Annotated in this window: 47 protein-coding genes and 1 pseudogene; 18 read left to right on the top strand and 30 right to left on the bottom strand. The window is 68.8% G+C overall.

The features are described from left to right. Positions 1 to 270: 270 nt before the first annotated feature. From ABEA93_RS39010 to ABEA93_RS38970, 9 genes and pseudogenes are all read right to left on the bottom strand, one after another. A pseudogene (locus ABEA93_RS39010) lies at positions 271 to 1,317 on the bottom strand (PP2C family protein-serine/threonine phosphatase); the annotation flags it as partial. A 685-nt stretch (positions 1,318 to 2,002) separates the two neighbouring features. Further along, the gene (locus ABEA93_RS39005; RefSeq protein WP_345680731.1) at positions 2,003 to 2,611 is read right to left on the bottom strand and encodes a TetR/AcrR family transcriptional regulator; all 609 of its coding nucleotides are present in this window, start codon (positions 2,609 to 2,611) and stop codon (positions 2,003 to 2,005) included. A gap of 143 nt (positions 2,612 to 2,754) precedes the next feature. Further along, positions 2,755 to 4,050 carry an amidohydrolase family protein gene (locus ABEA93_RS39000; RefSeq protein ID WP_345680730.1) on the bottom strand — a complete coding sequence of 432 codons (1,296 nt, stop codon included), beginning with the start codon at positions 4,048 to 4,050 and terminating at the stop codon, positions 2,755 to 2,757. A 32-nt stretch (positions 4,051 to 4,082) separates the two neighbouring features. After that, entirely contained in the window at positions 4,083 to 4,397 is a 315-nt protein-coding gene (locus tag ABEA93_RS38995; RefSeq protein WP_345680729.1) for a hypothetical protein, read from the bottom strand. Continuing rightward, a complete protein-coding gene (locus ABEA93_RS38990; protein WP_345680728.1) occupies positions 4,363 to 4,773 on the bottom strand; it encodes a hypothetical protein in 411 nt (136 codons plus the stop codon). The genes ABEA93_RS38995 and ABEA93_RS38990 overlap by 35 nt, the downstream gene beginning before the upstream one ends. Then, positions 4,770 to 5,540 carry an ABC transporter ATP-binding protein gene (locus tag ABEA93_RS38985; RefSeq protein ID WP_345680727.1) on the bottom strand — a complete coding sequence of 257 codons (771 nt, stop codon included), beginning with the start codon at positions 5,538 to 5,540 and terminating at the stop codon, positions 4,770 to 4,772. Before ABEA93_RS38985 ends, ABEA93_RS38990 begins: the two co-directional genes overlap by 4 nt. Continuing rightward, positions 5,537 to 6,247, bottom strand: a complete 711-nt coding sequence (locus tag ABEA93_RS38980; RefSeq protein ID WP_345680726.1) for an ABC transporter ATP-binding protein — start codon at positions 6,245 to 6,247, stop codon at positions 5,537 to 5,539. Before ABEA93_RS38980 ends, ABEA93_RS38985 begins: the two co-directional genes overlap by 4 nt. Then, positions 6,228 to 8,339 carry a branched-chain amino acid ABC transporter permease gene (locus ABEA93_RS38975; protein ID WP_345680724.1) on the bottom strand — a complete coding sequence of 704 codons (2,112 nt, stop codon included), beginning with the start codon at positions 8,337 to 8,339 and terminating at the stop codon, positions 6,228 to 6,230. The genes ABEA93_RS38980 and ABEA93_RS38975 overlap by 20 nt, the downstream gene beginning before the upstream one ends. Then, the gene (locus tag ABEA93_RS38970; protein ID WP_345680723.1) at positions 8,339 to 9,721 is read right to left on the bottom strand and encodes an ABC transporter substrate-binding protein; all 1,383 of its coding nucleotides are present in this window, start codon (positions 9,719 to 9,721) and stop codon (positions 8,339 to 8,341) included. Before ABEA93_RS38970 ends, ABEA93_RS38975 begins: the two co-directional genes overlap by 1 nt. A gap of 338 nt (positions 9,722 to 10,059) precedes the next feature. Here ABEA93_RS38970 and ABEA93_RS38965 point away from each other — a divergent pair, with 338 nt between their 5' ends. The 7 genes from ABEA93_RS38965 to ABEA93_RS38935 are packed head-to-tail and all read left to right on the top strand — an operon-like array spanning position 10,060 to position 15,764. Then, positions 10,060 to 10,593, top strand: a complete 534-nt coding sequence (locus tag ABEA93_RS38965; RefSeq protein WP_345680722.1) for a carboxymuconolactone decarboxylase family protein — start codon at positions 10,060 to 10,062, stop codon at positions 10,591 to 10,593. 4 nt (positions 10,594 to 10,597) lie between these two features. Beyond that, the gene (locus ABEA93_RS38960; protein ID WP_345680721.1) at positions 10,598 to 11,863 is read left to right on the top strand and encodes an aromatic ring-hydroxylating oxygenase subunit alpha; all 1,266 of its coding nucleotides are present in this window, start codon (positions 10,598 to 10,600) and stop codon (positions 11,861 to 11,863) included. Beyond that, a complete protein-coding gene (locus ABEA93_RS38955; RefSeq protein WP_345680720.1) occupies positions 11,847 to 12,170 on the top strand; it encodes a hypothetical protein in 324 nt (107 codons plus the stop codon). The genes ABEA93_RS38960 and ABEA93_RS38955 overlap by 17 nt, the downstream gene beginning before the upstream one ends. A 1-nt stretch (position 12,171) precedes the next feature. Continuing rightward, the gene (locus ABEA93_RS38950) at positions 12,172 to 13,380 is read left to right on the top strand and encodes a metal-dependent hydrolase family protein (protein ID WP_345680719.1); all 1,209 of its coding nucleotides are present in this window, start codon (positions 12,172 to 12,174) and stop codon (positions 13,378 to 13,380) included. Next, positions 13,370 to 13,783 carry a nuclear transport factor 2 family protein gene (locus tag ABEA93_RS38945; protein WP_345680718.1) on the top strand — a complete coding sequence of 138 codons (414 nt, stop codon included), beginning with the start codon at positions 13,370 to 13,372 and terminating at the stop codon, positions 13,781 to 13,783. The genes ABEA93_RS38950 and ABEA93_RS38945 overlap by 11 nt, the downstream gene beginning before the upstream one ends. Further along, positions 13,780 to 14,886, top strand: a complete 1,107-nt coding sequence (locus ABEA93_RS38940; protein WP_345680717.1) for an acyl-CoA dehydrogenase family protein — start codon at positions 13,780 to 13,782, stop codon at positions 14,884 to 14,886. The genes ABEA93_RS38945 and ABEA93_RS38940 overlap by 4 nt, the downstream gene beginning before the upstream one ends. 2 nt (positions 14,887 to 14,888) lie before the next feature. Further along, positions 14,889 to 15,764 (top strand): acyl-CoA dehydrogenase family protein, encoded by an 876-nt coding sequence (locus ABEA93_RS38935; protein WP_345680716.1) that lies wholly within the window; start codon positions 14,889 to 14,891, stop codon positions 15,762 to 15,764. Positions 15,765 to 15,857: 93 nt separating this feature from the next. Here ABEA93_RS38935 and ABEA93_RS38930 read toward each other — a convergent pair whose 3' ends face one another. From ABEA93_RS38930 to ABEA93_RS38895, 8 genes are all read right to left on the bottom strand, one after another. Beyond that, the gene (locus ABEA93_RS38930; RefSeq protein WP_345680715.1) at positions 15,858 to 17,141 is read right to left on the bottom strand and encodes a glycoside hydrolase family 1 protein; all 1,284 of its coding nucleotides are present in this window, start codon (positions 17,139 to 17,141) and stop codon (positions 15,858 to 15,860) included. Between the two features lie 141 nt (positions 17,142 to 17,282). After that, positions 17,283 to 18,761: a glycoside hydrolase family 43 protein gene (locus ABEA93_RS38925; protein WP_345680714.1), complete on the bottom strand. Its 1,479-nt coding sequence runs from the start codon at positions 18,759 to 18,761 to the stop codon at positions 17,283 to 17,285. 88 nt (positions 18,762 to 18,849) lie between these two features. Then, positions 18,850 to 21,246: a glycoside hydrolase family 3 N-terminal domain-containing protein gene (locus ABEA93_RS38920; RefSeq protein ID WP_345680713.1), complete on the bottom strand. Its 2,397-nt coding sequence runs from the start codon at positions 21,244 to 21,246 to the stop codon at positions 18,850 to 18,852. Positions 21,247 to 21,419: 173 nt separating this feature from the next. Further along, positions 21,420 to 22,268, bottom strand: coding sequence for an SMP-30/gluconolactonase/LRE family protein (locus ABEA93_RS38915; RefSeq protein WP_345680712.1), 849 nt, complete (start codon positions 22,266 to 22,268; stop codon positions 21,420 to 21,422). Next, positions 22,265 to 23,035, bottom strand: a complete 771-nt coding sequence (locus ABEA93_RS38910) for an IclR family transcriptional regulator (RefSeq protein ID WP_345680711.1) — start codon at positions 23,033 to 23,035, stop codon at positions 22,265 to 22,267. The genes ABEA93_RS38915 and ABEA93_RS38910 overlap by 4 nt, the downstream gene beginning before the upstream one ends. After that, positions 23,035 to 24,030 carry a hypothetical protein gene (locus tag ABEA93_RS38905; protein WP_345680710.1) on the bottom strand — a complete coding sequence of 332 codons (996 nt, stop codon included), beginning with the start codon at positions 24,028 to 24,030 and terminating at the stop codon, positions 23,035 to 23,037. The genes ABEA93_RS38910 and ABEA93_RS38905 overlap by 1 nt, the downstream gene beginning before the upstream one ends. A gap of 77 nt (positions 24,031 to 24,107) precedes the next feature. Then, a complete protein-coding gene (locus tag ABEA93_RS38900) occupies positions 24,108 to 25,130 on the bottom strand; it encodes a zinc-dependent alcohol dehydrogenase (protein WP_425585258.1) in 1,023 nt (340 codons plus the stop codon). Beyond that, positions 25,127 to 26,284, bottom strand: a complete 1,158-nt coding sequence (locus tag ABEA93_RS38895; RefSeq protein ID WP_345680709.1) for a mandelate racemase/muconate lactonizing enzyme family protein — start codon at positions 26,282 to 26,284, stop codon at positions 25,127 to 25,129. The genes ABEA93_RS38900 and ABEA93_RS38895 overlap by 4 nt, the downstream gene beginning before the upstream one ends. A gap of 126 nt (positions 26,285 to 26,410) precedes the next feature. On the opposite strand from ABEA93_RS38895, the gene ABEA93_RS38890 reads away from it, so the two are divergent. Then, entirely contained in the window at positions 26,411 to 27,916 is a 1,506-nt protein-coding gene (locus ABEA93_RS38890) for an aldehyde dehydrogenase (NADP(+)) (protein ID WP_345680732.1), read from the top strand. Between the two features lie 97 nt (positions 27,917 to 28,013). Continuing rightward, positions 28,014 to 29,024 carry a Gfo/Idh/MocA family protein gene (locus ABEA93_RS38885; protein WP_345680708.1) on the top strand — a complete coding sequence of 337 codons (1,011 nt, stop codon included), beginning with the start codon at positions 28,014 to 28,016 and terminating at the stop codon, positions 29,022 to 29,024. 506 nt (positions 29,025 to 29,530) lie between these two features. On the opposite strand, the gene ABEA93_RS38875 is transcribed toward ABEA93_RS38885, so the two are convergent. The 7 genes from ABEA93_RS38875 to ABEA93_RS38845 all read right to left on the bottom strand — a co-directional run bounded on the left by ABEA93_RS38875 (position 29,531) and on the right by ABEA93_RS38845 (position 36,415). Beyond that, on the bottom strand, positions 29,531 to 30,457 hold the full coding sequence (locus ABEA93_RS38875) for a GNAT family N-acetyltransferase (protein WP_345680707.1): 927 nt from the start codon (positions 30,455 to 30,457) through the stop codon (positions 29,531 to 29,533). Further along, positions 30,454 to 31,296 (bottom strand): class I SAM-dependent methyltransferase, encoded by an 843-nt coding sequence (locus ABEA93_RS38870; protein ID WP_345680706.1) that lies wholly within the window; start codon positions 31,294 to 31,296, stop codon positions 30,454 to 30,456. Before ABEA93_RS38870 ends, ABEA93_RS38875 begins: the two co-directional genes overlap by 4 nt. After that, positions 31,293 to 32,075, bottom strand: a complete 783-nt coding sequence (locus ABEA93_RS38865; protein WP_345680705.1) for a methyltransferase — start codon at positions 32,073 to 32,075, stop codon at positions 31,293 to 31,295. The genes ABEA93_RS38870 and ABEA93_RS38865 overlap by 4 nt, the downstream gene beginning before the upstream one ends. Continuing rightward, positions 32,072 to 32,806 (bottom strand): hypothetical protein, encoded by a 735-nt coding sequence (locus tag ABEA93_RS38860; protein ID WP_345680704.1) that lies wholly within the window; start codon positions 32,804 to 32,806, stop codon positions 32,072 to 32,074. The genes ABEA93_RS38865 and ABEA93_RS38860 overlap by 4 nt, the downstream gene beginning before the upstream one ends. Further along, positions 32,803 to 34,341 carry an NAD(P)-dependent oxidoreductase gene (locus tag ABEA93_RS38855; RefSeq protein WP_345680703.1) on the bottom strand — a complete coding sequence of 513 codons (1,539 nt, stop codon included), beginning with the start codon at positions 34,339 to 34,341 and terminating at the stop codon, positions 32,803 to 32,805. Before ABEA93_RS38855 ends, ABEA93_RS38860 begins: the two co-directional genes overlap by 4 nt. A gap of 131 nt (positions 34,342 to 34,472) precedes the next feature. Continuing rightward, positions 34,473 to 35,309: an endonuclease/exonuclease/phosphatase family protein gene (locus ABEA93_RS38850; protein ID WP_345680702.1), complete on the bottom strand. Its 837-nt coding sequence runs from the start codon at positions 35,307 to 35,309 to the stop codon at positions 34,473 to 34,475. Continuing rightward, the gene (locus ABEA93_RS38845; protein ID WP_345680701.1) at positions 35,306 to 36,415 is read right to left on the bottom strand and encodes an aldo/keto reductase; all 1,110 of its coding nucleotides are present in this window, start codon (positions 36,413 to 36,415) and stop codon (positions 35,306 to 35,308) included. The genes ABEA93_RS38850 and ABEA93_RS38845 overlap by 4 nt, the downstream gene beginning before the upstream one ends. 75 nt (positions 36,416 to 36,490) lie before the next feature. Between ABEA93_RS38845 and ABEA93_RS38840 the strand changes: the two genes are divergently transcribed. Beyond that, positions 36,491 to 37,129: a hypothetical protein gene (locus tag ABEA93_RS38840; protein ID WP_345680700.1), complete on the top strand. Its 639-nt coding sequence runs from the start codon at positions 36,491 to 36,493 to the stop codon at positions 37,127 to 37,129. 89 nt (positions 37,130 to 37,218) lie between these two features. Here the strand turns inward: ABEA93_RS38840 and ABEA93_RS38835 are convergent, their stop codons facing one another. From ABEA93_RS38835 to ABEA93_RS38815, 5 genes are all read right to left on the bottom strand, one after another. Further along, positions 37,219 to 39,444: a radical SAM protein gene (locus ABEA93_RS38835; RefSeq protein WP_345680699.1), complete on the bottom strand. Its 2,226-nt coding sequence runs from the start codon at positions 39,442 to 39,444 to the stop codon at positions 37,219 to 37,221. 362 nt (positions 39,445 to 39,806) lie between these two features. Continuing rightward, positions 39,807 to 39,983 carry a hypothetical protein gene (locus ABEA93_RS38830; RefSeq protein ID WP_345680698.1) on the bottom strand — a complete coding sequence of 59 codons (177 nt, stop codon included), beginning with the start codon at positions 39,981 to 39,983 and terminating at the stop codon, positions 39,807 to 39,809. Positions 39,984 to 40,300: 317 nt separating this feature from the next. Next, the gene (locus tag ABEA93_RS38825) at positions 40,301 to 40,663 is read right to left on the bottom strand and encodes a hypothetical protein (RefSeq protein ID WP_345680697.1); all 363 of its coding nucleotides are present in this window, start codon (positions 40,661 to 40,663) and stop codon (positions 40,301 to 40,303) included. Then, positions 40,660 to 41,034, bottom strand: coding sequence for a hypothetical protein (locus tag ABEA93_RS38820; RefSeq protein WP_345680696.1), 375 nt, complete (start codon positions 41,032 to 41,034; stop codon positions 40,660 to 40,662). Before ABEA93_RS38820 ends, ABEA93_RS38825 begins: the two co-directional genes overlap by 4 nt. Positions 41,035 to 41,136: 102 nt before the next feature. Next, on the bottom strand, positions 41,137 to 41,568 hold the full coding sequence (locus ABEA93_RS38815) for an ATP-binding protein (protein ID WP_345680695.1): 432 nt from the start codon (positions 41,566 to 41,568) through the stop codon (positions 41,137 to 41,139). Positions 41,569 to 41,845: 277 nt separating this feature from the next. Between ABEA93_RS38815 and ABEA93_RS38810 the strand changes: the two genes are divergently transcribed. The 3 genes from ABEA93_RS38810 (at position 41,846) to ABEA93_RS38800 (ending at position 45,359) form a co-directional block, all read left to right on the top strand. Continuing rightward, entirely contained in the window at positions 41,846 to 43,363 is a 1,518-nt protein-coding gene (locus ABEA93_RS38810; RefSeq protein WP_345680694.1) for a helix-turn-helix domain-containing protein, read from the top strand. Positions 43,364 to 43,395: 32 nt separating this feature from the next. Then, the gene (locus tag ABEA93_RS38805; protein ID WP_345680693.1) at positions 43,396 to 44,295 is read left to right on the top strand and encodes a phosphotransferase family protein; all 900 of its coding nucleotides are present in this window, start codon (positions 43,396 to 43,398) and stop codon (positions 44,293 to 44,295) included. A gap of 251 nt (positions 44,296 to 44,546) precedes the next feature. After that, entirely contained in the window at positions 44,547 to 45,359 is an 813-nt protein-coding gene (locus tag ABEA93_RS38800) for a TIGR02391 family protein (RefSeq protein WP_345680692.1), read from the top strand. Positions 45,360 to 45,410: 51 nt separating this feature from the next. Here ABEA93_RS38800 and ABEA93_RS38795 read toward each other — a convergent pair whose 3' ends face one another. Next, positions 45,411 to 45,668: a hypothetical protein gene (locus ABEA93_RS38795; RefSeq protein WP_345680691.1), complete on the bottom strand. Its 258-nt coding sequence runs from the start codon at positions 45,666 to 45,668 to the stop codon at positions 45,411 to 45,413. Between the two features lie 141 nt (positions 45,669 to 45,809). Between ABEA93_RS38795 and ABEA93_RS38790 the strand changes: the two genes are divergently transcribed. The 5 genes from ABEA93_RS38790 to ABEA93_RS38770 all read left to right on the top strand — a co-directional run bounded on the left by ABEA93_RS38790 (position 45,810) and on the right by ABEA93_RS38770 (position 50,048). After that, positions 45,810 to 46,136: a hypothetical protein gene (locus tag ABEA93_RS38790; protein WP_345680690.1), complete on the top strand. Its 327-nt coding sequence runs from the start codon at positions 45,810 to 45,812 to the stop codon at positions 46,134 to 46,136. Between the two features lie 1,039 nt (positions 46,137 to 47,175). Next, complete coding sequence (locus ABEA93_RS38785) at positions 47,176 to 47,607, top strand: Secondary metabolite protein (RefSeq protein ID WP_345680689.1); 432 nt, start codon at positions 47,176 to 47,178, stop codon at positions 47,605 to 47,607. A 106-nt stretch (positions 47,608 to 47,713) separates the two neighbouring features. After that, positions 47,714 to 48,235 carry a hypothetical protein gene (locus ABEA93_RS38780; protein WP_345680688.1) on the top strand — a complete coding sequence of 174 codons (522 nt, stop codon included), beginning with the start codon at positions 47,714 to 47,716 and terminating at the stop codon, positions 48,233 to 48,235. Next, entirely contained in the window at positions 48,232 to 49,428 is a 1,197-nt protein-coding gene (locus ABEA93_RS38775) for an MAB_1171c family putative transporter (RefSeq protein ID WP_345680687.1), read from the top strand. Before ABEA93_RS38780 ends, ABEA93_RS38775 begins: the two co-directional genes overlap by 4 nt. After that, positions 49,425 to 50,048 (top strand): phosphatase PAP2 family protein, encoded by a 624-nt coding sequence (locus ABEA93_RS38770; RefSeq protein ID WP_345680686.1) that lies wholly within the window; start codon positions 49,425 to 49,427, stop codon positions 50,046 to 50,048. Before ABEA93_RS38775 ends, ABEA93_RS38770 begins: the two co-directional genes overlap by 4 nt. Positions 50,049 to 50,268: the final 220 nt, after the last annotated feature.

Genomic DNA, 50,268 nt, shown 5'->3' with positions numbered 1-50,268 from the left:
CGGCATAGCCTTCCGAACCGACAAAACCCCCGACAGCTACCTCGCCGGACTCCACCTACGCGGCGCCATGATCTGGCTCCGCAGCCTCCCCACACGACCGTGATCCGAACCCAGAACAGGCCCTAGTTCCGTGGTGAAGGCGAGTTCGTCGAGCCCCCAAGCGGCGAGCCGCCGACCGGCCATTTCGCGTGCCTTTGCCACCACGGAAGGGTCGGCGGGCAGCTCCCACTCGGCGACATGGTCCTGCGGGACTTCCCGCGTGCGCACCAAGAGCAAGGCCGCGTCGTCGCGCTTCGACGGCTCGAGTCTCTCCAGAACCGCTTGGCCGATGGCCTCGATGTGCAGTTCGCGGTGCTCGTCCAACGCGCCGGCGAGCGCATTCATCCCCGCCACGATTCCCGCGGCGCCGCCTTGCTTGACCAATCCGTCGGTGTAGAAAGCCAGAATGCTGCCCGGCGGCACCGCAATCTCGGTCTCTTCGAAGGGAAGCCCACCGATCCCCATCGGAGGCCCCGGGTCCACGGCGGCGAACTCCGCTGCATGCCCAGGCCGCAGGACCAGCGGCGGCGGGTGCCCCGCGCTCGCGATCGCGCACGTCCTGCGGATTGGATCGAACACGGCATACATCGCCGTGGTGCAGAGTGCGCTCACCGCCACATCCGCATCGGCATGGTCGTCGGAACGGTCACCGTCGCCCTCGATCGCCCGCGCCGCGACCATGTCGTCAAGGCGGGTGAGCAGTTCCCGGGGGCTCGGGTCGGCCTCGGCCATGGTCTGCACAGCCGTGCGCAACCGTCCCATGGTCACCGTCGAGCCCAGACCGTGACCGACGACGTCGCCGATGACGAACGCGGTCCGCAGCGACGCGAGCGGCAGCACGTCGTACCAGTCCCCGCCTACGCCCGCTTCACCCCCGGCCGGCACATAGGTTCCCGCGGTCTCCGCGGCGTCCGCACCGGTTGTCCGAGGTGGGAGCAGACTGCGTTGCAGTGCGACCGCGACACGGTGCTCGCGCGCGTAACGCCGGGCGTTGTCCAAGGCCAACGCGCCGCGGGACGCGATCTCGACGAACAGTTCCACTTCGGCATCGCCGAAGTCGTCCGGGTCGGTGGTCCGCCATGCGGTCAGCACGCCCAGGGTGCGGTCGCCGCCCAGCATCGGCGCGGACAGCAGCGCGTGTGCGCCGACCGGGATCACGGCAGGCGAATCCGCCTCACCGAGCCCCAGCCTCCGGCGGAAGTCGTCCACGTCCGCGACGACCAGCACCGGACCGTCGCGCAGCGGGCCCACATCCGGACGAGCGGGCAGCGGTGGCATGGGCGCGCCTGCCGGAAGGAATCCGGGAGGCGTCCCCCCGGCGGCGGTCGCGACCGCTACGCGGAACAGCCGACGGGATGCCAGGTCCTCAGCCGGCGCGTCGTCCGTCCGCAGCACCGCTTCAGGGACCTCGACGGTGGCCACGTCTGCGAAATCCGGAACGAGCGCGTGGGCAAGGCGCTCGGCGACCTCGCGGAAGTCCAGCGTCCCGGCGATGCCCACCGCCGCATTGCGCGCCACCGATTCGAGCCGCTCTTCCCTTCGCCGAGCAGTGTCCCGGCCCTTCTCGCCACTTCGGCGCAGGAGCACGAGCCGGGATCCGGCGCTGGTGTCCGATGCGAGCGGCGCCAGCGTGTACTGGTAGTCGCAAGGCCCGTGCGGCGGGTGCAGGACGACAGTGCCGGAGGAGGGAGCCCCACGGCGCCGGAACAAGTCGAGGAAGGCCCCGAGAAGCCACGCGGCATCGGGTGTGGCCGAGAGCACCCGGCCCGCTCTGTCGATCACCACAGCCTCGGTCGACTCTGCTGTGGGCGGCCCTGACTCCCCCGACGCTGCGGGCCCCGCCCGCGCGCGGGCCGCGTCGGGAGAGTTCATTGCTCGACCTTCCATCTCCCCGAGAGGCCGCGATCTCGATTATTACCCCGCCCGGCGCCGGGTGCGACCATGCGGCGTCAAGCGGGCGGCCTCAGCTCCCGGCCGGCGGGACCGCGAGCCGCTGGATGAGCGTCGCGGTGTACTCGAGGAACACGTCCGGAAGCGAGATCGCCGGATCGAGCAGCCACATCGCCTCGACCCCGTGGAGGAACGCCATGACCTCGACGGCCTTGGCTGTCGGATCGATGTCCGTGCGGTAGCGTCCTTCGCTCTGGCCGCGCCGGATCTCGCCGGCGACTTGGTCGACGTTGCTGTGCTGCTTCACGCGAAGGCGCTCGTGCAGCGGGGCTTGGGCGTCGAGGTTCTCCATGAGCAGGACGGCGTAGGTGCCGATCTGTTCGGGAACCTCACGGAACCGGGCTTCGAGGAGACTCATCTGCTCGACGATGTCGCCGCCCGCCTGGAAATGCGTCTCGTCGTAGGCGTCCCGGGCGTCGAGCGCCGCGTGCAGGAGCTGTTCCTTGGAGGCGAAGTGGTGCAGGAGTCCGGCCGGACTGACCCCTGCCTCGCGGGCGATCTGCGCGAGAGTGATCCCCCGCCACCCATGCCGGACGACCAGGCGCTGTGTGGCGTCCAGAATGCGTTGTTTGCGATCCTCGCCTTTGGCGAGGAGTGTGGCGTACGGACGCTGTTTCGACACGGGACCCCCTCAAAACCAACTTACTGAACGTAAAGTAGGTCTGTTCGCAACGCCACGCAAGTGGTGCCCGTGCTGCCCGGTGGCCGACCACGCTTCCGTTCGGTCGGCCACCGGGCTGTCAGGTCGTGTGCGGACCCGGCGGTCTAGCGAGCGGCCGCGGCGGCGGCGCGCGCCCGCGAGCGGAACGCCTCCAGCTTGTCCGCGGGGTCGACGACGCGGTGGCTGCGCGACCGGATCGAGACGTCGTGACCGGCCGCCGCGGCGCGCAGCGCGCCGACGGTGGCCTGCTCCCGCGGAATGTGCGCGAACGGGTCGAACGAGTACCAGCGCATGGCGTTGAGGTGCGTCATCTTGTCGGTGTCCGCGTCCGGCACATCGTGCTGGGTCAGGACCTCGGACAGTTCTTCGGGCGCGTTCGGCCACATCGAGTCGGAGTGCGGGTAGTCGCACTCCCAGGCGATGTTGTCGATGCCGATCTCGTGGCGCAGCTTCACCCCGAGCGAGTCGCTGATGAAGCAGGTCAGGAAGTGCTCGCGGAAGACCTCGGACGGGAGCTTCCCGCCGAAGTCCTGGAGCGTCCAGGTCGCGTGCATCTCGAAGGTGCGGTCGAGCCGCTCCAGGAAGTACGGGATCCAGCCCGTGCCGCCCTCGGACAACGCGATCCGGATGTCCGGGAACTGCTTGATCACCGGCGACCACAGCAGGTCGGCCGCGGCCGACACGATGTTCATCGGCTGGAGCGTGATCATCACGTCCGGCGGGGAGTCGACGGCGGGGATCGTGAGGCGTCCCGACGAGCCGATGTGCACGGACAGCACCGTGTCCGTGTCGACGAGCGCCTTCCACAGCGGGTTCCAGTAGGGGTCGTGGAAGCTGGGGTAGCCGAGGACGGCCGGGTTCTCGGTGAAGGTGAGCGAGTGCACGCCCTTCGCGGCGACACGCCGCACCTCCGCGGCGCAGAGTTCGGCGTCCCAGATCACCGGCAAGGCCATCGGAATGAAGCGGCCCGGGTAGGCGCCGCACCACTCGTCGATGTGCCAGTCGTTGTACGCCCGTACCAGCGCCAGGGAGAAGTCGGCGTCGTCGGTGGCGAAGAGCCGGGCCGAGAAGCCGGGGAAGGACGGGAAGTTCATCTGGGCGAGGATCCCGCCCGCGTTCATGTCCTTGATCCGCTCGTGCACGTCGTAACATCCCGGGCGGATCTCGTCGAGGCCTTGGGGCTCGAGGCCGTACTCCCCCTTGGGACGTCCCGCGACCGCGTTCAGCGCGGCATTGGGAATCACGGTGTCGCGGAACTGCCAGACGTCCGTGCCGTCGTCGCGGTGCACCAGCTGCGGGGCTTCGGCCCGGTAGCGCTCCGGCAGGTGGTTCACAAACATGTCCGGCGGCTCGATGATGTGGTCGTCCACACTGATCAAGACCATGTCATCGCGATGCATCACAACGCTCCTTCGGTTCTTCGGTCCGGGTGTCAGTCCGAGGCGGGCAGCGGCTTGGCCGCTTTGACGGCCATGGCCTCGCCGCCGTAATCGAGTTCGCCCGCGCCGGCGAAGGTGCACAGCAGTTCCACGGTGTCGGCGGCGTCGACGTACCTTTTGCCGAGCACCGTGCCGGCACCGTCAGGGGCGCCCGGAGTGGACCGGTTCGCCGCTGGTTGCAGCGCGCTGCCGCAGCACGTGACGACCTGGTCGCCGTCGCTGCCCGGACGCAGCACGACCACACGCGTGGTGCAGGTCGTGCAGGCGAGTTGGTCACCGGCTCGCAGGGCCGGCGGTGCTGAGGTCATCGAGGGTGTTCCTTTCGAGCAGACGATCGGCGAGCACAGTGAGGTCGAAGGACTGGCGTGCCATCCAGAACCTCAGAAAGGCGGTCAGCGAGTAGCGCAGGAAGAGCGCGGAGCCGACGACCGCCGCGGCGATCCCGCCCAGGCCCAGCGCGAGGCCGTCCCGCTGGACCAGCGGGTCGGTCGTGTTGTGCGCGACGAAGTACGACGAGGCGCCCAGCACGAGGCCGACTGCCATCAGCACGGCACCCAGCCGCAGCCACAGCCGGGCGCGGCCGGCGGCCGGGTCGGGGATCTTCAGCTCCGCCAGCTCGCGGATGAACGTGTCCGCGCGCGTCTCGGCGGACGCCCTGGGGAGGATCTCGGGTTTGGCGGTCATACGGTGCTCCCCATGTAGAGGGCGGACAATTCGTCGCGCAGCCCGCCTTCGGGGCTGCCTTGCCAGGCGATACGGCCGCGGACGAGGACGGCCGCGTGGTCGGCGATGCCCAGGACGGCGGACGCGAACTGCTCCACGACGAGCACCGCGACGCCTTGGGCGGCGATCTCGGCGACCAGTTCGTAGAGGCGGGCGACGACGAGCGGGGCCAGCCCCATGGACAGTTCGTCCAGCAGAAGAACCGCCGGATCGGTGGTCAGGGCCCGGGCCAGCGCCAGCATCTGCTGCTCACCGCCGGACAGGGTCCCGGCGGCCTGGGAGCGGCGCTGCCCGAGGATGGGAAACCGAGCGTAGGCGATCTCTTCGATCTCCTCACGGCGGCGCCCGGTGAAGGTCATCATCAGGAGGTTGTCGCGGACCGAGAGGTTCGGGAACACGCCGCGGCCCTCGGGAATGAGGCACACACCGGCGCGCGCGAGATCGCGCGGGTCGGCACCAGTGGCGTCCCGGCCCCCGAGCACCAAGCGGCCGGCGTGTACCGGGTGGGCGCCTGCGGCGACCCGCAGCGTGGTGGTCTTGCCCGCGCCATTGGGGCCGAGGAGCGCAACGACGCGGCCGGGCCGCACGGCGACGTCGACGCCGTGCAGCACGGTGATCCGTCCGTAGGCCGCGTGCACCCCGCGGAGTTCGAGGATGTCGGCGGGTTCGCCGCGCTCGCTCGTCTGCGGCACGGCAGTCGGCGTGCGCGTGTCCGTGGCGTCGGTCATGCGTCCCCCAGATAGGCGGCCAGTACCGCTTCGTCGCGCCTCACCACGTCGGGCGGGCCGACCGCGATGACCTTGCCGAGATCGAGGACGTGGATGTCGTCGCACACGTGCATGACCAAGGCCATGTCGTGTTCGACGAGGACGACGGCGGTGCCGTCGGCCGCGAGGGCCCGCAGCAGGACGGCGAACCGGTCGGTCTCCTCCGCGTCGAGGCCGGCCGCGGGTTCGTCGAGCAACAGCAGCGCGGGGCTGACGGCCAGGGCGCGGCCGACCTCCACGAGGCGGGCCACGCCTGTGGGAAGGGCGTCCGCCGGCTGGTCGGCCACCTCCCCCAGTCCGAGGCGGTCGACGATCTCCGTTGCGGTGCGTGCGGCGTGCCGACGCTCCGCGCCGAGTTCGGCCGCCACCAGCAGGTTGTCGCGCACGCTCAAGCGCCCGAACAGCTCCAAGCGCTGAAAGGTGCGGGCGAGCCCGTACCGGGCCCGCCGGGCCGGACCGAAGCGGGTGACGTCACGGCCGCGCAGGACGACCCGCCCGGTGTTCGGGCGGCGGAGTCCGGAGACGACGTCGAACAACGTGCTCTTGCCGGCTCCGTTGGGGCCGATGAGCCCGGTCACCCGCCCGGCGTCGGCGGTCAGCGCGACCCCGTCGAGGGCGCGGTGCCCGCCGAACCGCACGGTGACCCCGCTAACTTCCAGCAGTGCCACGGGCCAGCACCTCCTTGTCGGTACTCCGCCATGGGCGGCGGATGCCCCACCACTCGACCGGGATGTCGACGGCGCGCCGCGCGTCGGCCTTGGCCGAGGCCCAGATGCGCAGCGCGAACCCGGCGACCAGGCAGACGACCAGGAACGTCCAGCCGCCGATCAGGCCGGCGGCGCACAGACCCCAGCCGATGGCGGTGGCAGCCAGGAAGGCGGACACCGCAAGCCGGTTGCCGAGAAACGCATCCCATTGGCGGCGCAGCCGGGGCACGACGCCGTCGGGATTCCCGCCCAGACCGACCCCGGCGAGGCCCGGAAGGAGCGCGACCAGGTTCTGCGTCCACGGGGCCAACGCCACGAGCGCGTTGAGGGGGCCGATGTAGGCGGTCCCGGTGAACAGGCCTCCACCCACGACACCCAGGCCGCCGACGACGGCGACCAGGAAGATCGGGAGTCCGGCCACGAGATTGAACTGCTCGGCGGTCACCGACCGCTGCTGCATCCCGTACAGGGCACCGCCGAGCCCCGCGATCGACGCGGAGAAGGCGAACACCGCCACGCGCGCGGCCAGAAGGCTTCCGCCGAGTGTGGCGTAGGCGGCTTCGCTGTCCCGGAGGGCAATGAGCCGCCGTCCGTAGCGGCTGCGGCGGACGGCGGCCACGCCGAGCACGGCCAGGGCCAGGCACACACCGGCAAAGACCAGGAGCTCTGCTCCGTCGTCGAGCTTCCAGCCGAACAGGTCGGGGCCGGGCATCTCGACCGAGCCCTGCTCGAACAGGGCGATGTGCACGCCGAGCAGGTCGAACGACGGCAGTGTGAAGATCCACCGGTCGAGGATCACGGCGAACGCGGCGGTCCCCAACGCCATGTACACGCCGGACAGCCGCAGCGCGGGCACCGCGATCAACGCCCCGACGAGTCCGGCGATCGCCATCGCCGCGGGTAGCGCCCACAGTTGACCGTGCGCACCCAGATGGGACCACACGACTGCGCCGATGCCGGCCAGGCTGAGCTGGCACAGGGACACTTGGCCTGCGTAGCCCGCGAGCGGGACGTAGGACAACGCGACCACACCAAGGGAGAAGATCGGACCGTACGTCACGAGGTCTGCTTCGCCGAGCACGGTTGCGAGCATCAACGCGAACACCACAGTCGCTCCGGCGAAGATCGCGGTTCCCCGTACGGTGGGCAACGGGACCGCGGCCAAGCGCGCCGTTTTCCCCCGCAGGCGGCCGTGCGGGAAGACGAGCAGCGCAAGGAAGAGCAGCAGTGCCGGGGCCGCAAGGCGCAGCCCGGGCAGATACGGGTTCTGCGGGAGGTAGCCGGCCAGGTAGCTCTCCAGGCAGCCGACCACGATCGCACCGAGGAACGTCAGCGGGAGGCTCCGCAGCCGCCCGAAGACCGCCGCGGTGTAGGCGCTCACGATCAGGAGGGCAAGCTGTGCGGCGTCCAGCGTGACAGTCGGTGCGATGAGGATTCCGCCGAGCGCCGCCAGCTGCGTTCCGAGCACCCACGCGATCCGATTGGCACGCACGGGATTGGCACCGGTGAGTCCGACGAGCGCGCGGTCGTCCACGGTGGCCCGCATTTCGGCGCCGGTGCGCGTCGAGTACAGCAGGATGCGCAGTCCGACGGCGACGGCGACGGCCACCGCGACGGTGATGGCCTGGTGCCACGTGACGGCCGCGGATCCGATCCGGAACGGCTCCTTGTCCGCGAAGAACGGCGTAAGGGGGCGCGGCAGATTCGGGTCCCAGATCCACCGTGCGACGGCGATGAGTCCGCTCAGCAGCGCCACGGTCACCACGAGCCGTTCGGCCTCGCCGAGGCGCTGCACGGGTCGCACCATCAGTTCGACGAGGACGCCGAACGCGGGTGCGAGCACGAGCAGCACGACGGCGAGCGCCACCGGCACCGGCCATCCCCAACCGACGGTCAACTGCCAGTACGTGAACGCCGCCAGCATGCCCGCGGCGCCGTGTGCGAAGTTGAAGACGCCGGTGGTGGTGTAGGTGAGCACCAGGCCGGAGCCGACGATCGCGTAGATGGCGGCGGTCGTGAGACCGACGATTCCGAAGGCGAGGAACTGGTCCATTACTTCAGGTCGGCCAGGCTCTTGTCGGCGTCGGCGAGCGTCAACGGCTTCTGGTAATTGCCGGTGAGCTTGAACGCCGGGGCGTCACAGCGGTAGGCACCCTGGGTCGGCTTGAAGTCGGCGGGCTTCCAGCCGTCGGGGGTGGCCTTCTCGATGTTGAAGCACTTCACGGCGGCATCCGTAGTGGAGACGTCGACGGGCGCCTGGAGACCGCCCGCCGTCCATGCGGTCTCCCGCTTGGCGGCCTCGTAGACGCACTTGCGGGTGAGGTTGTCGCCGCAGCTCTTGGCCGCCTTGGCGAACAACGTCCATGCGGCAAAAGCCCGCAGCGACGGCAACGACACCTGGGTGCCGGGGGCGTACTTCGCGAACAGGTCGACGACCTGCTTGGTCGCGGGGTTGGACGCGGCGTTCTCCAGCGGGTACACGCCGCTGAGGTCGACGAGGTTGTTCTGTGCGGACAGCGCTTGGCTGCCGGCGAGTTGCAGGAACTGAGGGCCGTACGCGTTGTTGTTGGCGTCGATCCAGTCGAGCTTGTAGTCCAGGTTGGTCAACGCCTGTTCGAGCTTGGCGAGCTGCGGGAACGAGCCGTAGAAGACCAGGCCCTTGACGTTCTTGCTCTTGATCGACTGCGCGTACGGAGTCCAGTCGGCCACGCCTTGAGCGGGGTACAGGTCGTCGTAGACGATCGATCCGCCGACCCCCTTGAGGGTTTCCGAGGTCTTGGCCCCCAGGACCTTGGTGACCGGGGAGTCGCCGTTGATGATGCCCAGGGCACCGGCGGAGGCGGGGTAGGCCTCCTTCAGGAGCCAGGTGTAGTAGCCGGCGTAACTGCCGTACGAAACGGCGCGCGCCTGGGCGTTGATCTGGAGGTCCGCGCCGTCGTTCTCGGGCTGCGACACCTGTGAGGGGAAGTCGGGCAGCAGGCAGGACAGCCGGTCCTTCACGCCCATGCCGTCCAGGGCCGCGCCGCCGCCGACGAGCGCGAAGTCGTCCCGGCAGGCCTCCAGCATGCGCTGGCGGACCTCCATCATCTTCGTGTCGTGCGTGGTCGTGACGAGCTTGCGGCCGTTGATGCCGCCGGCGTCGTTGCACCACTGGGTGAACACCTTGGCCGCGTCCGGGAACTCGGAGACCTTGGTGAAGCCGACGTCGGAGAAGACGCCGATCTTGATCTCGCCGGCGGTCACGCCCTGAGCCGGCGACGATGTGGGGCTGCCGGGACCGCACAGTCCCTTGAGGTCGCCGAAATCGGCGGACGCGGCGGCCCCGGCTTGCGGTGTGCTGCCTGACGGCTTGTCTTCCGAGCCGCCACGGTCGGAACAACCGACGGCGAGCAGAGCGACCACCGCGAGGGTGGTGAGGGTTCTCTGCGGTCTCACGGGCTGCCTCCTCGGCAGATCTCGCATGCACGACGGGAATGCGGGGCGCGCTACCGGGGACCCTGCCGCGGCCGGTCCGGGGATCGGTCTGTGGTCGCCGACCGGCGCTTGCGACCGCCGTGACATGACCTTCTCGATGTGGGGAAAGTATCTTCTCCGTTAACGAGAATCAATATCTCGCCCAGGTCGCCCGGAAGACCGCCGCCGCCTCGCCCTGGGCGCGCGCGCCGCGCGTCCTCGGCCTGGACACCGGCGTTGACGAGGCACCCCTCGGTATGGAAATCTGCAACTCAGATTTGAGAATGTCATTCTCCGAATGGGAAAGGGACACGTGCGCCATGACGCGACTACCGCCGCTCCCCGCGGAAGAGTGGGACGACCGCACCCGGGCGGCACTGGCGCCGCTGATGCCGGAGGACCGCCGTAACCGGAAGTCCGCCGGGAACGCGCTCTCCACGCTGGTCCGGCACCCGGATCTGGCCGAGGCCTACCTGCCGCTGGGAAACCACCTGTTGTGGGGATCGTCCCTGCCCCGCCGGGTGCGCGAGCTGATCATCCTGCGGGTCGCCGGCCGTACCGGCTGCGTCTACGAGTGGACGCACCACGTCCACAGCGCGACCAAGTACGGATTCGGCGAAGCGGAGATCGCCGCGGCGGGCCGCGGCGAAGCGGACGACCCGGTCGACCGGCTCGTCCTGGGCGCCGTCGACGAACTCGCGGACAGCTATGTGCTGTCCGACGACACGTGGAAGCAGCTCGGCGAGCACTTCGACGACCGGCAACGGATGGACCTGGTCTTCACCGTCGGCAGCTACCTCATGTTGTCGATGGCCTTCAACACCTTCGGCGTCGAGCCGGAAAGCGAAAGGTAGAACCGTGCCCCATTTCGCCAAGCCTGCCCCGGGCAGCTGGACCGAGAAGTACCCGGAACTCGGCACCGGCCCGGTCGACTACACCGACTCCGTCGATCCGGAGTTCTACGCGGCCGAGAAGGCGGCGATCTTCAAGCGGACCTGGCTGAACGTCGGCCGCGTCGAACGCGTGCCCCGGGTCGGCAGCTACTTCACCAAGGAGCTGTCCGCCGCGGACACGTCGCTGATCATCGTGCGCGGCAAGGACCAGAAGATCCGCGCCTTCCACAACATCTGCCGGCACCGCGGCAACAAGCTGGTGTGGAACGACTTCCCGCAGGAAGAGGTCTCCGGCACCTGCCGGCAGTTCACCTGCAAGTACCACGCCTGGCGGTACAGCCTCGAAGGCGAACTCACCTTCATCCAGCAGGAAGGCGAGTTCTTCGACGTCGACAAGGCGGACTACGGCCTCAAGGAGGTCGCCTGCGACGTCTGGGAAGGGTTCGTCTTCGTCAACCTCGACCCGCAGCAGACCCTCGCCGAATACCTCGGCCCGATGGCCGAGGGCATCGAGGGCTACCCGTTCCACGAGATGACCGAGGTCTACACCTACAAGGCCGAGATCGGCAGCAACTGGAAGCTGTTCATCGACGCCTTCGCCGAGTTCTACCACGCGCCCGTGCTGCACCAGAAGCAGGCCGTCAAGGACGAGGCCGACAAGCTGCTGTCCTACGGTTTCGAGGCCCTGCACTACGACCTGCACAGCCCCCACTCGATGATCTCGTCGTGGGGCGGCATGGCGCCGCCGAAGGACCCGTCGATGGTCAAACCCATCGAGCGCGTCCTGCGCAGCGGCCTGTTCGGCCCCTGGGACAAGCCCGACATCGAGGGCCTCGACCAGCTGCCGCCGGGCATCAACCCGGCCCGCCACAAGGCCTGGGGCACCGACTCGTTCGAGATCTTCCCGAACTTCACCCTGCTGTTCTGGGCGCCGGGCTGGTACCTGACGTACCACTACTGGCCGCTGGCGGTCGACAAGCACCTCTTCGAAGCGAACCTCTACTTCGTCCCGCCGAAGAACGCGCGCGAACGCCTCGCGCAGGAGCTGGCCGCGGTCACGTTCAAGGAGTACGCGCTCCAGGACGCCAACACCCTCGAAGCCACCCAGACCATGCTCAACAGCCGCACTGTGTCCGACTTCCCCCTGTGCGACCAGGAGCTGCTGCTCCGCCACCTGCACAAGGTCGTCGGCGACCACGTCAAGGAGTACCGCGATGCCGCTGCCCACTGAATTCGCCGACCTCGCGCCCTTCGAGGCGTGGGCCCTCGCCACCGAGCCCGAGCGCTACGCCAAGCGGCTCGCCTCGTCGATGGAGGACATGCAGGAGTTCTACGACGCGGCGTTCCCGCGGCTCGACGACGCCATCGCGTACTGCGACAAGCACCCCTGGGGCGACCTCCCCGACGACTCCCGGGCGCTTTTCCACCTCATGCAGTCGCTCGTGATGGTCTCGTTCCCCATCGAGGTCTGGAAGCAGGCGCGGGTGCCCGACAGCGGCGCCGCCTACCTGGACATCGTCGTGGAGCCCGTGGTCTGACATGGTGACCCTCAAAGCGGCCGGGCTCCTCGACATCGACACCGGGCAGATCGTCCGGCCGGGAATCGTGCACGTCGACGGCGACCGCATCGTCGGCATCGGCGGTGCGCCGCGCGGCGAGGTCGTGGACCTGGGCAACCTGATCCTGCTGCCGGGGCTCATGGACATGGAAGTGAACCTGCTGATGGGCGGGCGCGGCGAGACAGTCGCGTTCTCCCCCGTCCAGGACGACCCGCCGCTGCGAATGCTGCGTGCGGTGGGCAACGCCCGCCGCACGCTGCGGGCCGGCTTCACGACCGTCCGCAACCTCGGCCTGTTCGTGAAGACCGGCGGCTACCTTCTGGACGTCGCCCTCGGCAAGGCCATCGACGCCGGCTGGATCGACGGACCACGCATCATTCCCGCGGGGCACGCGATCACGCCGACCGGCGGCCACCTCGACCCGACCATGTTCGCGGCGTTCGCCCCCGGCGTCCTGCAACTGTCCGTCGAGGAAGGCATCGCCAACGGCGTCGACGAAGTGCGGCGGGCGGTCCGCTACCAGATCAAGCACGGAGCGCAGCTCATCAAGGTGTGCGCCTCCGGCGGCGTCATGTCGCACACCGGCACACCCGGCGCGCAGCACTACTCCGACGAAGAACTGCGTGCGATCGTCGACGAAGCCCACCGGCGGGGACTGCGCGTCGCCGCGCACACCCACGGCGCGGACGCGGTCCGGCACGCCGTGGAGGCCGGCATCGACTGCATCGAGCACGGGTTCCTGATCGACGACGAGACGATCAAGCTCATGGTCGAACGCGGCACCTGGCTGGTGCCGACCACGTTCCTCGCCGACGGCATGGACGTCTCCCACGCCGCGCCCGAACTGAAGGCCAAGGCCGCCGAGATGTTCCCGCGCGCACGGGAGTCCGTGAAGGCCGCCATCGACGCGGGGGTGAAGATCGCCGTCGGCACCGACGCCCCGGCCATCCCGCACGGGAAGAACGCGAGCGAACTGGTGGCACTCGTCAGCCGCGGCATGACGCCGCTAGCCGTCCTGCGCGCGGCAACGGTGAACGCTGCCGAACTGCTGGGCGTCACCGACCGGGGACGGCTCGCCGAAGGCCTGTTCGCCGACATCATCGGTGTGCCCGGCGACCCGACCGAGGACATCACCCTCACCCAGCAGGTCCGCTTCGTCATGAAGGGCGGGAAGGTCTATGTCGACTGACGACCTCGTAGCCATCCAGCAGCTCCTGGCCCGCTACGCCGTCACGATCACCCAGGGCGACATCGACGGCCTGCTCCAGGTCTTCACCCCGGACGGCACCTACAGCGCGTTCGGGGACACGTACCCCCTGGACGAGTTCCCCGCCCTCGTCGCCGCGGCACCGAAGGGCCTGTTCCTCACCGGCACCGCCGCGGTCGAGGTGTCCGGCGACACGGCCACCGGCACCCAGCCCTTGTGCTTCGTCGACCACGAAACCCATCACATGCGCATCGGCTACTACACCGACACCTACACACGGACCGAAGCCGGGTGGCGGCTCAAGACCCGTGCGATGACCTTCATCCGCCGCAGCGGCGCCCACGACTCGGGCATCCCGCACGCCTACAAGCCGACCGAGGCATGACCGCCGTTCCGACGGTCGAAGAGTTCCGGACCGGGGTCCAGGCGTGGCTCGCCGACCACGACCTGGCCCCCGGTCCGGGCCACTCCCTCGACTTCGACGCGGAAGTCGCGCAGCTTGCCCGCGTCCGGCGCGCGCTGTACGACGCCGGATGGATGCGGTACGGGTGGCCATCGCAGGTCGGCGGACTCGGCGGGCCCGCCATGCTGCGCGCGGTACTCGGCGAGGAAGTCGCCGTCCGCGACCTGACCGATCCCGGCCTGTACTCGATGATCGAAGTCCTCGCGCCGACGATGATCTCGTACGCGCGACCGGAACTCGCGGCCGAAATGGTCCCGCTGCTGCTGAGCGGACGCGAGCAGTGGTGCCAGGGCTTCTCCGAACCCGGCTCCGGCAGCGACCTCGCGTCCCTCACCACCCGTGCCGCCCCGCGCGGCGACGACTGGGTGGTCACCGGTCAGAAGGTGTGGACCAGCCTCGCGCAATACGCCGACCGCTGCGTCCTACTGACCCGCACCGGGCCGGGGCATTCCGGCATCACCGCGTTCTTCGTCGACATGGACTCCCCCGGCATCACCGTCCGCCCCCTGCGCACGATGCACGGCAAGGACGAGTTCGCCGAGGTGTTCTTCGACGATGTCGCCGTGCCCGCGGAACGCATGCTCGGGCGTCCGGGGGACGGCTGGCAACTGGCCATGGATCTGCTGCCGTTCGAACGCTCCACCTGCTTCTGGCACCGCATCGCCTACCTGTTCACCCGCCTGGACCGGTTGATCGACCGCACCGCGCTGGTGGACGACACCGCGCTGGGGTCCGCCTACCTCGCCCTCCACGTTGCGCGTAGCCGCTCGCACGGCACGCAACAGCGCCTGGCGGCCGGCGAACGCCTCGGCCCGGAGACCTCCGTGGACAAAGTGCTGCTGGCCACCGCCGAGCAGCAGCTCTACGACACGATGCGCGACCTGCTGCCCGGGACCGTCGAATTCACCGATGCCGAGCTGCGTTCGGAGTTCTTGTACTCACGCGCCGCGACCATCTACGGCGGAACGGCGGAGATCCAACGCAACATCATCGCCCGCCGCCTGCTCGACCTGGGGAAGGACTGACCGTGGACGCCGCGGAACGGGACCTGCTCGCCGACGCCCTCCGCAAGACCATGACCGCGGCCACCGGCCCGGAGCTGGATGCGGCCCTGGAGGGTCTGGGCTGGCACGACATGCTGGCCGAAATTCCCGAGCAGGCCGTCCCCTTGGTCTTCCGACTGCTCGGCGAGACCGGCGCGCACGCCCCGCTGATCAACGACGTCCTGCGACACGCGGCAGGGTTCCCCACGGGAGGGACGCTGCTCCTGCCCTGCGCGGGCGGAGCGTGGTTGGTGTGGGAACGCGACGGGCGCCCGGGCACCGGGATCGATCCCGAACTACCGCTGCACACCGCGGCGGATGATGATCCGACTGCCTTGAACGTCCAGCTCCCCCCGGCGGCCTTGGCCGCGGGCCGTCGGGCGCTGGGTTGGTGGCTCCTCGGCAGCGGGCGGGCCATGCTGGCCTTGGCACGCCAACATGTGCTGGACCGAGCCCAATTCGGGCGCTCCCTGGCGTCCTTCCAAGCGGTCCGGCACCGGTTGGCCGAGACCCTGGTCGCCCTCGACGGTGCCGAGGCCGCGCTGCTCACAGCAGGCGAGAGCGCGGACGCAGCCACAGGCCCCCTCGAAGCTTCCGATCGCCGTCCGGACGACTATTCCGACGACGAACTGGCTGCGTTGCTCGGCAAGGCCGCGGCCGGCCAAGCCGCACTGACCGCCGCACGGCACTGCCAACAGCTTCTGGGCGGGATCGGGTTCACTACCGAGCACGACTTCCACCGGCACGTCCGACGGGTCCTGGCACTGGACACACTGCTGGGCAGCACCCGCGAACTGACCCGCGAAGCGGGCGCCCACGCCCGCCGGGAGGGACGGGGCCGGCGGCTCGTCGAACTGTGAGGCGGCGCCGGTGTCCGCTGCCCCGCCGACGTTCGAGAACGCCGGGGGGCAGCGGACACCGACTGGCTGACGACGCCAGAACGCATGCGCGTGTCAGGCGTCGGCCACGGCGTTGCGTCGGGCGATGTCGCCGAGCAGACGGGCACTCGGCTTGACGGTGCGCTTCTGGGTCTTGCGGTCCACGGCGATCATCCCGAAGGTCGGGCCGTAGCCGAGCAGCCACTCGAAATTGTCCAGCGTCGACCAGTAGCAGTAGCCGCGGACGTCGATCCCGTCGGCGAGGCAGCGCTCGACACCTTCGAGCGCGCTGCGGACGAACGCGGCACGGCGTTCGTCGTCGTCGGTGGCGATGCCGTTCTCGGTGATGTACACCGGGAGCCCGGCCGTGGCGGCGCGGCGGACGACGTTCTCCAGCGCCTGCGGGTAGAACTCGTAGCCCATCTGGGTCAGTTCGGCGCCTTCGGGATGGGCGCACGCGAGGCCGTCCGCGCCGATCACCACGCGGCTGTAGTTCTGGACGCCGAGGAAGTCGTCGCCTTCCATCGCGGGCAGGAAGAACTCGAAGGCTTCGGCCCACCGTTCGTCGGCGGCTTTCTCGCCGCCCGGCGCGGCCTGCCAGTCCTGGAGGGCGAGTGTGATGCCCACCTTGGTGGAGGGGCTCGCCTCGCGGATGGCGCGCCGCGCCTCGGTGTGCGCGCGCGTGATCAGCTCCAGGCCCGTTTCCGTCCAGGTGAACAGGAACAGGTTCAGGTTGTCCGGGGTGGTGCGGAGTGCTTCCGCGCCGACCTCGCGCCAGTCGCGGCCGCCGCCGGCTTCGTCCCGGGCCACGCCCACCGGTGCCTGCTCGGCACCGCCCGCCGTGCCGGTCATGTCGGCGATCATGCGCCGCGTCAGCATCGCGATGTTGGCTTCGTTGATCGTGCAGGCGTACGGGATCAGCGGGCCGAGTTCCGTCATGACGGTTCGGCAGTAGGCGGCGAACCGCTCAGGCGTGCCTGCGTACTCCCATCCGCCCAGCCGCGTGAGCCAGGCCGGGCTGGTGAAGTGGTGCAGTGTCACCATCGGAACGATCCCGTGGTCATGACAGGCCTGGAGCACATCGCGGTAGTGCTCGATCGCCGCGCGGGAGATGAACCCGTCCTCGGGCTCGACGCGGGCCCACTCGATCGAGAACCGGTAGCTGGTGAAACCGAGTTCGGCCAGCAGCGCGATGTCCTCGCGAAAGAGCCGGTAGTGATCGCACGCGTCGCCGCTCGGCTCCGCGAACCGCGACCCGGGGACATGTTCGAGCACCCAGAAGTCGCTGGCGATGTTGTTGCCCTCGACTTGGTGGGCGGCGGTCGCGGAACCCCAGAGGAAGCCGTCGGGGAACGTCATGCGGGTACTCCTTGGCGGTCGGCGGCCGGGAGGCCGCCGGGATGAATGAAAGCAATGCGCACTAGTAATACGCATTAGTATTATGTCGGCCCTGTTGCCTGGCAAGGTGGCCGCGCGGGGATGGCAGCGGGACCGGGCGGGCTACGACAAAGCTGCTGCCTGGTACGCGAACCTGGTGAGCACGGCGTCGGCCCCGAGCGCTTCCACACCGACTACCCTGCCGGTGAATCCGCCCGCCACCTCGGTGGAGAGATAGCGTCCGTCCACCTCCGCGAGGCGGTGGAAACCCCCGTCGAGGAAACCGAGTTCCAATCGGTCGGGCGGGTTGCGGGGATTGAAGTCCTCGGGCACTGCGACCGCCCGAACAACCAGCGGCCGGTCCGCGGCGATGCCTTCGGCCGTGGCCAAGGTCTGGTCGAGGGGGCCGATCACCATGCGCACCGAGACGGTGTCGCCCACGCGCTCGACCGCAGCCCAGTGGGCGTCGTCGATGCGGATCACCAGCGCCGCGTCCCCGGCGGGCACGGTGGCGGTGGCCTGCCATTCGTCGTCTCGGACGCGCACCGAGAGCAGGTGTCGGGCTTCCCTCGCCTCCGGTCGTCGGCCGGCCCGAAGGACGGCTCCGTTTGGCGGTGTGCCGTCCGCATTGCCGCGAAGCGTGACGAAGCTGCGCGGGTCCACGCCGGGTGCGATCCAACGCGGGTGCAGGTGGGGACCGGTGAACTCGTCGGCGAACGAAGTGTCCGGGGCCGGCGCCATGAAGGCGTCTGTGGCGGGCACCGGCCAGTCGTCGACCCAGTCGATACCGGTGAGGAAGGTCTCCCGGCCGTTGACGTGCCACTTCGGGTGCGCTCCCCTGGGACGCACGCCCAGGTGGACCATCGCCCAGCGGCCGTCGGGCAGCTCGACGAGGTCGGCATGCCCGGTGTTCTGCACCGGATGGTCGGTACTGCGGTGTGACAGGAACGGGTTCGCCGGGTGTCCTTCGAACGGACCAGTGGGGAACCGCGAGCGCGCAATCGAGACTCCGTGCCCCGGCCCCGTGCCGCCCTCCGCGATGACGAGGTACCACCAGCCGTTCCGGGGAAACAGGTGGGGGCCTTCCGGGTGCGACAGCCCCGTTCCCTCCCAAAGCTTGCGCGGCTCGCCGAGAAGCGTTCCCGTCGACGGATCGAGGGCGGACTGCATGATTCCGAGCATCGACCAGGTCATGTAGCACGTGCCGTCCTCGTCCCAGGCGAGGTCCGGGTCGATCCCGATTGCGCCCGTGGTGTACACCGGGTCGCTCCACGGGCCGGAAGGGTCGTCGGCACGGACGATCAGGTGGCCCTTGCGCAGATCCGCGCGATTGGTGGTGATCATCCAGAAGACGCCGTCGTGGTGGCGCAGGGTCGGTGCGTAGATCCCGCCGCTCGCGCCCGCGATGCCAGGTGCGACGTTGAGCTGGGACGGTCGATCGAGGACGTTGCCGATCTGCTCCCACCCCGTGAGGTTCCGGCTGTGGAAGATCGGGACGCCGGGGAAGTACTCGAAACTGGATGTGGCCAGGTAGTAGTCGTCGCCGACCCGGCAGATCGACGGGTCCGGGTGGAACCCGGGCAGGATGGGATGGCTGTTCAAAGGTGTCCTTGGAGCGAAGGCGGCTGCCCGGTGCTTCCGAGGCGGTGTCACTGGCTGCGCGTGGCCTTGGAAGCACCGGCAGCCGGGCTCAGTGGTGGCCAGGGGTGTCCTCGTAGGCGCCGTCGATCACGGTGGTTCCGCTCCAGACGATGTCCGTGCTGCTGAACCCGGCCATGACGGTGATGTCGCCGGGCGCGACGCCGCGTCGTCCGTCGGCCATGGTGTGGAACAGCCGCTCGACTGGCGCCTCCAGGACGACCTGGCGCCGTTCACCGGCAGCGAGGGCGACCCGGGCGAATGCGATGAGCTGCCGTACCGGCCGCACCACGGCGGACAGTTCGTCGCGGGCGTAGAGCTGTACGACGGTTTCGCCGTCGACGTCTCCGCTGTTCGCCACGGTCAGCCGGGCGCGGATCACGCCGTCGGCAACGTCGAGCACGGATTCGTGCGTCTCGTCCGGCTCCACGGCGAACGTCGTGTAGGACAGGCCGTGTCCGAACGGGTAGAGCGGGCCCTGTGCCGTGAGGTCGCCGTAGCCGTGCCGCGTGCCTGTCGGATGGCTGTACCCACTGCCGTGGTGGTGGCCGTGGTAGAGCGGCAGTTGCCCGAGATGGCGGGGGAAGGTGCTCGGGATCCTGCCGCTGGGGTTGACCCTGCCGAACAGCACGTCGGCGATCGCCTGGCCCGCGGCTTCGCCCAGCAGCGGGGCGAGGACGACCGCGCGGGACGCGCGGGCGACCTTCTCCAGCAGCAGCGGGCGGCCGGAGACGACGACGGTGACCAGCGGCTTGCCGGTGGCGGCGAGCAGTTCGACGAGGTCTTCCTGGTCTCCGGGCAGCGTCGGCGACGCCGTCGACTGCCCCTCGCCCGCGGTGTTGTTGCCGACCCAGCCCGTGCGTTCGCCGACGACCGCGACCACGACGTCGGCCGCGGCCACCGCGCCGGCAACGGCGGCGGGGTCGAGCGGCTGGGCGGAGTCCGCCTCGAAGCTGCCGAGGGACGCGAAGTCCACCTTCGGATCGACGGCACGCAGCGCGTCCAGGACGGACGGAGCATCGGGGTGGAGCCGACGGGTCACGGCCTCGAACGCCGGGTCGATGCCGGGCAGGCGTGTTTGGAAGATGTCGGTGAAAGCGAACGACGCCGGGTCGATCCCGGGGACCTGGCCGGTGCGGACCGCGCGGATGCCCTCCCACATTTCGTTGTGGGCCGCGGAAGTGTAGGCGCCGAAGTGGATGCGCAGCTCGTCGGCTGCCGGTCCGACGACGACGATGCGCGGACCGCCGGGAGTGAGCGGCAAGGTGCCGTCGTTGTCGAGCAGGACGATCGCGCGTTCGGCCATGGCACGCCGGACCTCGGCGGCCTCCGCACGGTCGGCACGGACCGCGGCTGCGACTCGGGTGGCGCGCCCGAGGCTCGGAATCAGGCCGACCCGTGCCTTGATCGCCAGGGCGCGGGCGACGGCGGCATCGATCACCTGTTCGTCGAGGCGGCCCGCGGCGACCTCGTCGGCAAGGTGGGAGTAGTTGTCGTCCCCGGGGAGTTCGACATCCAGACCGGCGGACAGCGCCTGTACGGCGGCTTGCCCGTGGGTGCCCGCAGTCCGGTGGGCGGTGCGGAGCATGTTCACCGCGTCGTAGTCGCTGACGACGACCCCGTCGAATCCGAGGGCTCCTCGGAGGAATTCGGTCAGCAGCCAGTGGTCGGCCGCGGCCGGGATGCCGTCGATCTCGTTGTAGGAGTTCATGACGACGGAGAGGCCGGCTTCGCGGATGGCGCGTCGGAACGGCTCGGCGTACTCGTCGACGAGCGTGCGCTTCCCGAGTTGGGTCTGGGCCTGGTTCAGCGCACCCTCGGAGACTCCGTAGCCGAGGAAGTGCTTGCCGGTGGCGAGGACGCCGGTGTCGTCAAGGTCGCCCTGGATGCCGCGGACGAACGCGACCGACATCTGTGCTGCCAGTTCCGGGTCCTCGCCGTAGGTCTCGTGGACGCGGCCCCAGCGCGGGTCGCGGCAGATGTCCATGACCGGGGAGAACAGCAACTGCACTCCGGTGTCGCGCATGTGCGCGGACGTCACCGAAGATGCCCGCCGCACCAGCTCGGAGTCCCAGGTCGCGGCCTGTGCCCAGGCGGTGGGGAACTGCGGACCCGACGGGTGGACCAGGCCGCTGATGCCCTCGAAGTGCACGAGCGCACCGATGCCGAACGGCGACACCTCCCGCGCCACGGCCTGGAGGTCGGCCAGTGCGGCGCGCAGGCTGTCGGTGTCCTCGCCGAGCGCCCACGCCAGCGAGAAATGCCCGACACCGTACGGTCGCTCTTCACGCAGGCGTCCCGTGTCGACGACCGGGCCGGTGCCGCCCGGGGGCGGCGGGCCGAAAAGCTGCGGTACGCCGACCCCGCCGAGCTGCGCGATCTTCTGCTCCAGCGTGAGGCGTGAGACCAGGTCTGCGATGTCATGTGGATTCGCCTGCACAGCGGCCATGTCCGTTCGTTCCTTGTCGTCAGGGTGTATGTATGTGTGGCGTTGCGCGAGCCGCATCTCGCCGTTCGGGTCGTGTGCTACGTGCCACGCCGGACGCAATGGCGTTGCTCGGCTCGGCTCTGATGCAGCTCCGGGCAAGAATCACGTCGGGAAGTGCCGTGAGCTGCGGACGCTCATCCTGCGAAGGCCGGTTGCGGAAGCCCCTGCCCCGCGTCCGGTACGACCAGCAAGGACCCCGACAGCGCATGCGGGGCGGTCAGACCGGTACGTGCCGTGGTGATGTAGAGGTCGGTCAGCTGCGTTCCGCCGAAGGCACACGCAGTCGGCCTCTCGACGGGCAAGGCCAAGGTTCGGTCGAGAGCGCCGTCGGGCGTGTAGCGGCGCACGGCGGCCCCGTCCCACAGAGCGACCCAGACGGAGCCGGCCGCATCGACCGTGAGGCCGTCCGGCCAGCCCGCGCCCTCCTCGATCCTCACCCAAGGGCGGCGGTTCTTCGCCTGGCCGTCGCTGTAGTCGAAGACGTCGATGCGCCGGGTCGGGGTGTCGATGTAGTACATGCGGCTGCCGTCCGGGCTCCAGCCGATGCCGTTGCTGACCGTGGCGTCGGGCACGACGACGACTGCGCTGCCGTCGGCGGCGACACGGGTCAGTGTGCCTCCGCCGGCCGTCTCGTCGTAGCGCATCGTGCCCGCCCACAGCGCGCCGTCGGGAGCGACCGCGGCGTCGTTGCCGCGCCGTCCCGGAGTCGGTGCGTGGTGCAGCCAGGTGAACTCGCCTGCGGCGTCGTACAGTCCGATCCCGTCGCGCAGGTTCACCACCGTTCCCCCGCCCGCGCGCGGTTTGGCGGCACCGACGTGCTGTCCGGTTGCCGTGGCTTCACTGTGTCCGGAGACCGGGTCGAAGCTATGGATCCGTGAGCCGAGAATGTCCACCCACAGGAGTCGCCGCGCGCCCGAGTCCCAGGTCGGGCCTTCGCCGAGTTCGACCGAGGCCCTTACGGCCTCCTCCAGTTCGAAGGTCACCCCATCGCCCCCCGGTGGCCGAGGCGTGCGGACAGTTCGGCAGCACCCTCCGTAGCCAGCCGTACCAGTTCGGTGCGGCGCTCGTCATTCCAGCGGATGGTCGGTACCGAGATCGACAGCGCGGCGACCGCCTTCCCCGTCTCGTCGCGCACCGGCGCGGCCACGCACGACACGTCGAGGTTCGACTCGCGGTCCTCGAACGCCCGGTCCTCTGCACGGATGTCGTCGAGCGCGGCGTACAGGGCCGCCGGCTCGGTGATGCTTTGTGGCGTCAGAGCGGCAAGAGGCGCGTCTTCCGGAACGAGCGCACGCAGTTCTTCGTCCGGCAGGGCGGCAAGGAGCATCTTGCCGACCGCCGTGCAGTGCGCGGGAAGGCGCCGCCCGGCTGCGGACACCATGCGCACAGCGTGTGTGGAGTCGACCTTGGCGATGTAGATGACATCGGCACCCTCCAGGACCGCCACGTGCACCGTCTCGCCGCACGCCTCCGCGACGCGGCGCGCAGCCTGCTGTCCTTCGGAGGCGAGGTCCAGCTGGTCGGCGTACCGGCTGCCGAGCTGGTACAGGCGCACACCCAACCGGTAACCACCGGTGGACTCCTGGACCAGGTATCGCCGCGCCACGAGCGTGGCCAGCAGCTCGTGCACGGTCGTACGCGGGAGTCCGGTCTGCCGGACGATCTCCGGGGCGGAGAGGGGGCCGTCGTGGTCGAGGAACCTTTCCAGGATGTCGAAAGCCCTGGTCACGGCCGGAACGAGTCGTCCCACTAGCGGTTGCCTCCGGTGGTGTGCGTGTCCTGCGGGTCGGGCACCGGGAAGCGTACGAGTTCACCCGGCAAGCGGGAGCCGAGGGGCGACATGCCCTCCGCCGCACCCAGCCGCTCCAACAAGTCGAGGACGAGCCGCCCACGCCGCACCCGCTCGCGCGCAGCCGACAGCACCGTGGCGCGGAGGTGTTCGCCCGAGGGATAGAGCGCGGGGGCCTTCGACAGGCCGAATTTCAGGTACAGCGGCGCACCGCGGCGGATGAGTTCGGCCGCGTCGTACATGCGTACGTATCCGCCCAGGTCGTCGGGCGCCTCGATGTACAGATCCATCGGGGCGCGGCTGGCATGCCGGATTTCCGTGAGGTGTTCGAGGGTGAGATCGGACGGGATGTTGAGCGAGTCACCGCCGAGGCCTTCGAAGACCGCGTAGGCGGCGGGGTTCACCGGCCCGATGAGTGCGGACACCTTGAAGGTGGTGTCGGCAGGCAGGATGCCGGCGACCCGGGCGCGGTGCAGGGTCCACAGCACGCCTTCGTCGGCGACGAGCAGGCAGCGGACGCCCATTTCGGTGGCGCGTACCGCGTCCTCGACGCATCCCGCCACCGCGTCGTGTCCCCGCGCGCGCAGCCCCGCTCCGCCAGACGGGGTGCGCGTTCCGGCACCGATGTCCCATGTGCCGCGCGGGCCGGTGAACAAGCACAGTTCGACGTCGCGTTCGGCACACGCGGCGACCATTTCGTGTATCTCGGCGTCGGTAAGCATCCAGACGCCGCTGCCCTGGCTGACCCGGTGGATCGGCACATCCAGGCGCTCCGCTTCCTCCAACACCACGGCAAGAGCTTCCGGCCCTTCCACAGACGGGAGTTCCGTACGCCACGAGCCGCCGTCAGGGAAGCGGTGAGGCGAGGCGTCGGCAGGGTCGAGCGGGGCAGCCGCGAGCCCGAGTGCGGCAAGAGGTCCTTCCGCAGGGCGACGGCGAGTGGCAGGTGTGGTCATGTGCTGTGTCCTTCAGTACCGGCCGGGCGGAGCGGCGTTGGGATGAACCGGGCGGGTTTGGTCGGCGGAGGCAAAGGTCAGGGGAAGAGCAGTACCTTGCCCACCTCCGGGCTTCCGCTGCCGACCAGATCGAGCGCACGGGCGAAGTCCCGCAGCGGGAGGCGATGGGTGATGAGCGGCCGCGGGTCGAGAATGCCCGCGCCGAAGGCACGCACGGCGTGCGCCCATGCGGCCGGCGGTGCGCCGAAGACCGTGCGGACATCCAACTGCCGCACCACCAGGTCCGCGGGATCGAGGCCGGGCGCATCCGGCGCCGGGATGCCGGCGAGGACGAGCCGTCCGCCGCGGCGCAGGAGCGAGGCCGCGGTGCGGGCCGACCCCGGTGCCCCGGCTGCCTCGATCACGATGTCGAAGTTTCCACTGATGTCGAGTCCTTCGACGTCTCGGTACGCCGCGGCGCGGCAGGCTTCGGCGCGCGCCCGGAGGCCGGAACCGCGTCCGACGGCCAGCAGCTCGGCCGGTGACGAAGCGGCGACGAATTGAACCGCGAGCAGACCGAGCGCACCGGTGCCGACGACGGCGACTCGGTCGCCGGGGCGTACGTCGGCGCGCAGAGCCGCGGCCGCAGCGCAGGCGGCGGGCTCCAGGAGGGCGGCGCACGCGAGGTCGGCGTCGTCGGGCAGGACGTGCAGCAGCCGGGCAGGGAGCGTGAGCGTGGTGGCCATCGCACCGGGGCGCGTGAACCCGGTTTCCTCGTACGCCGCGGTGCACAGCGTCGTCTCGCCGTTACGGCAGCGGTCGCAGACCTGGCAGTTGCGGAAGCCTTCCCCGACGCATTTGCCTCCCACGAGGGAATCGGGGACGCCCTCGCCGACGGCCTCGACGATCCCCGACCACTCGTGCCCGGGAATCAACGGGTAGCGGACGTATCCGGCGGGCCGAGTGCCGTGGTAGACCTCCCGGTCGCTGCCGCAGACACCGACCGCGTGGATCCGCACCCGGGCTTCGCCGGGCCCGGGTGGGGCGGACGGATGGTCGACGAAGCGGAACGTCCCGGGCCGGTCGACCACCAGGGCGATTCCGGCGGGTCCGGCGTTCAACGCCCGGCTCCCGGCGTGCGCTTCTCCCAGCCGTCGGCGAAGAGGTCGAAGTGCGCCCGCTGCTGGGGGAATTCGGCGGCCGCGTCGGCGTCGAACTCGACACCGAGGCCTGGCGCGTCGCTGATGTCGAAATAGCCGTCGACGACCTCGGGTGCTCCCTTGACGACCTTCTTGATCTCGGCGTCGGCGAAGTCGTTGAAGTGTTCGAGGATTTTGAAGTTCGGGGTGGAGAAGCCGACCTGCAGCGATGCGGCGGTCAGCACCGATCCGCCGACGTTGTGCGGGGCCACCAGCATGTAGTGGGTTTCGGCGGTCGCGGCGATCTTCCGGGTCTCGGCGATGCCGCCGATGTGGCCGACGTCGGGCTGGACGATGTCCGCGGCCTGGGACTCGAACAGCTCACGGAACTCGATCCGGTCGTGGATCCGCTCCCCCGTCGCAATCGGCAGGTCGACCTTCGCGGCGACTTTGGCAAGGGCCTTGAGGTTCTCCGGCGGCACCGGCTCCTCGACCCATGCCGGGCGGAACGGCGCCATCTCGTGGGCGAGCCGGATCGCGGTCGACGGACTGAACCGCCCGTGCATTTCGAGCAGCAGCTCGGTGTCCGGGCCAATGGCGTCGCGGACTGCTTCGATGAGGGAGACCGCGTAGAGGCCTTCCTCGTAGGGAAGTTCGAATTTCCCGGCACCGAACGGGTCGATCTTCAGCGCCCGGTAGCCGCGCTCGACGACCGCGCGAGCGGCATCCGCGTAGGCCTCGGGGGTGCGCTCGGTGGTGTACCAGCCGTTCGCGTACGCCTTGACCCGGTCGGTGACCTTGCCGCCGAGCAGTTGCCACACCGGCACGCCCAGGGCCTTGCCCTTGATGTCCCAGCAGGCCATCTCGATGCAGGCGATCCCGGACATGACGATCTCGCCCGCGCGGCCGTAGTCGCCGTACTTCATCCGGTGCACGAGGTCCTCGGTCGCGAACGGGTCCGAACCGAGGATGTGGTTGACCTTGGCTTCGGCCAGGTAGCCGAGGAGCGCGTCCGTGTGGCCGAGCATGCGGGTCTCGCCGACGCCGGTAAGCCCCTCGTCGGTGTGCACCACCACATAGGTCAGGTTTCGCCACGGCGTGCCGACGACGTACGTATCGACTCGCGTGATCCGCATACCCAGGCTCCTTGTTGTTCGAAATTTCGTCACTGGTTCGGAATACCGACATGACGCTAAGCTGCCGGAAACGACGCTGTCAACGAGGCGAGAAGGGCATTTCCGTTGAGCACACCCGTCTGGAGCATCGACCCGCGCACCGGCGGGCATCGCGTCCGCGTCACCGACGAAGCCGCGTCCACGGATGTCGACGCCGTGGTCAGAGCCGCCCACGCGGCCCGCAGCGCGTTGGCCGGCCGCCCGACGCGCGCCGCCTTCCTCAGGGCGTGCGCCGCAAGGCTGGAGGCGGCCGGTGAGGCGATCGTGGCCGCCGCCGATGCCGAGACCGCGCTCGGCGAGACCCGCCTTCAAGGCGAACTCGGGCGCACGTGCACGCAGTTGCGAGCCTTCGCCGACGCCGTCGACGCCGGAGCCTTCCTCGACGCGATCATCAACCACCCCGACCCGACGATCACCCCGCCGGTCCCTGACCTGCGGCGCTACAAGATTCCCCTCGGTGTCGTCGCCGTCTACGCCGCATCAAACTTCCCGCTCGCCTTCTCGGTCCCCGGCGGCGACACCGCCAGCGCGCTCGCCGCAGGGTGTCCGGTCGTGGTCAAGGCACATCCCGACCACCCGGAGACCTCCGAAATCGTTCTCACGGTTCTCCGTCGCGCCGCCGCCGACTGCGGTCTGCCCGACGCGGTGGTCTCCGTGGTGCACGGCTTCCAGGCCGGACTGGACCTGATCCGCCATCCGCTGATCGCCGCGGCCGGGTTCACCGGCTCGGTGCGCGGTGGACGAGCCCTCTTCGACGCCGCGGCCGCACGTCCCGTGCCCATCCCGTTCCACGGCGAGCTGGGCTCCCTCAACCCTGTGGTGGTCACCCGAGGTGCCGCAGCCGACCGCGCCACGGATATCGGCGAAGGCCTCGCAGCCTCCGCAACGCTCGGCGTCGGCCAGTTCTGCGTCAAACCCGGCCTGGTACTCGTCCCGTCAGGGGATGCCGGCGATCGCCTCGTCTCCGCACTCGCCGGGAAGCTCGCCGCCGCCGAGCCGGGAGTGCTGCTCGACCACCGCATGCGCGACAACTTCCTCCGGGGCGTCGCGGAACGGTTGGCACTGCCCGGCGTCACCGCGCCCGTGGTGGCCGGGCCGGAAGGCGAACACGCCGTAAAGCCCGGTCTCCTGACCGTTTCCGCCGACGCCGTCGCGTCCGGCAGCGCCCACGAGGCGCTGCTCGAAGAGTGCTTCGGCCCCGTCACCGTCATCGCACGCTACGACGACGACGCGCAGATCGAAGCCGTCCTGGCAGCCGCGCCCGGAAGCCTGACCGCCACCTTGCATGTGTCCCCGGAAGAAGCGGCCGGCCAGGGGGCAGGCGGCGCCTTGCTGGCTCGCCTGACCGAGCTTGCCGGTCGCCTGGTCGTCAACGGCTGGCCGACCGGAGTCGCCGTCGCCGCTGCGCAACACCACGGTGGGCCCTATCCGGCGACCACATCGACCTCGACCTCGGTCGGCATCACGGCCATCGAACGCTGGCTCCGCCCGGTCGCCTACCAGGGCGCCCCCGACGCACTGCTTCCGCCGGAACTGCAGGAGAGCAACCCGCTGCGGATCCCGCGATTGGTGGACGGCAAGCGCGAGAGCTGACGCACGACGGGCCGGTTTCCCATCCGCCGCGGGCGGGGCGAAAGCGGCCCGGTCCAGTCGACCGTCGAATCACTCTTTATTCAGCATCGGAGGCCACGTGTCATTCCGCTGGGGCATCGCAGGAACAGGAGCCATAGCGAACGGGTTCGCGGACGCACTGGGCCGAATCCCGGACGCCCAGCTGGCGGCGGTCGCGTCCCGAAGCCAAGAGAAGGCCGACGCCTTCGGCGCCAAGTACGGGATCCCCAGCACACGGCGATACCCGTCGTATGAACTGCTGGCGGCCGACGACAGCATCGACTTCGTCTACGTCGCATCGCCGCACTCGCATCACCACGAGCACACGCTGCTCTTCCTGAACGCCGGACGGCATGTCCTTTGCGAAAAGCCGTTCGCTCTGGACGCCTCGCAGGCCGAGGAGATGGTCGCCGCCGCCAGGCGGAACAACCGGTTCCTCATGGAAGCAATGTGGTCTCGCTTCCTTCCCGCTTACGTCAAGCTTCGCGAATTGGTGCAAGAGGGGCGGATCGGATCCGTATTGTCGGTCGAAGGGGACTTCGGCATCCCCTTTCCCGGCGACGACCTCTCCCACCGCCTTTTCAACCCCGCCCTGGGCGGCGGTTCCTTGCTCGACCTCGGCGTATATCCGCTGTCACTGATCAGCATGCTCCTCGGGGAGCCTGATCGCGTCGCCGCGTCCGGCCGCCTCGGTCCGACCGGTGTCGACGAGCAGATTGCGGTTGTCTGCGGATATGCCGATGGAGCGATCGGCATCGCCAAATCCTCCATACAGTCTTGGCTGGCCTGCACCGCCCGCATCACCGGCACATCCGGGCACATCGAACTTCCTCTGTTCATGCACTGCCCCGACGAACTCGTCCTGCACTCCCAGGGCACCACAGAGCGCTTCAACCTGCCCGCGGCGCGCGACGGCAGTAGCGAGGAGACCGCCGGCGGCGGCCTTCATCGCCAAGTGCAGCACGTCCACGAGCAGGTCCGAGTAGGTCGGCTGGAGAGCCCCATCATGCCGCTGCGCGAATCCGTCGCCGTCATGCGGACTCTCGACGCCGCACGCCATCAGATCGGCCTTGTTTACCCAGACCACTGAGTGCCCCGGCGGCATTCCCGGCAGGATCTCGGCCTCAACAGGCTCGCGTACGGCCCTGGCCCGCCCGGAGGCGCCTGTCGGATTCTTCGGCCAGTTGGCGTCACGGTAACCCAGGCCGTGAGCAGCAGCCTGAGGGTGTCGACGGCGATGTGACGCTGACGACCGGTGATGCGCTGGCGTGCATCTACGCCTTGGACGGAGGCCTGCACGTTGGCGGCGGTCTTGCGGATCTGGCTGTCGAGCACCAAGCGCTCGGCTCTGCGTCGCGGTCGGCCTGCCATCGGACGAGGTCCGCAGCAGGCAGTTGAACTGCCAGGAGAAGCCGTCCTGCCTTCGGCCGGCAGACCAGACCAGACAGACCCGACCTTCCGCGACGCGGCGGGTGATCTTGCGTGGCGCTACTTACGCCTTGGTTGCAGCGGGAGTGTTCCTGACGGCGCACCAGTGGGGCCGGTTCCTTTGTCTGGGCACGCGCCACCAGGCACGATGAGCCGTCGCGCGATGCCTCACGGGCTGAGGTACATGAGCAGGTTGTCGACGATCGCGAAGCCGAGGCGCTTCTGCAGCACGCCGTGCGGGTCCATGCATGTATCGGCCACGCAGCGCGCGACTTGCGCGCCGACGAGGTAAGCGGAGTTCAAGGCTGCGCTGGACAAGGCAAGCCGTATCTCGTCTGCGCCTATTTCGGCGGCTGCTTGGACGAGGAGGTCGGCGAGAAGGGCTTCACGAGGTTCGTTGGGCGCGGTGTGTTCCAGCGGGTAGACAAGGGCAGCCCCGAGCAGGCGGCCAGCCTGGGTGGCCATCCAGAGATGTCGGGGTGCGAAGCGTTCGTCGCGGGTCCAGCGCGTGAAGGTGCCTGCTGCGGTCGCAGGGCTGTGCCGGGGCCGGTTTTGAGCGTAGAGGCGGGCGAGTTCGGTGGTGAGATCGCGGCCGTCGTGGGGACCGATAGTGGCCGGCATCCGAATCACGCTCGAGGGCGGGGGCAAGTCGCGTTTGAGGAGCTGGTGAGGTTCACCTGCACGCCAGCCTGCGGAGGCGTAGAACTCGGTTCCGCGGGCTCGGGTGGCGGGGATCTCGGCGCTCGTGCACAGGATGCCTGTTGGCAGGGCGGCGAAGAGGGTGCGGCCGATACCGCGGTATTGGTGGTCGGGGTGGACGACTGGTCCCCAAAGGCGGCCTCGGCTTCCGAGGCCATCGGGATGGCGTAGGGCAGCGGCGCCGACGAGCAAGCCACGATGGGTGCGCCGGAGCGCGAGGATGGTGGGTGGTGCGCTGTCGGGGGCTTGGAGGCGCGAGCGGACCAGGCCGGCGCTGATGGGGCGTTGGTCGGGCCAGCCCGTCACCACCTCGTAGGCGAGGTGGGCGAGGCTGTCGTCGAGGTCGGGGCTCTCGCCCGGTCGGTAGTCGAGGATGGTGACGTCGGCGTAACTCATGTCTTGCTCCCGGGCCGGCGGGGGTGCTGGGCGAGGACACCGACGCGGAGGCTCGTAGCGCCGGCGCAGTGGGCCGGATGCAGGCGCTGCGCACAACTGGCCGGACCGTCGTTGATGTACACCGCGGTGTCCGAGAATGCATCGGCAAACGCGTCGCGAAGGTGCTCTGAGGTGGTGAACGGGCTGGTGCGGGACGGCCGTTGAAGCACATTCACGGCATGGCTGGCCCGCTGTCCCGGGGGCCCCGGGTAAGCGGCAAGGACAGCGGCCGCCTGGATCCACCGCCCCGGCCGGTCGTACTCGAGGCGTGAGCGCGAGGGTTGGGCGACGCGGGCGGTGTACGCCAGGACGCCGTCCTCACGCAAGGCGCCGGCGAGCGCGAAGACAGTGGCGCGCACGGCGTCGCTGGGTAGCAGGGAGAGCAGCCCGTCGGTGATGACGAGGTCGAACCGTGCGCCGAAATCGGGTAGTTGCGGGGCCTCGGCCTGGCGGGTGACGAGTGCCAGATCGACATGATTGGCGTAGGCAAGCGCGAGCCGCAGCGGGGTGGCGCACCGGTCCACGAGGTAGACGTCGAGGCGGTCGATGCCGAGTAGGTCTGCGAGCGTCGCGAGCATCGCTTCGTCGGAGGCGCCGCAGATCAGGACACGCAGCCGCGGTCGGTGCGTGAGGCCGGTGCGGTCGAGGGCAAGGCGGTAGAAGCCGCGGTGCCAACCTGGGTGGCCTTTGAGCCCCGTGGACCGGAACAGGCGCCACGTAGCGTGGTAAGGAAAGCAGACCGGCGGGCAGTACGTGCGGGCGGTCCGCAGGGCTCCGGTGATGGTGAGGATGCTGGTCATGCCGGGGCCTTACGGGCGATGAGGTGCCACAGGCGGCTGATCTGGCGGTAGGGGTCGCGAGCGCCGGCGCGCCATTCGAGTTCGAGGATCTGGTCGAAGTCGGGGGGTACGGGGGCGTTGCCGAGGTGGTCGGTGAAAGTCCGGACTCCGTACCAGGCCAAGGTTGCGGCACCGAGGTCGCTCAGGCGGGCAGTGACGTCGTCACGGTCGACGCCGCGGGAAGTGACACCGAAGTTGCCGGTCTCGATGTTGGTGTCGAGCATGGCCAGGGCATCGGCCCAGCGGCCCTCGAGCGCGGGGCGGAAGGCCAATACCTCATCGGACTTGGCAAGGACGGAGACCACACCTCCGGGCGCTGCAGCGGCGACAAGGGTCTGCAGCAGGGGCTCGGGGTCATCGACGTACATCAGAACGCCGTGGCACAGTACGGCGTCGTAGCCGTCCCCGACCAGGTCGAGCGCAAGCTCGCCGGGGCCAACTGTGAGGGTGATGCGCGCCACGGTTTCTTCGGGTTCGTCCGAGGCGCGGTCGCGGGCCTGGTCAACCATTGCCGGGTCGGGGTCCAGGACGGTAACAGTGTGGCCAGCCCGGGCGAGCGCGATGGCCTGTTCGCCGGTGCCGCCGCCGATGTCCAGCACGCTGCAGGAGCCGTGTGGCAAGTGGGAGAGCAGGGCGCGAGTGACCAAGGCGTGGCGCAGGGCGCCGCGCAGGGTGGTGGAGTGGTGGGCGTAGGCGGCGGCCAGGTCGGCGGGGTTGCCGCTCCAGGTGTTGGTGTTCACAGGCGCCCTTTCGGCTGGGGAGGAACGGATGGGGATGCATCAGTGATCTCGGTGATCAGGTCGTGAAACAGCGACGCATGCTGGACAACGAGCCGGACCGAGAAGTAGCGGTCTTCGAGAAGGGCACAGACCTTGATGCCCGCAGGTCCGGAGTCCGCGAGGGTCCCGTCGCGGGCGAGGCGCTTGGCGGTCAGCAGAGCGGCGACATCACGCGGCGAGAACTCGGGGATCCGGGCAGCGGGCAGCCCGCACCACACCGGGACGTGCAGCTCGGGCATCAGCTCCCACACGACGACGTCCCGTGGCACGCCTGCGGTAACCAGAACAGCGAAGTGAGGCAGTCGCAGGTAGCCGGCTGCAGCAGGTCGCAGGTGAGTGTTGGTGACAGCTGCGGTGCCGAGATCGAGCGGCGCGCGGAGCCGCGTCAGATGGGAGGAGAACGCCAGGGCCAGGCCGGCGGAGTCGGCGTCCGCGCTCGGGTCCACAAGGGACACGGCGCGCACCCGTTGTTTGACGGCGAGCTCCATGGCGCAGCGGTGAGGGAATCCGGGTGTCCAGGTGCGGATGACCTCGTCGTCGGCTAAGGCGACAGGGTGGACCGGACGGCGCCGCTTGGTACGGGCGAGGACGACCGCCATGACACGCGTGGGATGGTAGGGCTTGGATGCGATGACAGGCAGCTCCGCCGACGTGAACCAGCGTTCGCGACGGGCGTTGGTCTGGTCGGTCATCCCTGTCCGCCCCGGTCGAACCCGCTGGGACCGAATCGCGCGTAGTACGCCTCCAGCAATCCGCTGGATTCCAGCACGCGGTCGGTGGCGCGCACGTTGTGGCCGGGGCGCAGCGTGTGATCGGGGCGGGCTAGGTGCGCGGCGCCGACCAGAAGCGAGGCCAGGATCAGGTCCGCGTAGCGGTTGGGCAGGGACTCGGCTTCGTAGAAGTTGACCGGCTGGCCGTGGGCCAGCACGGTCGCGGTCGGACCGTGCTGGTAGTGCAGCCGGGTACTGACGCCGAGGTCGTCGACTCGCACCGCTTCGTCGGTCAGCTCGTCAAGCGCGAACTCTGCCTGTCGGCTGGTGGTCGAGACCAGGTAGCAGTCGGCTCGCAGGGCAGCAGTGTGTTCGCCCCGTAGGGACGTGCGGCCGGTCGATCCGACGATCAGCAAAGGCGCATGGCAGGTGAGGAGTTCGGGAAGCGAGCGGCTGGTGACGAAGCCGCGCTCGTGAGCAGCTACCAGGCGCACGGTTTCGCGGTCGTAGACCGCAACACGCATCCGGCGGTCCCGCAGCACCTCCGCGATCTGCTCCCCGATCCGACCGAAGCCCAGAACCAGTGCGGGCCGGCCTTCGAACTTCTCATCAGGCAGGAGCCGCAGGATGTTGCGGCACGCGGCGTCCGCGATGCCGTATGACTCGATGGTCGCCTTGAGCCGGGATTCAGCGACGGAGAAGACTGGCAGCGGCAGATCGTCGCCGTACATCTCCAGCTTGGTGATGCCGCTGGTGGTCTGCTCCACCAAACCGCAGTATTCGGCAATCAAGTGAGGAAGTTGATCTACCAGTACAGGGAGGGTGTATCCGCCGTCGTCGACGAGCAGTCCGCGTCGGCCCTGCGCTCGAGCGCGGTCGGAGTGGTCCTTGAGTGCCTGCCCAGCTTCGGTCCACGGGTAGACGCGAATGCCCAGGCTTTCCAGATGGGCGTCGACGCGGTCGGTGTACCGATACGAGTACCCCTTGTCGAGGACGGTGATGGCTTCTGTGGTGACTCCCATGGCTCGGATGGCGTCGACCATGACGAGGAAGTCGGTCATGTGATGCACCGTCAGGAATGGGCTGACTCCGGCTAGGGCACGGACGCCAAGCCGTCGTGGCATCGACGTGGTGAGCGGCATCTGCTCGTGCAGAGAGGCGATTTCGGTCGTGCTGAAAGCCACCCGCAGAGCGGCCCGACGAACCTCGGCCACGTGCTCGACGAACAAGCGCTGCGTCCGGGGGCCGGACTGAGGTTGGACCAGGGCGAGGATCTCCCACCGGCCGGGGTTGCGGCTGCCGACGCAGATCCGCACGTCGGCGTACTCGGTGGCGACGAAGTACTGCCCAGCCAACATGTCCGCGGACGCCTGCGATCCGGGGAAGCGGCTGCGGATCGCCGTAGCGATCTGTCGGACCGCAGCGGCAGCATCCTCCGCGGTGCCGCGCAGTTCGGTGACCGCCCAATGCGCTTGCAGGTAATCGTCGACGACGGGCGGGGAAATGGTGGCGGACATGGTAGGGCTCCGTTTCAGCGCGGCGTAACACCACCGGACGACCCAGAACGCATGGCGAACACCGCCAAAACGCGCGGCGTCGCGTTGTGGTCCGGGCAAGGAGGCAGGCGTGGTGCGCGAGAGTTTGGACGTCAGACGGCGGCGAAGTCGAGGGTCAGCAGCATCGCGGCGTGATCGCTCAACCCGGCCAGCCTGGGTTCTTGGAGGTAGGTGCAGGTGCGGATGCTGTCGGCGTGTTCGGCGCTGACGAACCCGTGGTCGAACCGGTAGCCGTTCCCGGCACGTCCGAACCAGCTGTGCTCGACGGCTTCCGGGTGCAGGGCCCGAAAAGCATCGACGAGCCCGGCTGCGGCGAAGGCCCGGTAGAAGTCGTACTCCCAGACGCCGAACACGTCGTGGTGCGGCTGATGACCGGGTTCAAGGACGTTCAGATCACCGGCCACGACCAGTGGCGTGTCGCCACTGTCGGCAATCAGCTTCGGCAGGCGCGCGGCAAACGCGTCCTGGACCGCTCGTTTGGCGACGTTGCGCTGCTCACCAGGGCCACCACGCGACGGCACGTAGAGCCCGACCACGACCACGGCCTGTCGGCCGGTCGCGATCCGGGCAGCAGGCGCCCGATGCGGCATCACGGTCATGCCGACGTCGACCTGCACCATCTCGTCCAAGCGGCAGGCCAGGATCGTGAGGTACTTGTCGCCCGCGCACACGGGCTCCATCACGCGATAACCGTGCTCGCGCAGAGCCTGGGCCAACGCGAGCCCGCCCGGTCCGTGTCCGACCTCCGTCAGGACCAGTACGTCGGCGTCCTCGCGTTGCGCGAGCCATGCGGCTTGGGTGCGGGAGCGCTTCTCGGCGGCGTGTTGCACGTTCCATGTGAGAATCCGGAATGCGCCGGGCATCGGACGGTCCGGGCGCGTTTCACCGAGCAGGAGCAGTTGCTCGGTCTCGTCGCGCAGCCCACTCATTGCCCCGCTCCGTCCCGCTCGGTCCCGACCTCATCAAGGAACACTTCTCCGGACGAATCGAGTTCGTGCTGCAGCCGGGCGCCAACAGCGCGCACGAAGGCCAGTTCGTCCTCGGTCAGCGGCTCGCCCAGACACGTCAGATTCTGCTCGACGTGCTCTTCGCAGGTGAAGCCGACGAGGACCGCAGCGTTGTCATCCTGTTGAAGGCAGTACCGAAGCGCCACCCGCACCAAGGCTGCCCGGTCTCCCCCAAACCGTTCGCGCAGCGGCGCCAAGCCTGCCTCGATTACCGTCAAGGCGTCGCGGGTGAACCACCGTTTGCGGTTGCGGTGGTCGCCATCGCCGTAACGCGGCGGCCTGACGGCGGTGTGCTTCCCCGTGAGCAGCCCCTGCGCGAGCGGCTTGTTCACCAAGACGGACACTCCATGGCGGCGTGCGAAGGCAAAGACCCTCGCGCCCGCGGGAACGGGAGTGAGGGCGTTGAAGCGAACGGCGAGCAACTGCGGCCGAATCGCCTCGAACAGGCGATGGAACCGAGCGTGCTTGTCGTCACGTTCCGCCTTCGCCACCTGCAGGCGCTCGGTCGCGAACCTGTGCGGGCCCCGCATGCCGACTGCCCGCACCAGCCCTTGCCGCTGGAAATCGCGCATCTGCTCGACGGCGCCGGCCAAATAGCGGTCCTTTTCGCCGAAGTCCGCGTTGTGGAAAAAGTAGGCATCGAGGTAGTCGACACCGAGATTGTCCAGCGTGGACTCCAGATGGCGCCGCATCTGTCGCGGTTCGTACGGGTGGTCTTCGTCTCGCAGGTAGCCGACCTTGCTGGAGACGACGACTTCCTCGCGCGGGACTTGGCGCAGGAGTGAGCCGACGAGGCGTTCGCTGTGCCCGTGACCGTAGACGTCCGCAGTGTCGAACAGGTTGGCTCCAAGCTCGAATGCCCGCTCCAGGGCGGCACGTGCGCGGTCGTCGTCGGCCGTCGTCCAGCCCATCGGTAGGCCGAGATTGTGGTCCGGCCCGCCGATCGCCCAGCAGCCCACCCCCAGCGGATTGACCTCCAGCCCTCCGGCCAGAACGCGTCGACCCGCACCGCTCGACCGCGTGGTCATCGTCCCTCCAATTTCATCTCTTCTCATGACGATTACGCAGATTCCGTGCTGGGCGTAGCGCTACGGTGGGGCGCCATGACCAACCCCGCAAGCACTGCGGTGCCGCAGACCGCGCTGGACCTGGACGCGATCCTCGCCAAAGCGTGGACCGACGAAGGCGACTTCACTGCCAAAGAGTTCGAGCGGGCACGTGCCCTGTACGCGTCGATGCGTGCGCACGATGCCCGGCTGTTGACCCTGCGCGAAGCCGTCGCCACGGAAGTTGCCGCCTGGACGGGCTGCACACCGCGTGACGTCGGCTCGCTGGGCATCCGCTGCAATCTGGAAGCATCCGACCTCGACCTCGGCATCAGTTACCCAGTCGACCGTCGTGACCACCTGATGCAGGCGCTCGCCCCGCACACACGCTTCCTCGCCGAGCGCCGGACGAGCTACAGCACCACCCGACTGGTGTTCGCCTTCGAGCGCGAGGGTGTCGAGGTGGACCTGAGCGCCCTGACGCCGGAGGACTTCGCCGTCGCGACGCGCATGCTCGACCAGATCGACAGCAACATGACCGAGACCGAACGCGTCGCCTACACCTGGGTCAAGCACCTGCTGCGCGCAAGCGGCGACCTGGAGCGTTACGCAGCATGGAAGCTCGTCACCTATGCGAGGTTCTGCCCCGAGTTTGACTGGCAGCCGATCCCCGAGAAGGCCAAACCCACCGCCTGACGGGGCCGGTCTTGGCCTGCCGACAGACAGGCCAAGACCACAATCAGGCACCCGGTCGCACACAAGGGCACCCCCGCTCTTCGGCAAGTTCAGGTTCCGCACGGGTCCGCCACATTGATCAGCGTCCACTCGTATGTAGCCAGCCAGCGCGCGTACTCCCCGTCAAGAACCGCCGCCGTCTTGGCCGACAGCGCAGTGCGGACCCGAGGCACCGTGTACGCCATGGACCTTCGCAGCTCCGCCAGCTCGCCTTCGAGCAGCACATGCAGTCGACAGTCCAAGTCGGCGTGGTCTGCCCCGATGTCGGTGCTGCGAGCTTCGGCGATCGCGCCACGAAGCACGGCGTAGGCCGCGTCCTTGATCACCGCTCTGGCCGCCCGAACCGCCTGCCGCGGTGCCCCGTCCAGCACCTTCTCCAGCGACTTGAGCGTGTAGTCAAACGCGAAGTGGCGGTCCACCCACCGCTGTGACCAGGCGCTGCACATGCCGATCCGCCAGTCCGCGAACCGAGCATCGACCCGGCCCATCGACGGATCGGGTTCGCCCGCTAGGCCGGCCGCTTGGACCCGCCGGGTATAGGCGGCACCGACCAGGCACTCCATGGACACCAGGAGGTACGAGATCCCCGAGTAGAACGGACGACCGGTCGCGTGCGCGGCTACAAACTGCGGGTCACGGACAGCACGGACGACCTGCTCTGGAGACAGATCCGGACGCGGCCGCAGCAGCAAATCCCGCCGCCCCTGGAACGCGCAGGTGGCCACCAACTCGTCCATGGTCATCATCTGGTCGTACGTGATGTAGGTGAACCGCGTCGGCACACCGAGCAGGGAGAGCGTCCGAACCGCAAGTGCGTTCTGCTCACCCGTCGTGCGTTTGTTGAACCGCTGCAGGACGCTGTCGACACCCGACTCCACCCCGAACAAGCACCGCCGCAGACCGCGATCAACCAAGTCGCGCCACAACCGCACCCGCTCGGAGTGCCACAGGAAGCCGCGGTCGGGCCGGACGACCTGGTCGACCCGGCAGCTGCTTTCCCAGCGAAAGCCTGCTTGGTGCACCGTCGAGGCGATCTCGCGTGCCCGGTCGGCCGCCTGGTCACCGCGGCCGATGAACTCCTCGTCGACCAGATACAGCGTCCGCGACACGTCCGGATGGCGATCGAAGACCGAAGCAAGACGCTCCATCAGCCAACGCAGTGAATCGGCGTCGCCACCTGCCCACACGCCCTTGTGCGAGCGCGGGCAGAAGCTGCATGCATCCGTGCAGCCACGCGACGCCTCTGCTTGGGCCACCCCACCCGCTGCCAAGGTCGCGTCCAGCAGATCCAGCTCCGGGAGGAAGTCCGTCTGCTGTCGGTTTGGCACGGCGGGGGTTCGCTGCCGACCGATCGACAACGCCCCACCCCGAGTCACTCCGGAGTAGCCGATGCCGTGGACCTGGCCGCGGTCGATATCGCCGTGCCAGTGCAAAACCAGATCCTGCATCGTCGTCTCCCCGGCGCTGCGGGCGATCAGCAGCCGGGGATAGCGCTCCAAGAGCAGAGCCTCGTTGCGCGCGGTCAAACTGCCACCCGCGATGACCATCGGCGGCGTCGGCACAGCAAATGCGCGGTCGAGCACGCGCGTCAGCAGATCGTGCTGACCGAACGTCGCAGAAACACCCAGGATGTCGACGGGGCCGACGTCCAGCTCCTCGACGATGTCGTCCACGGTCGCGCCGAGTTGCATGTCCATCAAAGCGACCTGACCGGACAGTGTCCCGCGGGCCGCCCGGGCAAGGTCGGAGATCCCCAGCGGGAACCGCGGCAGCGGGAAGAACTCCGGGTGATACAGCGCGGCGAGCAGGACGCGTGGCCGGCTCAGCCGGTGCACCGCGACGTCGTCGACCCGGGCCAACGACAGCCAGCCATCCGGCTGCTCGAGCTCCACGTGGCCATCGGCCCAAGCGGGCCAGTCCCTTGACGAGTGCGGGCGCCCAGACAGGTCTGCCACAACCCACGACCACACAGCCTGACGGACCGCCCGGTCCTGGCGCGGAAGGCCATCGAGGTGACAACCACGCCTTCCGGCCCGCTCGACGAGCAGAAGCCGACGATCCGCCGTGCCCGCGACGAGGACGCGGGCCGCGTGCTTGCCCAGCACGGCGGCCACCCACCGGGTCAACAACGCCGGGTCGATCGCCACGGCGTCCGGGGCGTCCGTCACGACCTGGTGGACGTCACCGGCCCACGTGGCGGCACGGACGGCCTCAATGGGATCGTCCGCGGCAGCGCAGAGTACCGCTTGCAATAACCGGTCCCTCTGTTGGTTCATGCGAACCCCTCGTCTTCCAGGGAGATGCGGTCGGGTAGGACCCAGCGGCACTGCGGCCGCGGGCCCCGATCGGACTGCTCACAGAGTCGAACGGCCGCCGAACGAGCACCATTCGGCGGTCGTCGCCCGCCAGCCCAAGCAGGCTGCGACCACGCGGCCGGATTCGACCGCGGTATCCACCAGCGCCACCGAGTGCGCGCTCCGCCCTCGGAGAGGTACGCCGCCCCGCGCTCCAAACGGTGCCCAGCGGACCGCTGTACGCGCCGGCGAACGTCCGCGACAATCGCGATTTCGCGGCTCGCACCGGCACCCTGCGATAACCGCACGACCTCCGCGCTCACCAGCACTCTCGCCTTCACAAGTCACCTGGGGGACGTAGTCGGATAACGCAACCCGCCGGACTTCATGGCAGCGTCCGCTTCGGCGAGCGCACGCAGTACCGTGCCGGTCGTGTCGTGCGCGAGCAGGAACGTCCCGAGCTGCACCCACATGTGCGCAGCCATCGACGCGTCCAAGTCGAAGGAGTTCGTCAACGTCATCGGGCCCACCGGCAGCGGGACATGGCGACACACCAACTCGTTCGCGCACTCGGCACGCGTGCAGGGGCCCGGCGGACAAGGGGTGTGAGCGCATGTGTCGTCCCGGCATGCCAAGGCGGTCATGAACCGCGGTGGGCTCCGGCGGACGACCATCCGTGCCTGTCCCCCCTTGATGGCGGCGATGTCCACGTATGTGATTCCGTGGGACTTGGGCGTACTCATGGATCCCCCGTTGCAAAGGTGCGGGTGCGGAAGGCGGTTCCGGGCGGCGGCCCCCGTGGACGATGCCGCCCCATAGGCCGTCGGCAGGCCCAGCGTCAGGTCGCGTGTTCCGCCGGTCCGGTCGAGGCGTGGATGTCGACCGGAAGCTCGTCCGGGCACTTGTCCACGGACAACGCGGCGTGTACGTCCACCTCCGCGACCGACCAGCCATGGCGTACACGGAGCAGGCTGTAGATGCCAGCCGCCGTGGCGTTCAAGTAGGCGGCCGCCTGCCGCGCGGCGGCCGCGGCCTCGGCAAGTTCGGCTTCGCCCTGGTACCGCCGCGTGTCGGCCCTTTCCTGATTGCCGCGCCGAACTGCATAGAGCAGCAGGTCGGCGCCCGGGAAGTACGTCAGCGTCATCAAGGGCGGGGGTTCCGCCGGCACACTGCCGGCCTCCCACTGCAGGCCGGCGGTCACGTCGCGTCCCGTGGATCGAACTTCGTGAGCCCGCGGACAATTTCGTCCAGGTCGGATGCGATACGGAACGTGTGCTTGGAGTGCCTAATCCAGACCCGCAGCACATCCGGGAGCTGCGAGTCCCGCCAGGCCGAAAACTGGCGTTGCCAGCCGCCTACCGTCCGGACGCTCTCGTAGATCAGCGTCACGCCCAAGGCCGCATCGCGAACGGCCCCGAACGGCCCGTCCGGGATCTCGAGGGTCCACACGACGGTGGTCCTGTCGTTGAGCAACAGCTTTAGTCCGCAGCCGGGTTCGTTGTTGAGGGGCGGCACCACTGCCAGTGGCAGAATGATTGCGCCCTCTCCGGCGGCATCGGGGACGGGGTTCACACACGCTCCTCAATCGGCGCCACAGCAGGGCGGCCGGACGCAGGACGGATTCGGGCTAAGTCGATCGTCAGCTCGGCACCGAGACGATTAAGTAGTCCTGCACTAATTGCCGCCGTCGGGGCAGCGCCTCCGAACGGCGACGCAAGCCCACACCGACTTGCCGCGCATCGACGTGGCCGCGCCCCAACTCAGCGACAGTCGCTCGACGATGCGCAGGCCGCGACCGTGGCTGTCGCCGTCCTCCACCGAACGTCGGAGTCGTGGCAGGACGGGACTCGCATCATGCAGTTCGATACGCCAGTGACCGGGCTGCGCGAAACACCGCGCCCGAATCGACCGACTGACGTCGCCGGCATGGACCACCGCGTTGCCGGCCAGTTCACTGACAACCAGCACAAGATCGCCAAGTGCGTCCGGGTCGACGTGGTCCGCGGGGTGCACCGCGTCGCGAACAGCACGGCGCACGAGGGGAACGGATGATTCCGTCGGCGGCACCGTCATGTCGACGATGACGCGATTCAACTCCTCCGGCATGCGTCCGACCCCCTCGTGCTCGCGTGTCCGGCGCCATCCATAGGCAACTCATGGAAGACGACACCGGCTTCGGTGGTACTTACCGTCCCGCATCGGGGAGACGAACACCCCGTACACGCTTCCACGGATTGCCTGCCACACATGCACCCGGCTTGACCTGCGCGAACGCCCAAAACTTGGCACCAGAACTTGCCGCAGCCGTCATCGATTTGCATCGCCCGCGCGTTCCGTGACGGCTACCGTGGGTGCAAAATCCGTCGCGGATACGGGGGAAGACGTGCCGCAGACACGACGTCAAAGCATCAAGGACCAGCAGCGGCAACTCCGCGAAGAACTGGCCGCGCAAGACCTGGGCATCGACCGAATCGCGGCCGAGATGGGGCGCCAGTTCAGACTTCGCCCTCGCTCCGCCTACCGTGTCGCCCATGGCTGGACCCAGGAGGCCGCTGCGGATCGCTACAACCGCGCTGCCGCGGCATGTGGCGTAGACGCCGACGGCGCAGCAAGCATGGACGGCCCCCGAATCTCGAACATCGAGTCATGGCCTCAAGGAGGCCGTCGTCCCACCCTCCCGGTCCTCCGGGTCCTGGCAGCCGCCTATGGCACCACGGCCGATCAGCTGATCGACGTCGAGGACCGGCGACGCATGCCGGCGCAGGATCTCCTCCTTCTCGGAGACATGACCCGCATGGAAGCCAACGCGTCCGCAACCATCGAAGCGACAGCAGCGTCAGGGCGATCCGTGCCGCTCGTGCTCCAAGTGTCGACGCCGCCGACGTCTCTTGCGCCCCGGCACGAACCCGCTGCGGGGGCGGATCCCATGGCCGCCCTACGGTCCGCCCGTCGCCTCGTCGACCGCACGCTCGCCACCGGAACCGTCACCCACAAGCAACTCGACCACCTGGCCCTCCGTTTGGAGGACTATCGCGCGCACTACACGATGACCCCGCCGGCCGCGGTTCTCCCGGAGTTGCTCGCGGATGTATTGGAAGCACAGGCAATTGCAGCAGATCGCCAGCCCGGTCTCGTCCAGCTCCGGCTTTCCGAGAACATTGCGCTGCTGGCGTCCTTGGTCGCCGACGCCCTGATGAAGCTCGGCGCCATCCACGAGGCCACAGGCTGGCACCGGACTGCGCGGGCCGCGGCCGAGGACACCGGCGATCCGGAGCTCCAGGCTCGAACACTGGTGCACGCCGCCATGCTCCCCTACTACTTCGGGGTCCCCGAACACTCCCTACGGCTTGCCCGCGAAGCACGCCAACTGCTGTCGCAGCAACACTCCGCGGTCGCCGCGAGCGCAGCCGCGGCGGAAGCCCGAGCCGCGGCCCGATCGTGCGACTTTGCGGTGGCCGTGACCGCCATGGCGGAAGCGCAACGACTCTTCGACCTGACCCAGTCGAAAGTCAATGCCGACCAGGCCGACGCCTTCGGCTTTCCCGAGCGACGGCTCTTGCTCTACATGAGCGGGACCCTGACGTACCTCGGCGAATTGAAAGCTGCACGCGCAGCGCAAGTCCGCGCCAAGGCCATGTATCCGCCGTCCAGCGGCATCGACCCCGCGCTTCTGGACCTGGACGAAGCGGTCTGCTACCTCCACGAGCACGCTCTGAGCGATGCCTGCGAGCTGGCTATCAGCGCATTGCAGGGCGTTCCGACCGCACATCGGACCCTGATCCTGAACGCGCGAGCGCAACATGTGCTCGACGGTGTACCCGTAGCCTTACGTTCGGCTCCCGTGGTGAAGGAGCTGCACGAGGTGCTGGCGCTTCCGGCAGGCGGCAGCCCGGCACTGTGACCGGCCCCCGCACACATCGGAGCCCGATCGAGATGTCCATGCCGCAGGCATTGGCGGGCGGATTCGCCCAGGACCAGATCCACGAGCTGCTGACCGAGGCCTGCAACCGGGTCGGTCTCTCCAGCAGCGGCGCCACGCTATTGCGCGGTCACAGCAACGCGGTGTTCCTCTTGGCGCCCGAACCCGTGGTCGTCAAGATCCTCCGCCATGGCAGCGACATCGAAGCGGCGGTGGCCACGACCCGGCTCGCGCAATGGCTCCAGGATCAAGAGTTCCCAACGGTGTCGCTCTACCCCGGCGTCGACCAGCCGCAGCTGGTCGACGGCCACGCGGTCACGTATTGGACGTACATCCCGCAACCATCCTTCCCCGTAGCTGCAGCCGAGCTCGGCAGGCCCCTCCGGCTTCTGCACGAACTCCGGTTGCCGTCGATACCGCTTCCCCGGCTCGACGCGTTCGCTGCGATCCGGAGGTCGATCGACGCGACCACGGCCCTGACCGACCGCGAACTCGGGATCCTGAATGACCGGTTCGACGAACTCGACCGCTGCTACCCGGATATGCCAGAACTTCGAGACGTCGTTCTGCACGGCGACCCCCAGCACCGCAACGCCCTGATCTTGCCTACAGGCACCGTGCTATGCGATTGGGACAGCGCCGTCGTCGGCCCCCCGGAATGGGACCTGGTCACCATCGACGTCCACTGCCGCCGCTTCGGCTACCCACCCGACCACTACGACGACTTCGCGGCCGCGTACGGACGAGACGTGCGTGATTGGAAGGGCTACCGGTTGTTTCGAGGCCTACGCGAACTCCGGATGATCAGCACGAACGCCCGCAAGGCCCAACCCGGACCGACGCTTGACGAGGTGCGACGCCGCATTCGCGGCCTCCAAAACGGTGACGACCATCAGAGCTGGAACATCCTCTGAGCGTGGAGACTGACCTGACGCCAGGTTCGCCCGTGGAGTTTCGTCGTGACTAGCTCCTCGAAGTCGGCAGATCTACGCCGCCGAGCAAAAGCAGCCACGTCAGCCGACGACGAGACGCCCCTCCGCACCGACGCTCGAACCCCCGGAGCGGCGCACCAGCGCATCTGATCGCCAGGATTCCGGTCCAAGGGCGCGGGCCCGACCCCGGACCTGCCGCCACCGAGGACGACGCGTGGTCGAGGATGCCGCGGATGAAGGCCGCGTTGCCTCTCCCCCGACGATCCTCGGTGATTGCCCTGTCCACGTCAGTGGCACGACTCATCATCGGAGGCGTGAATATCAATATGGAGTGGGCCATCGCGGAGCTGGATGTGTTCCTCGATCTCACCATCATGCGTAGCGCGGCGGCACCGGGCGTGTTCACGACGGCCACGAGGACCAAGGGCAGCGAGGCGCAGGTTGTTGAATCGGCGCAGGTGGTGGAGAGGATTTTGGACGTCGTCATCCCGGATTGGCGCTCCCGCGTTCCGGATGGTCGAAACGGGAGAAACCGCTGGTTCCAGCACAACGAGGCTGCCCGCCGTGCGAAGGTCGCACTCCAGCGTGAAGCCGAGGTCCGCGCGAACCTTGGTGACAACGCTCCGCGCCTGAACGCCTCCCACCTGCACCCATGGGTTTGGGAGGCCGCGAAGGGACTCTGGGCCAATCGCCACTACCGAGAGGCGGTACGTACGGCGGCCGTGAGCGTCAATGCCGAGTTGCAGGACAAGGTAGGCCGCAAGGACATCGGCGAGAAGGACCTGATCAACCAGGTCATCCGGACCGACCCGCCGCAGCCGAACAAGCCCCGCCTACACGTCATCTCGGACGACGGAAGCCCCACGTTCACCAGCATGCAGGAGGGTGTCCGGGCGTTCGGGGAAGGCTGCTTCCGGGCGATCCGCAACCCGATCAGCCACAACAACCTGCCCGAGCTGACCGAGGACGAAGGCCTGGAGCAGCTCGCGGCGTTCAGCGTCCTCGCGCGGTGGATCGACGGCGCCACGGTCCACACAATCCCGTAGCACCGGCTGATCTGCGGGAAGGCCGCGCCTCGGCCCGGTCCGTATGGGCAGTCACTGTGCCGTCCGGCGTGCACACACCGGACAACCGACCGTTTGCCTTTCGCCGGCGCCCTCCAGACTCGGCGGGTAAACCGGAACACCCGGTCCGGCCGTTCGTGGCCCGAGGACCTCCATGGCCGCGGTCGGCTTGCCGCACAGCGTCAGCGGCCCGGGGGCCTGCGAGCCGAAACTGCTGGGGCGGCCGGCGTGCAGCTTGCCGTGCAGGTGCAATGCCCGACCGTAGTCGTCCAACAACACGATGATGTCCATACCCGCCACCCTCGACCGCTCCGGCGCCTGCTGCACGCCTCGACCCGCGGGCAACAGGTCGGGCTCGCCGCACGCTGGGTCGGCCCGGGATACGCCCGTTCGTGGTAGTACCCGGCTGGGCGCGTGCTCGTTGAGGGTGGTGTGGACCTGGTCGACGACGGCCCCGCGGGCGCGGGAATGGTGTTGGTGTTCGGTCCGGTCGCCGCGCTGGATCAGGTGGTTGCCTGCCTGATCGAGTGCGGCGTTCTGACCGACGCCGAGCCCGTCATGTCCGACACCGACAACCCGGACCGCGGATCGTGCGTCCTGCACGTCCCCGAACAGGGGCGCGTAAACAACACCGGCAGAGCAGGCCAACTCGGCCTGGTGCCAGCCGGGATCCTCAAGACGGTGTTCGGCCTGTGGCGTGGCTCCAGCGGCGCCTCAGGTCGGCCTTCTGGACGCCACCGCGCCTCGGCGGGTGGCTAAGCACGGTGTGCGGGGCTCTCACAATCCGCCCCGAGCGGGAGCCCCGCACACCTGCACCCTGACGTAGCCAGACAGTCGGATGAAGGCGCGTGATTCGTCGTGATGTTCCATCGGTGCTGGTGCACCTGGGACCGCCCTGGCGGGTGCCGAATCAACCGCTTCCCCAGGCGTCCGTGACGGGAAGTCGATCGTGCCGACACGCTCCGGACACGCCGACGTCGTCCTGAACGGGCTGATGCCGCCTGTCCTCGGCCACATCGAAGTCGAACTGCGCGCTGCTCTGGCTCTTGCCTCAGCGCGCCTGAGGTCGCCCGGGCGTGCGTGACTCGGCCCAGCCCGCGCCCGAGCCGAGGGTCAGGGCAAGCCACGTGTGCTGGCCGGCGGTCTGGTTCTCTGGCCGGCCAGCAGCACGAACTCGAACGCCAGTACGATTCAGTCATGGGGCGCAAGGACGACGTTGCGGGTGCATGGGGCACGTTCGGCGAACGTGCCGCCGCGACGCTCGGCGGACACGGCGCCAACCCTGCAGCACCACGGCATCGCCCTCCGCCCGACGACGCTCCCCCGCCTCCATCGACCGGCGGGCCGTGGGTATGGGTCGAGATGCCGGAGGGGACGGGCACCGTCGTCGCACGCGCGATCCGCTGGCGACGCGACCGGTCTGGCGCGTGGATCATGGTCGTTGCCCATCCGCTGTGGCGGGATTGGACCGACTGGGAAGGCGGCGGATCGGAACCCGGCCCCGCCCAGGACTACCAAATCGTGCCGGATGATCGGCTCTGGCCGATCCCGGGTCAGGACTACGCAGGGGTTCCGAAGCCCCCGCGCCACCGGATACAGCGCCCGACCGGATCGTTACGCACGCGGCGACGCCCCCAGGGCCAGAACGCCGCGGGGTCCGCGTCGGACCGAGGCGGCACCCGAAGGCGCCGAGCCAAAGGCCGGGCGGGCTTGGGAGCAGACGCACACCATAGTGTTGATCATCCCAGTTGGCGCACTGTAGTGTCCCCAGGAAGCTCAGACTCCCGGAGGTTCCACGTTGCCCCGCTCAGCAGAGCTGCCGTCCCTGGCGGCCAAGCTGGAGGCTCTGTTCCGTAGCCGTCCTGGTCGCCCCTACAGCAACCAAGAGGTCTCGGACGAGATCAACCGGCGCGCACGGGGCGACGGGACAACGGTGTCGGCGAGCTTGCTCCAACAGTTGCGCAGCGGCTCGAAGACCAACCCGACGGTGAACACAGTGGAGGCCATCGCCGACTTCTTCGGGGTGCCTGCTGCGCATTTCCTCAGCGGCTCGGCCGATGGGGTGCTTCCCGAGGAGCGCGCGTTGCTTGAGTCGATGAGAGACAACGATGTGCGCTCCGTCGCGCTACGGGCGAACGGCCTGTCCCCGGACAGTCTTCGGATGATCATCAGCGTGATCGAACAAGCGCGTCGGCTTGAGCACCTCGACGAGAACAACGACGGCACCTAGGGCACCACGCTCTGCGGGGTTCCGCGGAGGCGCAGCACTCCCAGCACGAAGGACGGCGTCGCGGTATCGCCGCGGCGCCATCCCAGCACGACCAAGGAACGATCGCGTGGACATCAAGACGTTGCGGGCGCAATGCGCCCGCCGCTTGGCCGGACTTGAGATACCGGACCCCTTCGACATCGATGTGCTGTGCGAGAACGTAGCGACTCACAGAGGGCGCCCGTTGCATGTGCTCCCGCTGCCCGACGGCGCGCCGTCCGGGATGCCGTGCGGCATGTGGATGGGCACCGGGAACGCCGACTTCGTCTGGTACGACGGTTCGACATCGCGTGCGCACGCGGGCCACATCATCGCCCATGAGCTGGCGCACATTCTGTGCGATCACTTCGGGCCGGTGGACGAAGTCCTGTCCGCTTCGCTGGCGCCGCAGATCGATCCGTCAACGGTCAAGCTGATGCTCGGGCGCACGCGGTACGACACCGAGCAGGAGCGCGAGGCCGAGCTGATGGCCAGCCTCCTGACCGCTCCCGCCGCTGCTATACCCAAGGTCGAGGGTACGGTCCTCTCCCGCCTCCATGACAACCTCTTCGCCCCGACGCGCGGTCGCCGGATCGGCGGTGGGCGGTGACCTCCTCGCTTGAGATCGCGATCGTGTTCGCCGCCTGGGCGATCGTCGTGTGGCGGCGTCCACCGCTGCGCCGTTCGCTGCGCGAATCTCCTCTGTGGATGACCTTCGCTGCGCTGGCGCTGGCGCTGACGGTCCGAATACCGCAGGTGAGTTCGTTCCTGGAGCAGGCCACCGGCGTTGCCCAGATCGGCACGCTGCTGAAGCACTGCATCGGCATCATCGCGATGCTGTCGCTGATCAACTGGGCGACGGCTCTGACCACCAAGTCGGCCGATTGGGTACCGCTCCCATTTACGGCTCCGCGCTACGTGGTCGCGGCGCTTTCGATTGTGACCATGGCGGGGTTGTTCCTGGCGATCCCTGGGCGACGTCCCGGGGACGATTACTTCATTACCGAGCACGCCGGCAACGCCGTGGCCACCTGCTACCAGCTCGTTTTCGTCGCGTACGTCGCACTGGCTATGGCGATCGCGACGGTGCTGTTCGCGCGCAGCGCACGCATCGCCCAGGGAGGGCTTCGCACCTCGCTCGTCCTGATGGCGATCGGCTCTGCCACCGGCATCGGCTACACGATCCTGCGGACCTTGTACCTCGTCGCAAGCCAGCTGAAGCAGCCGTTCCCTGGTGGGGATTCGGGCTTCGAGTCTGCGTCGAAGTGGCTCAAGATCATCACCATCGCCATGGTGTGCGCGGGAACTTCGTATCCCGCCTACGCCGCCGCTGTCCGGGCCCGGCGCCAGTGGACCGCGCTGCGGGCGTTGGAACCGCTGTGGGTCCTGGCCACGCGCCCCGTGCCGCACGTCGTCCTGGTTGACATGGAAGAGCAGCCAAGCCGCTTCGACCTGCGGGACACCGACTTCCGGCTGCACCGGCGCATCATCGAGATCCGTGACGCTGCGCTCGTCCTGCGCGACATCGCCCCGAACGGACTGTGGGAGGCGGCCCTCGCCGAGGCGGAAGCGTCCGGGCTGAGCGGAGACGAGGCCCACATCGCGGCCGAAGCGATGTGGTGGACCACCGCCGCACAACGGGCCGCCGACGACGAGCACGGCGGCGGTGACGAAACGTACCGCGCGCACCCCGCCGATCACACAGACGAGGAAGCCGCCTGGCTTACGCAGGTCAGCGGCTGGCTCGATCGGCCGATCGTGCGCGCCTTCGTCGCCGCGCCGGGTGCGGAGAGTCACGCATGAGCACCGTCACCCCGTCGCGCCCCGAAGCCATGAGCGCCACGCCCCGCGCATCTGCGCGCGTCGCGCGCCTGGTCACTGATTGCCTGGAGCCGAAGACCTGGATCTTCGCCGTGCTCTTCCTCGTCGGCATCAAATCCGACGGCCTAGTCGGTGTCGCTTGGGCCATCCATGCAGCGGTGTTCGCCGGTGTCGTCCCCATGGTGGTCATCAAATCGGGTGTCCGGAAGGGCAACTGGTCCGACCGACACCTTTCGGCGCGTGCACAACGCCTGCGGGTGATCCCCCTGATTCTCGCGTCGCTGTGCATCGGCATCACCGTCATGTCGGCCGGGAACGCGCCGCAGGAACTCCTGGCAGCCGTTGCCACCATGGTGGCAACGCTCGTGGTCATCATGGCGATCACCACAGCGTGGAAGATCTCCGTCCACACATCCGTGGCCGGCGGCGCCGCGACCATGACCGCGCTCGTCCTTGGGCCGTGGTGGTGGGCCTCATCGATGCTGGTCCTGCTCGTCGGCTGGTCCCGGATCGCACTGCACGACCACACTCGGGCCCAGGTCGCCGCAGGGGCACTGCTCGGGCCAACCATGGCACTGCTGGTATTCGCCGCGATGACCTGACGTCACTAGGGCACGTATCTGGTTGTGATCAGTTTGCGGGAGTGGCCATCGCGGCAGGGCCTGATCTGGTAGACCGTGTTGTGTGACACGAGTGCAACTGACGGACGATGAGTGGGAGTTCATCGGGCCGCATCTGCCGATCGGTGACTATGGCCCGTATCCCGAGCGGCTGCGGCAGCAGTTCGAGGGGGTGGTCTGGAAGTTCCGGACGGGCTCGCAG

This window comes from Yinghuangia aomiensis, assembly GCF_039542225.1.
GTDB classification, from domain to species: domain Bacteria; phylum Actinomycetota; class Actinomycetes; order Streptomycetales; family Streptomycetaceae; genus Yinghuangia; species Yinghuangia aomiensis.
Note: the sequence above shows the minus strand (reverse complement) of the source record. Positions and strands in the feature narration are given on the sequence as shown.

Excerpts from the sequence above, each read along its gene's own strand:
- ABEA93_RS38875 (WP_345680707.1), bottom strand. The coding sequence starts at position 30,457 with ATGAGTTACGCCGACGTCACCATCCTCGACTACCGACCGGGCGAGAGC.
- ABEA93_RS38965 (WP_345680722.1), top strand. The coding sequence starts at position 10,060 with ATGACGCGACTACCGCCGCTCCCCGCGGAAGAGTGGGACGACCGCACC.
- ABEA93_RS38850 (WP_345680702.1), bottom strand. The coding sequence starts at position 35,309 with ATGAGTGGGCTGCGCGACGAGACCGAGCAACTGCTCCTGCTCGGTGAA.
- ABEA93_RS38930 (WP_345680715.1), bottom strand. The coding sequence starts at position 17,141 with ATGACGTTCCCCGACGGCTTCCTCTGGGGTTCCGCGACCGCCGCCCAC.
- ABEA93_RS38870 (WP_345680706.1), bottom strand. The coding sequence starts at position 31,296 with ATGACCAGCATCCTCACCATCACCGGAGCCCTGCGGACCGCCCGCACG.
- ABEA93_RS38950 (WP_345680719.1), top strand. The coding sequence starts at position 12,172 with ATGGTGACCCTCAAAGCGGCCGGGCTCCTCGACATCGACACCGGGCAG.
- ABEA93_RS38860 (WP_345680704.1), bottom strand. The coding sequence starts at position 32,806 with ATGACCGACCAGACCAACGCCCGTCGCGAACGCTGGTTCACGTCGGCG.
- ABEA93_RS38955 (WP_345680720.1), top strand. The coding sequence starts at position 11,847 with ATGCCGCTGCCCACTGAATTCGCCGACCTCGCGCCCTTCGAGGCGTGG.
- ABEA93_RS38975 (WP_345680724.1), bottom strand. The coding sequence starts at position 8,339 with ATGGACCAGTTCCTCGCCTTCGGAATCGTCGGTCTCACGACCGCCGCC.
- ABEA93_RS38840 (WP_345680700.1), top strand. The coding sequence starts at position 36,491 with ATGACCAACCCCGCAAGCACTGCGGTGCCGCAGACCGCGCTGGACCTG.
- ABEA93_RS38920 (WP_345680713.1), bottom strand. The coding sequence starts at position 21,246 with ATGGCCGCTGTGCAGGCGAATCCACATGACATCGCAGACCTGGTCTCA.
- ABEA93_RS38795 (WP_345680691.1), bottom strand. The coding sequence starts at position 45,668 with ATGGACATCATCGTGTTGTTGGACGACTACGGTCGGGCATTGCACCTG.
- ABEA93_RS38815 (WP_345680695.1), bottom strand. The coding sequence starts at position 41,568 with ATGCCGGAGGAGTTGAATCGCGTCATCGTCGACATGACGGTGCCGCCG.
- ABEA93_RS38985 (WP_345680727.1), bottom strand. The coding sequence starts at position 5,540 with ATGACCGACGCCACGGACACGCGCACGCCGACTGCCGTGCCGCAGACG.
- ABEA93_RS38805 (WP_345680693.1), top strand. The coding sequence starts at position 43,396 with ATGTCCATGCCGCAGGCATTGGCGGGCGGATTCGCCCAGGACCAGATC.
- ABEA93_RS38855 (WP_345680703.1), bottom strand. The coding sequence starts at position 34,341 with ATGTCCGCCACCATTTCCCCGCCCGTCGTCGACGATTACCTGCAAGCG.
- ABEA93_RS38905 (WP_345680710.1), bottom strand. The coding sequence starts at position 24,030 with ATGACCACACCTGCCACTCGCCGTCGCCCTGCGGAAGGACCTCTTGCC.
- ABEA93_RS38940 (WP_345680717.1), top strand. The coding sequence starts at position 13,780 with ATGACCGCCGTTCCGACGGTCGAAGAGTTCCGGACCGGGGTCCAGGCG.
- ABEA93_RS38895 (WP_345680709.1), bottom strand. The coding sequence starts at position 26,284 with ATGCGGATCACGCGAGTCGATACGTACGTCGTCGGCACGCCGTGGCGA.
- ABEA93_RS38770 (WP_345680686.1), top strand. The coding sequence starts at position 49,425 with ATGAGCACCGTCACCCCGTCGCGCCCCGAAGCCATGAGCGCCACGCCC.
- ABEA93_RS38990 (WP_345680728.1), bottom strand. The coding sequence starts at position 4,773 with ATGACCGCCAAACCCGAGATCCTCCCCAGGGCGTCCGCCGAGACGCGC.
- ABEA93_RS39000 (WP_345680730.1), bottom strand. The coding sequence starts at position 4,050 with ATGCATCGCGATGACATGGTCTTGATCAGTGTGGACGACCACATCATC.
- ABEA93_RS38835 (WP_345680699.1), bottom strand. The coding sequence starts at position 39,444 with ATGAACCAACAGAGGGACCGGTTATTGCAAGCGGTACTCTGCGCTGCC.
- ABEA93_RS38800 (WP_345680692.1), top strand. The coding sequence starts at position 44,547 with ATGAAGGCCGCGTTGCCTCTCCCCCGACGATCCTCGGTGATTGCCCTG.
- ABEA93_RS38995 (WP_345680729.1), bottom strand. The coding sequence starts at position 4,397 with ATGACCTCAGCACCGCCGGCCCTGCGAGCCGGTGACCAACTCGCCTGC.
- ABEA93_RS38845 (WP_345680701.1), bottom strand. The coding sequence starts at position 36,415 with ATGACCACGCGGTCGAGCGGTGCGGGTCGACGCGTTCTGGCCGGAGGG.
- ABEA93_RS38945 (WP_345680718.1), top strand. The coding sequence starts at position 13,370 with ATGTCGACTGACGACCTCGTAGCCATCCAGCAGCTCCTGGCCCGCTAC.
- ABEA93_RS38830 (WP_345680698.1), bottom strand. The coding sequence starts at position 39,983 with ATGACGTTGACGAACTCCTTCGACTTGGACGCGTCGATGGCTGCGCAC.